The organism is Streptomyces sp. MNU76 (assembly GCF_020982545.1).
Taxonomy (GTDB): Bacteria; Actinomycetota; Actinomycetes; order Streptomycetales; family Streptomycetaceae; genus Streptomyces.
This window is the reverse complement of sequence record NZ_JAJKLK010000019.1, coordinates 1,028,772-1,085,922: the sequence shown is the minus strand read 5'-3', so window position 1 is coordinate 1,085,922 and position 57,151 is coordinate 1,028,772. Positions and strand designations below refer to the sequence as shown.

The following is a 57,151-nucleotide window of genomic DNA, read 5'->3' as shown; positions in this document are numbered from 1 at the left end:
CCGTTGCCACCCACACCCCCGCGCCGCCACTGCCGCTCGCGGGCACGCCCGCCGCGCGCCGCGTGCGCCGGCGCGGTCCGGGCGGGGCCGACCCGCGAGAGCGCGCCGACCGCGCGCCCGGGTCCGGCCCGCCCTGGAGACGGCGCGCGGTGCCCCACGGCGACGGGGCCCCTGGACCGCCGGATCACGATCACGAAGGCGAGGAGCAGGAGGGCGAGCAGGAGCGCCATCCAGAACGCGGTCCAGGTGGCGTTGCTGTAGCCGGCTTCGGAGGCTTCGGGGTCGGTGGTGCCGGCCGGGTCGTCCGTCTCGCCGTCCGCGCCACCTGGGCTGGGACCGCCCGACGAGGGCGAGGTGTTGGGGCTCGGGTTGTTGTCGGTGTCATGGATGGTGAAGCTGTTGGCATCGGGATCGGCGGCGTGGTCGGCCAGGTCCGATCCCTTGAGCGGGTCCGGCCCCTCGCCGGGGCCGACCTTGCCGCAGAGCTTGTCCGTGCCTGCGCAGAAGCCGCTCGCCTTCAGATCCTCCAGCGTCGACTTCTCCAGCCGGTCGATCTTGGCGCCAGGGTGAATGAGCAGGCCCTTGGCAAAGAGGAGCAACGCCGTACCACCCTGCCCCGTATGCACACCCTCCGGTACCCGCACCACCAAGGGGTGGGCTTTGGCATTCAGCAGTCGGGACACTTCGCGCTGCTCATCGCCCATGGCTTGGTATTCCAAGGGCCCCTCAAGGGTGATCAGCACGGGTCCCTCGTCCGCGCGGTCGATCCAGCACACCAGCCGTTGTTTGAACCCTTCGGCCGGACACGATCTCGCGGCCGAGGCGGAGCCCCCTGGCACCCACGCGACCAACAGCCCCACCAGCACACCGAGAAACGACAAACGCCCGATCGCACCCATCGCCCCAACCCCCCGTGGCCTGAAAGGCACGCCCCCGCGGCCCTGAAAAAGCCCATCCAATAGTGGAGCAGGCAGCCGGGTGGCCGGAAGGGTTTGGCGATTTCCGCCGATGGAATTACGGCGAGTTACGCCGACGTTCGATCAGTATGCTTTTCACTTCTACAACTTGAACACCTGGTGGCAACGACTGAACATCTGCCGCGCCCGCTCCACCCAGTCATTGGCCAGAGCGTCAAAATCCGCCGGGGTGATCCGGCATGTCAACGGCAGATCGCAGACTCCGGCGAGACAGGGGCGGGGTCCACGGACGTCCCACACGGAAAGCATGGGGTTCAGCTGTTCGGTATTCCACGCGTTCGACGCGGCCGCGGCAATGGCGAGTTGGTCCTGTCGAAGGAAATTCCCGTCCGTCGCGAAGGCCACGAGAAGCCTCTTGGTGGTCATGAATCGCAGCGTGACCGTCCGCCCCGCCTCATGGAGATCGAATTGCAGGGAGACGGAGACGGCGTCATGGACCGTGAGGTAATTCCGCCGCGCCACCCAGTTCTGCACCAACTGCCGCCAGTGCGTACCGAGGTCGTATATCTCGGCGTTGCGCCCCGGGTACGAGTCACGGCCGTCGCGGCCCGGGAAGGAGTCACGGCCGGAGAAGGAGTCACGCCCCGGGTGGGACTCGCGGCCCGGGTAGGAGTCAGGAACCGTCACGGACCACCGCCCCCGCGACCATGGCATCGGTCAGCCCGGCGTCGAGCAGCGCCTGCGCGTGCAGCATCAGACAGGAGGGGACGGACTCGCTCGTCGTACGGCGCAGATGACGCTCTCTCAGCTCCTCGTACCGCACCTCGATGGTCCGGGCCACCTGCGGCGGCGGCCATGCCTCGACGCGGGTCTCCTCCTCCACCAACTCGGCCAGGATCTCGGCGAGTCGGGGCCGCTCCTCGGGCCGCTTGGCCAGACAGCGGGCGATGAGCGGCCGCAGCGCGGGCGGTACGCCGTCGAGCCGTGGCTCCCCTCGTACGACCTCCACGCGCACCGCCTCTCCGCCGCCGTGCGGCGGTCGGCCGGTGAGCGCGTAGACCAGGACGCCGCCCAGGGAGAACACGTCGCTCGGCGGGCCGACGCGGTCGCCGCGGATCTGCTCGGGCGACATGAACGGCGGGGTGCCGACGACGACGCCGACACGGGTGAGGCCGGGGGCCCCGTCCACACGGGAGATGCCGAAGTCGATGACGCGGGGGCCGTCCTGGGCGAGCAGGACGTTCGCCGGCTTGAGGTCGCGGTGGATCACATGGGCGGCGTGGATGGCCTGCAACGCCTCGACGAGACCGGCGCCGAGGGGGCGGACCTGGGCCTCGGGGAGGGGGCCGTCGGCACGGACCGCTTCCGCGAGGGAGGGACCGGGGACGTACAGCGTGGCCAGCCAGGGGAGTTCGGCGGTGGGGTCGGCGTCGACGACGGCGGCGGTGTAGGCGCCGCTGACCACGCGAGCGGCGGCGACCTCGCGGGCGAAGCGTTCACGGAACTCGGGTTCGGCGGCGAGTTCGGGGCGGGCGACCTTGACGGCGACCTCGCGGCCGGCGGGTGAGCGGCCCAGGTAGACCCAGCCCATGCCGCCGGAGCCGAGGCGGCCGACTATCTTGTACGGGCCGATCTTCATGGGGTCACTTACGGGTGTGCGCACCCCGGTCACCTCATTTCGGGGTTCGGTGCGGATGTCCCGAGTGTCCCGCGAAATCCGGTGCGCGGCAGCCCTTTTCGCCCCCTCCGCCCCTACCCGTCCTATCCCTAAGGGGCTGCGCCCCTTGGACCCCCACACGTCCGCCCGGTGGGGGCTGAGCGCGCAGTTCCCCGCGCCCCTGGAAAAGCGGGGCTGCGCCCCAGCTTTTCCAGGCCCGCAGGGCCCGGAGCTTTTAGGGGCGCGGGGAACTGCGCGACCAGCCCCCACCGGAGCCGCGCCCGCCAACGAAACCCGAACTCCCGCGCACAAAGAATCCGCGACCGGCCGAGGAGACGTCGCTGGTCAGGGCAACCCATATCCGGCCGGTCGCGGAGAAAAGGGGGCGTCAGCCCAGACGGCTCACCAGCGCCCGGTACTCGTCCCACAGCTCCTTCGGCGTGTGCTCACCGAAGGTGTTGAGGTGCTCGGGCACGAGCGCGGCCTCCTCCCGCCACACCTCCTTGTCGACGGTCAGCAGGAAGTCCAGGTCGGACGAGGAGAGGTCCAGCCCCTCCGTGTCGAGCGCACCCGGTGCCGGCAGGATGCCGATCGGTGTCTCCACCCCCTCCGCCTTGCCGTCCAGCCGGTCCACGATCCACTTCAGGACCCGGCTGTTCTCACCGAAGCCGGGCCACACGAACTTGCCCGCGTCGTTCTTGCGGAACCAGTTGACGTAGTAGATCTTCGGCAGCTTGGACTGGTCCTTGTCCTTGGCGACATCGACCCAGTGGCCCATGTAGTCGCCCATGTTGTAGCCGCAGAAGGGCAGCATCGCGAAGGGGTCGCGGCGCAGTTCGCCGACCTTGCCCTCGGCCGCCGCGGTCTTCTCGGACGCCACGTTCGCGCCGAGGAACACCCCGTGGTTCCAGTCGAAGGACTCGGTCACCAGCGGCACGGCCGTGGCCCGGCGGCCGCCGAACAGGATCGCCGAGATCGGCACGCCCTTGGGGTTCTCCCACTCCGGCGCGATGATCGGGCACTGCGCGGCCGGCACCGTGAAGCGGGCGTTCGGGTGGGCGGCCGGCGTCTCGCTGTCCGGCGTCCAGTCGTTGCCCTTCCAGTCGGTCAGGTGCGCGGGAGTCTCCTCCGTCATCCCCTCCCACCACACGTCGCCGTCGTCCGTGAGCGCCACGTTGGTGAAGACCGAGTTGCCCCAGAGGGTCTTCATCGCGTTGGCGTTGGTGTGCTCACCGGTTCCGGGCGCGACACCGAAGAACCCGGCCTCGGGGTTGATGGCGTAGAGCTGCCCGTCCTCGCCGAAGCGCATCCACGCGATGTCGTCGCCGATCGTCTCGACGGTCCAGCCGGAGATCGTCGGCTCCAGCATCGCGAGGTTCGTCTTGCCGCAGGCCGACGGGAAGGCCGCCGCCACGTACTTGGACTCACCCTGCGGCGGGGTCAGCTTGAGGATCAGCATGTGCTCGGCGAGCCAGCCCTCGTCGCGTGCCATCACCGAGGCGATGCGCAGGGCGTAGCACTTCTTGCCGAGCAGCGCGTTGCCGCCGTACCCGGAGCCGTACGACCAGATCTCACGGCTCTCGGGGAAGTGGGAGATGTACTTGGTGGAGTTGCACGGCCACGGGACGTCCGCCTCGCCCTCCGCGAGCGGCGCACCGAGGGTGTGCACGGCCTTCACGAAGAAGCCCTCGGAGCCGAGCTCGTCCAGCACGGGCTGTCCCATACGGGTCATCGTGCGCATGGAGACGGCGACGTACGCGGAGTCGGTGATCTCGACGCCGATGGCGGAGAGCGGCGAGCCGAGGGGGCCCATGCAGAACGGGACGACGTACATGGTCCGGCCGCGCATCGAGCCCCGGAACAGGCCCTTCTCGCCCTGGAAGATCTCCCGCATCTCGGCGGGGGCCTTCCAGTGGTTGGTCGGACCCGCGTCCTCCTCCTTCTCCGAGCAGATGAACGTGCGGTCCTCGACCCGGGCGACATCGGTCGGGTCGGACGCGGCGTAGTAGGAGTTCGGGCGCTTGATCGGGTCGAGTTTCCGGAAGGTGCCCTTCTCGACGAGCTCCCCGCACAGGCGCTCGTACTCGGCCTCGGATCCGTCGCACCAGACCACGTTGTCCGGCTCGGTCAGTTCGGCGATCTCGTTCACCCACTCGACGAGTTCTCGGTGGGTGGTCGGGACGGTTGAAGGGGGAGCCGCGATGTCGCGCGCCACGATTGCTCCTAAATGAGGGATTTTTTGTTGGAGGCCCCGTGGGGGCTGCGACCCGGATGCTTCACGGTTGGATCTTTGGGCGCTCATCCGGTGCCGACCACACTCATTTGATCATCCGACGGGAGCGCCCATCTGTCCAGAGGGACGTACACATGAGCATCGTGACCATCACCACTCGCCCGATTTCACCCAGGAGGTTTCCCTGCGTCACCACCGCTTCACCAGGCGTGTCCGCTCGTGCGGCCGAATGTCCCCCGCGAGCCCTCCACGTGAGACGATGACCACTTGTGGAGGCACGAACAGCCCGCACACTCCCGTAAGTTACGGCTCCGTAGGTACGATGCAGAACATGACAGCGTCCGTCCCCGATGCGCACCCGGAGACGCCGGCCGACAGCCGCGATCCCGACGCGCGATCCCTGCCGCAGCAGATCGCCCACACGATCACCGACGAGATCCAACAGATCAGCGATGAGATCAAGCCCAGACTCCGGGGCTGGCTCCATCTCGGCATGTTCCCGGCCGCGCTCGTCGCCGGCCTGGTGCTCACCGCGCTCGCGGGTTCCACACGCGGACGCATCGCCTGCGGGATCTTCACCTTCACAGCGTGCCTGCTGTTCGGCGTGAGCGCGCTGTACCACCGGGGCAACTGGAGCCCGCGCATGGACGGCATCCTGCGCAGGCTGGATCACGCCAATATCTTCCTGATCATCGCGGGCACCTACACCCCACTGACGATGCTGCTCCTGCCCGGCGCCAAGGGGCAGTGGCTGCTGTGGGGCATCTGGGCGGCGGCGCTCGCCGGCATCATCTTCCGGGTCTTCTGGGTGGGCGCCCCGCGCTGGCTCTACACCCCGTGCTACATCGCGATGGGCTGGGCGGCCGTCTTCTTCCTGCCCGACTTCATGCGCACCGGCGGCATCGCCGTCCTCGTCCTGGTGATCGTCGGCGGTGTTCTCTACAGCATCGGTGGCGTCATCTACGGCCTCAAGCGCCCGGACCCGTCACCGCGCTGGTTCGGCTTCCACGAGGTCTTCCACTCCTTGACGCTGGCGGCGTTCATCACGCACTACGTGGGGATCTCCCTGGTGGCGTACCAGCACGGGTAACCCTCCGGGACGACCGGACGCAGCCCTCTTCAGTGGCCGTGGCTACCAAGCCGCGGCCACTTTCGTGTGTCCGCACACGGAACCGGGCCGCCAATCAATTGACATCAACCATCTTTTGAGAGTTACTCTCAACTCATGGAGACTGTCACTGAACCTGTCGCTGCACCCTCGGGGGCCCGGCCCGACCCCCGCCGCTGGTGGGCCCTCGGCGCCCTCGTCGCGAGCATGCTGACGCTCGGCTTCGACATGACGATCCTGAACGTGGCGCTGCCGACCATGGCCGGGGAACTGGGCGCGACCACCGGGCAGCAACAGTGGATGGCGGACGCGTACATCGTCGTGTTCGCGGCCCTGATGCTCCCGGCGGGTCTGCTCGGCGACCGCTTCGGCAGGCGGCGGATGCTGATCGTCGGGCTCGGGATCTTCCTCGCGGGATCGCTGGTCGGCGCGCTGGCCCAGGACGTGGACGCGGTCGTCGCCGCCCGCACCGTCATGGGGATCGGCGCGGCACTGATCACCCCGCTCGCCCTCTCGGTACTGCCCTCGCTCTTCACGCCCGACGAGCGCACCAAGGCGGTCGGCATCGTCTCGGCGGGCTCCGTGCTGGGGCTGCCGCTCGGCCCGATCATCGGCGGCTGGCTCCTCGACCACTTCTGGTGGGGCTCGGTGTTCCTCATCAACCTCCCCATGGCCGCCCTCGGCATCGCCGCCTGCGTCTTCCTCCTGCCGGAGACCCGGGACCCCGCCTCCCCCAGGGTCGACGCCGTCTCCACCGCGCTCACCGCGACCGGCCTCGGCTCCCTCATCTACGCGATCATCGAGGCGCCGACCCGGGGCTGGGGCGACCCGCTCGTCCTGGGCATGTTCGCGGCGGCCGTCGTACTGATCGCCGCGCTGGTGCTCCGCGAACGGCGTTCCGCGCGCCCCCTGCTCGACATGGGGCTGCTGGCGCACCGCGGCTTCCTCTTCAACACGCTCGCCGCGACCCTCGTCATGTTCGTCCTGTCCGGCCTGCTGTTCGTCCTGCCGCCGTACCTCCAGGCCGTCCTCGGCCACGACGCCCTGGGCACCGGGGTACGGCTGCTGCCGCTGATGGGCGGTCTGCTGGTCGGCGCGCGGGCGGCGCAGCCGGTCGTCGAACGCTTCGGGTCCCGGGCCGTGGTGAGCGCGGGGCTGGCGGTGCTGTCGTTCGCCGCGTTCCTCGGCAGCCGTACGGCGGTCGACTCCGGTTACGGCTTCACGGCGCTGTGGCTGTCGCTGGCCGGTGCCGGGTTCGGGGTGGCGATGGTGCCCGCGATGTCCGGGGCGCTGGGCACCCTGCCCACGGACCGGGCCGGCAGCGGTTCCGGGCTGCTGATGACGCTGCGCCAGGTGGGCGGCGCGATCGGCATCGCGCTGCTCGGCAGTCTACTCGCGGGCGTCTACCGGGACCGCCTCGACGTCACCGGCCTGCCCGGGTCGGCGGCCGACACCGCCGGGGACTCGTTGGTCGCGGCCCACCTGGTCGCCGAACGCGCGGGCGCGGCCGATCTCCTGACGTCCGCGAACAGTTCGTACGTCCATGGCATGGGCGTGGTCCTGCTGGTGTGCGGTGGCGCGGCACTGGTCGCGACGCTGCTGGCGGCGGCCTTCCTGCCGAGCGCGCCGACGGGGCGGGGCGCCGGGAACGCGCGGGACACCGGCCCTGACCTGGCCACGTCCAAGGCCGATGCCCGACAATGACCGCATGACGGCCGCACGCCCCAGCACTCCCCGCCCCCGCGCACCCCGCCGATCGCCCCCACTCGGGCTGCGTGAGCGGAAGAAGATCAAGACGCGCGAGTCGATCCGCTCCGCGATGTACGCACTGGTCCGGGAGCAGGGCTACGACGCCACGACGATCGAGCAGATCGCCGACCGGGCGGAGGTCTCGCCGTCGACCGTCTTCCGCTACTTCCCGACCAAGGAGGACATCGTCCTCACCGACGAGTACGACCCGATCCTCATGGAGGAACTGCGGTCCCGCCCGGCGGACGAACCCTGGACGGACACCATCCGGTACGTGATGCGGGAGGCCGTCCGCACGGGCGTCGAGGAGGACATGGAGGTCGCCCGGCTGCGTACCTCTTTGATGGTCCAGGTCCCGGCCGTCCGCTCCCGCATGATGGAGAGCATGTCGGTGACGGGCCGCATGCTCTGCACGGCCATCGCCGAACGCACCGGCCATGACCCCGACAGTCTGGAGGTCAGGGTCTGGGCGATGTCCCTGATCGGCGCCCTGCTGGAGACGTCGCTCTACTGGGCGGAGAACGACCACCGCGACGACTTCGCCGAGTTGGTGGACCGCGCCCTGAACACGATCCAGCACGGCTTGGACACGGGCCGGCTCGACGCGGGGGACGGTGCGGGCCCGGACCACCCTGGCCCGCCGGCGAAAAACCCCTGAGCCGGTCCCCCTCCCCCATGCGATCCTGACCGGGTGAAACCCGCCGAGATCCACGCCGAGATCCACATCGAAGTCGCCCCCGAACTGGCCCTGTTCGTTCCGCACGGCCGCCGCGCGGGCGTGACGCCGCTGGCCGTCGACGGCGTCTCCACGCTCGGCCACGTCGTGGAGTCCCTGGGCGTCCCGCTGACGGAGGTGGGCGCGCTGGTTGTCGACGGCCGCGAAGTACGAGTGGGGCACATCCCGGCGGACGGCGAGTCCGTGACCGTACGCCCCGTCGACCACCCCCAGCAGGTCCCGGGCGCCCCTCTCCGCTTCCTCCTCGACGTTCACCTGGGCACCCTGGCCCGCCGTCTACGCCTCCTGGGCGTGGACGCGGCCTACGAGTCGACCGACATCGGCGACCCGGCCCTGGCCACGCTCTCCGCCACCGACCGCCGGGTGATGCTCAGCCGCGACCGGGGCCTGCTGCGGCGCCGCGAGCTGTGGGCCGGGGCGTACGTCTACAGCACCCAGCCGGACGAACAACTCCGCGAGATCCTGACCCGGTTCGCCCCGCCCCTCCACCCCTGGACCCGCTGCACCGCCTGCAACGGCCTCCTGGAACCGGCGACGAAGGAGCAGGTAGCGGACCGTCTGGAGGGCGGCACACAACGCTCGTACGACGTCTTCGCCCAGTGCGCTTCATGCGGCCGCGCGTACTGGAAGGGCGCGCACCACGAACAGTTGGAGGCAATCGTGCGGGAGGCGTTGCGGACGCGCTGAGCGCCTTGCGCAAGAGCACGGGCTGATTCGGGACCGGAGGGCAAGGCGAGGTCGACGTACGGGGTCGGCCCCCTCACACCGTCCAGGGCCGATGCGTACCCCGCGCTCCACCGCCGCTGGTCCGCCGCTCGACGCGCACCACCGCTCGAACGGTGCCCACCGGAAAGCCCGCCGCGAGCAGCCCGATCACCACCGCATCGCACCGGCCCGGCTGCGCGGCAGCAGCCCGGCCGCACCGCTCACGGCGGCCTACGCCACCGAGCGGCCGAGGGAGCACGGCCGACTCGGCGGAAAGGCCTGAAACCCACCCACATCAGTGGCTCGGGACCGCGTCACGGGTCGAGTGTCAGCGGTTCATCGCTGATTGCCGTCACTCGGGCGACGATTTCGAACCCATCCAGATACCCAGGATTCCTCCCGCAGCCGGTCCGACCCACAGCGCGATCGCGACGGGCGCGGTCAACGGCAGATCCCAACTCAGCAGGGCCACCAGCATCACGCCCAGCCACACCACCTGCAACGCAACGGCCAAAGCCACCTTGCGCCGCGGACTCCACTCCCGCATGACGGTGAGCGCGCGCACAACACCCCTCACTACTTCCTCGGGCAATACTCCTGCGCATAGTGCACTGTCCCGAGAAGTGCGGCCAGACGCCGGCCCTCCGACAACGCCCGGCCTGAGACGACGGCTCGATCCGGTGCTCGATGCAGCGAGCCCATGCCGTCGGACGACCGGCTGACCGTCGCCGGACATCTGCCGTGCGACCAGCCCGTCATCCACGGCGCCCGCCCCACTCACAACGGCCTTCCGCGCCTCGGCGTCACTCGTCACGTCAGTCATCAACTGTCGCTTCCAGCTCGGGAGTTACACCGCTCACCGTACAGACCCGGCCCAGGACGGCTGCGAGGCCGGGCGGCAGTTGTGGGGAACGTACCGCCTCGCCCGTATCGGGAAGGGAGGGGGTACGGCGTGACGTGGAGCATCGAGCGCGCACCCGGGCGGCCTGTGCACCGTACTGAAGACGGTCGCGTCATCCTCCCGCTTCAGCTGAACGCGACCGGCGGACGACACCCCACCGACCTGTCCCTCACCCTCGCCGAAGCCGAGCACCTGCACGCCGCCCTCTGCCGTGCCCTCGACGGTCATCCCCCACCGCTCTCCGCGCCGGACTGCCGTCACCCCCTTCAGGCCTCGCCCGGCGTCGCTCGCCGCGTCGGTCCCGTATAACCGCTGTAACCGCGAACGGTCCCGTATCCGGCGATCACCTCCGGATACGGGACCGATCAAGCCACTCCGCCGATCATCGTCAGCGGCGCCTCACGACGTCCCCCTTCCCGCACGCCCGGCCATCCCCGTTGCGGTCCAGCTTCAGCGGGTCGTCCTTGCCGTTCACCTTCAGGCGGCCGTAGTCGTTCCGGGCCAGCCACGCGCAGCGGGCGGCCGTCGTGTTCTTCACCTCCGCCGGGAACGTCGTCGGGACGCAGACGTTCGCCGTGCCGTAGTGGCGGTCGCAGCCGGAGATCGTCGGGCTGACCTTCTTGGACCTGGTCTTCTTCCCCGGGCCCGTGACCTTGCCCTTCGGGGCGTCCGCGAAGTCGTGGACGTGGGCCGAGGGGGCCTCGCCGGAGGCCTGGGCAAGGGCGGACGGGCCCTGGAGGTGGACCCATTCCGCGACCGACGGGACACCGTTGGCGTCGACCGCGAAGAGCATGTACCAGCCCGGCGGTGCCAGGTTCGGGTTGCTCGTCACGTTCAGGTCCACGTTGTTGCCGTCGACCGACAGGGGGAGGTCCACGAAGCGCTGGTTCGGGTCCGAGGAGTGGGTCACGGCGGCGGGGCGGATCAGTTCCGCCTTCGCGATCGGGCGGTCCACCGTGATGCGTTGCGTGTCGCCGTACACCCACTCCTTGTCGATCACCGAGGTGATGGTCGGGCGGGCGCCCTTCAACAGGTACGGCGGGGTGTAGATCGACACGTCGTGGTTCCAGGTGCCGTTGCCCGGGTTGTCGCCCGTGGTCATGACGCGGCCGTCGGGGAGCAGGAACGCCGAGGAGTGGTAGCCGCGCTCCTCCGGGTCCGTCGCCACCGGGTCGAAGGTGTTGGTCGCCGGGTCGTAGATCGAGGTCTCGTAGACCGGGTCGGCACGGTTGTGCAGGGCGCCGCCCGTCTCCAGGACCTTGCCGTCGGGCAGCAGCACCGCGGAGACGTACATCTTGCCCTGGTCGCCGGTCTGGGCGACCTTGCCGTTGCCGAGGTCCACCGTGCCCTGCGGGATCGGCGGGCCGGCGACGTACGCCGGGTTCGCGGCCTTGAGGTCGATGATGTCCGTCAGGCGGTTCGCGACCGGGTTGGACTCGATGTTGCCGCCGCCGAGCGTCAGGACCTTCTGGTCCTGGGCGGGAGGCAGCAGCACGCTCGCGGACTGGTCGCGTTCGTCCTTCCGCTGCAGGCCCGGGACCTGCGTGACCGTGTTGGCGTCGTAGTCGTAGATCGCCGAGCCCGTGCCCGGGATGTTGTTGCCGAAGACATGGCTGCCCGAGTAGAAGAGGCGGCCGTCCTGCATGAGGATCATCGACGGGTACAGGCCCCAGTACGACCAGGTCTGGTTGACCTTCCAGAGTTCGAGCCACTTCTGCTCGGCGTCCGACCACAGCTCGGCGGTCACCGAACCGGTCGAATCCTCCTTCAGGCCGCCGAACGAGATGACGTCACCGTTGCCGAGGATCGTCGCCGACGGGTACCAGTGGCCGTCGTTCATGTCGTTGGTCTTGCTGTACGTCTCCGTCACCGGGTCGAAGATGTACGAGTCCTTGTAGCCCTGGTAGCCGATCGTGCCGTCGGCCGACGGATAGCCCTTGTTGCCGCTCATGACCAGGACCCGGCCGTCGTCGAGCTGGACGTGGCCCGCGCAGAACATGTCGTCTGGGGTCGGGATCTGCTTGTACGTGCCGTTCTCCGGGTCGTACACCGCCGAGGTGAAGGTGCCCGCCTCGAACATCTCCTCGCTGTTGCCGGAGCCGGCGATCAGCAGCACCTTGCCGTTGTTGAGGACGACGGAGTGCATGGAGCGGACGGGGTTCTGGGTGGGCAGCACGTCCCAGCGGCCGTTCAGGCACTCGTCCGGCGTGCCCGTGCACTGCGGCTCGGGGACGGGGTCGGCGACCACGTCCATCGTGTAGTCGTCCGTGGTGACGGAGCCCGTGCCGTAGACGGAGACACCCCAGGCGAGGCGGTCCGTGGCGGCCGGCACAGCGGGAGTACGGACCGTGGCCTCGGTCCAACTTCCCGCCATCTCCAGCGTCTTGAGGTCGGTCCAGTACTGCCATCCGGCCGTGGTGTCGTGCCGGAAGAGCGTGATGGACGTGTCCGGCGTCGTCGACTTGTACCAGAGCGCCAGGTCGTACTGCTTGCCCACCGTGACCGGGGGCGCGCAGGCCGCCGACTCGGTGATCAGAGCCTTGCGGTCGCCATCGGCCCGGCGGGTCAGCTCGACCTTCATGGCCTTGGTGCCCGAGTGGGCGTCCGAGGTCGTGGTGAACGTGAAGTCGTTGTCGCCCCAGCCCGACTTCTTCCAGCAGTACGGCATGTCGTCCGTACCGGCCGTCTCGAAGCCGGGGTTCTGGATGAGGTTGGCGGCGGACGCGGGCTGGGGTGAGATCAGCAGGAGGCCGGAGGCGAGGGCTCCGACCGCCAGCAGGGCGGTTCTGCGTCTGGGCCTCGGTCTGGATCTCATCCAGCCGGTCAGCCGGTTCTTCAGGTGGTTCTTCGGGTGGTTCTTCACGCGGCTCTCCTTGCCGACTGCTCGGGCTCCGCAGGCTGCCCGGAGCGATCGGTCTCATCGGACCGACCGGACCGCTCAGCGTGCCTCTCGGCCCGCTTCCGCCCGCCGCGCTCCCCGCGGCGGGACTTCTTGCGGGGCAGATAGACGAGCGCCTCGGTCCCCACGAAACGCAGGACGAACGTCGTCACCAGGGCGAGCGCGGTCGCGGGCAGCGCGCCCATTCCGAACTCGCCCACGAACAGGGCGATCAGCGGGATACGCAGCACCAGGTCGGCGTTGGCGAGCAACGCGAACCGGCCGATGCGGTCCCACCCCTTGCGGTACTGGCGCCGCTCGCGGAAGCAGAGGTGCTCGATGAGGAAGAAGTTCCAGAGCACCCCGAGCTGGTTGGCGAGGATCTCGGCGGGGACGTAGTGCATCCCGGCCGAGGTGAGGGCGTACAGGCCCGCGAGGTTCGGCAGGAAGCCGGTGACGCCGATCAGCCCGAAGACCATCATGCGGGCCGGCGGCGACGCGGTGCGCAGTCCGACGAGGTGACGCAGGAACCTCAGGCCCTCCTGCGCGGTCGACTTGGACTCGCCGGCGTACCGGTCCTGGAAGACGAAGGGCACCTCCGTGACCTGCCGGGGGCGGCTGCGCACGGCCAGTTCGAGGAGGATCTTGTAGCCGAGCGGCTGGAGGATCTCGGCCGTGACGGCACTGCGGCGGATCGCGAAGAAGCCGCTCATCGGGTCGCTGATGCCGTGCAGCCGGCGCGGGAAGAGGGACTTGGTGAGCCAGGTCGCCCCGCGTGAGACGGCCACCCGGTAGCTGCCCGCGAGTCCGGCGCGGCTGCCGCCCTTGATGTAGCGGGAGGCGACCACCAGACCCGCCGACGACCGCTCCCCGGTCGCCACCAGCTCCGGTACGAGGGACGGCGGGTGCTGCAGGTCGCCGTCCATGACGACGATCCAGTCGGAGGTGGCCGCCTTGATCCCCTCGACCACCGCGCCGCCGAGGCCGCCGACGGGTTCGTCGCGGTGCAGCACGGTCACCGGGAACGGGCAGTCCTGCGCGGCCTTGTCGATCACTTCGGGGGTGTCGTCGGTGGAGTCGTCCACGAAGACGACCTCGCAGGGCAGCCGCCCGGGGACCGTCTCGGTGATCTGGTGCAGCAACTCCCGTACGTTGGCGGACTCGTTGAAGGTCGGTACGACGATGGTGACGGCCCCGGGCTCGGGAACTTCGGCACCCCGCACGGCGGGATCGCCGAGTTCCCCGGGTGCGGTGGACTCGTAGCTTCCGCTGTTCATCGGTCGCCTCCAGCGGCCTCGGTCTCGCGGATGCGGTCGCCGTCGCCGGTGGCCTCGGTGCCATCCGTACGGTCGCCGCCGGTGTCGATCCTGCGGATCTCGATCCGGTCCTCGCCGGTGCCGAAGGTGGCCACCGGGGTCGAGTTCTCCATCGCGCCCTTGACGTTGGGCAGGTCGACCGCGTCGCGCCGTACGGTCGGGGAGGCGACCACGTAGTCCAGGTCGCGCCAGCCGCGTGGCATCGTCTTCGTCACCGCCGGGTCGAGGTCGGCCTTGTAGAACCAGATGACGCCGAGGCCGGGCTCGTAGCCCTCGTGGACGAGGTCGAGCCAGAGCGCGTCGTCGACGAGGACCCGGGTGCCCGCCGGGTCCTCGATCTCACTGCCGAGCCACGTGGCGGCCTGCTGGTAGGGGGCGTTGGCGTTGAAGGTCATCGCGGTGTGGTTGCCGTCGTACCAGCGCGGGACGACGTACACCGCCGCGGCGGCGGCCAGGGCGAGGGCCACACCGTGCCGCGCCCAGGTCAGGGCCCGCTTCTCGGTCGTGCTCCGCCACCGGCGCAGGACGCCGTGCGCGACGCTCGCGGTGCCGCCCGCGAGGACGAGCGCGAGGAAGGGCAGCGCCTGGAGGACGTACATGGCGGGGAGGTAGCCGGGGCGCAGGGCCATGCCGGCGAGGATCGCGACGGCGAGCGCGGGACCGGCGAGGGCCCGCGCGGTCACCGACCAGCGCCAGGTGACCAGCAGGAGCAGGGCGCCCGCGAGTCCGCCGATCGGCAACACGCGGTCGTAGTACAGCCACGACTGCAGGACGCCGTACGAGCCCGTGCCCTCGGTGAGGATGAAGCCGGAGCCGGGGCGGCTCATCTGGTAGACGATGCCGTCCCAGAGGGAGACATGGCCGGCGCCAGGCAGCAACTCGCCCTTGAGCAGGGCGAACAGCGGGTACGAGATGCCGATCAGGGTGCAGGCGGTGACGGCGCCGGTGATGGCGAACTTCCGGGTGTCCCGGTGGCTGTGCCGCCACATGGTGAGCAGTACGGCCGGCAGGACGAGGAGCATCGTCTCCTTGGTGAGCACGGCCGCGGCGGCGGCGATGCCGGCGCCGAAGTGGTGCCAGAGGTGACGGCTGGGCGAGGCGGCGAGGCAGAAGGCCAGCAGCGTCCACATCACCGCGATGTTGTCGAGGAAGATCTCCCGCTGGAGCACCACCGACAGCGGGGAGAGCCCGAAGAGGGCCATGCCGAGGCCGGCGGCCCAGCGGGGCAGCGAGAGGCGGCGGCCGAGGACGTAGACGAGGACGGCGCTGACCGCGCTGATCAGCAGCATGACCACGCGCATCGAGCCGACGGTCATCGACTCGGGGGCGAGCTGGGCGGGGATCCAGGTCAGGGCGGCGAGCTGGAGCCAGCCGAGGGGCGGGTGGTCGTACCAGTAGGTGTAGTGGGCGAGGCCCCTGCCCTCCTGGACGGCCCAGGCCTGGGCGAGGTAGGTGCCCTCGTCGTCGCTGAGGGTCGGGTAGTCGGCGATGTTCCAGCCCTGCACGATCATGATCGCGACGAGGAGGAGACCGCAGAGGATCAGGTCGGGGGGCGAGTTCCGCAGGCGCTTCGGTGGTGTCCCGGGCGCGGGCGAGACGGAAGAGGAATCGTTTGTTCGACCTGTCGAACCGGCTGTGGGCGCAGCTGTCCGCTGCGCGGGGACCTTGACTTTCGTCTTGGTCGCCGCGGGAAGTGTGGAGGTCACGCAGGAACGTCCTCTCGGTTCACGTTCGCGAGATGTGCGCCGACGTGGCTGGTCAACTCCCAGTCGTTGCGGCCACGTTGCTCACGCCACACCGCCCGTACGGCGGCGAAGGCGAGGAGCACCTGGTAGAAGGGGCCGCCCACGACGAGCTTGACGTAGTGGACGAACCGGACGCGCAGTCCGTACTGCTTGCCGAAGTCGTGCAGTCCGACGACCTCGAACACGAAGGTGACCAGGGCGGTCACGGCGGGCAGGAAGGTGATGAAGGCGACGCCCACGGGGACGTCGAGGAAGAGCGCGATGCCCACGTTGAGGGGGATGATCACCCCGGAGACGGCCTGGAGATAGGGCGTCATCAGTGTGTAGCGGGCGAGCAACCGCTGCCGGAAGGACGGCAGTTGGCGCCAGTCGCGCTTCCGGTAGACCTGGAGGAAGCCCTGGTTCCAGCGGGTCCGCTGCTTCATCAGGGACATCAGGCTGCCGGGGGTCTCCTCCCGGGTCACCATGTCGGAGTCGTAGGCGACGACGACCTTCTTGCCCACGCTGGAGAGCCGGACGCCCAGGTCGCAGTCCTCGGCGAGGCAGTCGGGGTCCCAGCCGTCGGCCGCGCGCAGCACGTCGGTACGGACGAAGACCGTGTTGCCGCCGAGCGGGATGAACCCTTTCTGCGCGTGCAGATGGAGGCGGGACCGGAACCAGAAGAAGTACTCCAGGCAGTTGCGCAGGCTGTACCAGCTGGAGTTGTAGTTGATGAGCTGCACGCCGCCCTGCACGACGTCCGCGCCGGTGGTGCGGAAGGCGTGGTCGACGTGGGACAGCAGCTCCGGATGGACCTGGTCCTCGGCGTCGAAGACCCCGACGACATCGCCGCGGCAGTGCGGTAGTGCCGTGTTCATGGCCTTCGGCTTGTTCTTCTTCTCGTGGTGGTCGACCACCACGCGGACGCGCGGGTCGCGCTCCTCCGCGGCCCGGGCCACCGCGGTGGTCTCCGGGTCGTCGTGCCCGACGATCACGATGATCTCGAAGTCGTCGTGGCTGGATTCGAGCAGGCGTTGGATGGTGTGGTCCAGCACGGCCTGTTCATGGCGTGCCGGCAGCAGCAGTGAGAACGACACATGTTCGTCGCCGTCCGGTCTGCTGAAACGGGTGGAGGCGAGCACTTCGGGCGTTCGCCACGCGTGCATCTGCCACCACAGAGTGAAGGCCGCCATCCAGAACAAGGCAAGCGAGATGACAGCTATGAAGACAGACGTCAGCAAGATAGATCCCCCCGGATCCCAATACCCCCTGTCACGCCGAGAGTTACTCCCAGCGCGTCACTGCGGAGAGACTAGGGGGAAACTGTGAACCCTGGGGGCCCTTCCGATAAAAAGCGTGTTTCCGTTCGAGGGAACACGTAATCGGACGTGTCCGCACACCGGCCCGTATCCAGCCAGTTGTTCGACCTTGCCCCACTCCCTGACCGGCGACTTTCAGCCGATCGAGGCCACCCCCAGAGCCGTACGCAACCGGTCCACATCGGTCACGGGAGCGTCACATGTGAAATTACGGCAGACATACACAGTTGGTTCACCGCCCACGAGCGGACGGTCGGCCAGCAAGGGCAACTCGTCACTGTCCGCGGTCCCCACGGCCACCACCGCACCCGGCGCGGTCCCCAGCAACGCCGTCCGGTGCAGCTCCTTGGTCCCCGGATGCCCCTGCGGTCCGACGACCGCCACCTCACGCGGCCCGTCGAGCAGGGCCTCCGCCGTGGCCAGCCCCCACCCGATGAACCGCGGCGCCCTCGGCCCCAGGGCCTTCACCACGCCCAACGCCCTTTCGGCGGCGGTCCGATGAGGCTCGGAACCGGTGTGCGCGGCATAGCTCAGCAGCGCACCCGCCGCCGCGCTCCACCCGGACGGCGTGGCGTTGTCGGTCGGATCCTGCGGCCGCCGGATCAGCTTCTCCGCGTCGGCGGCGGTGTCGAAGAGCGCCCCGGACTCCTCGTCGACGAACCGGACGAGCACATGGTCGAGCAGGAACCCGGCGAACTCCAGCCACACCCCCTCCCCCGTGACCGACGCCAGCGCCAGGAACCCCTCGGCGACGTCCGCGTAGTCCTCCAGCACCCCCGCGTTGGCGCCGACCTGCCCGTCCTTGCTGGTCCGCGCGAGCCGCGCGCGCTCGTCCAGATGCAGGCGTACGAGGAGGTCGGCGGCGGCGATGGCGGCGTCCACCAGGTCGGGGCGGTCGAAGTATGCGCCGGTCTCGGCGAGCGCGGCGACGGCGAGGCCGTTCCAGGCGGCCACCACCTTGTCGTCGCGGCCGGGGGCGGGCCGGCGCGCACGCGCGGCATTCAGCCGGTCCCTGACCGACTCGATCCGCTCGGCATCGAACACGCCCTCGCGCTGCGGCAGTTGAAGGACGGATGCCCCTTCCTCGAAGGTCCCCTCCTCCGTGACCCCGAAGTGCTGCGCGGCGAGCGCCGCGTCCTCCTCGCCGAGCACCTCGGTCAGCTGCTCGGGCGTCCAGACGTAGTAGGCGCCCTCGACATGCTTCCCGGAACCGGTCCCGTCGTCGCTGTCGGCGTCCAGCGCCGAGGCGAACCCGCCCTCGTTCGTGCGGAGTTCGCGGACCATGAAGTCGGCCGTCTCCAGGGCGACGCGCCGGGCCAGCTCGGAACCGGTGGCCCGCCAGAGATGGGCGTACACGCGGCACAGCAGGGCGTTGTCGTACAGCATCTTCTCGAAGTGCGGCACGACCCACTCACGGTCGACGGAGTACCGGGCGAAGCCGCCGCCGAGCTGGTCGTAGATACCGCCGCGGGCCATGCGCTCGCAGGTGTCCCGCGCCATCTGCAGCGCGCCCTCGGAGCCGGTGCGCGCGGCGTGCCGCAGCAGAAACTCGATCACCATCGAGGGCGGGAACTTGGGCGCCCGGCCGAAGCCGCCGCGCGCCGCGTCGTACTCCCGGGTGAGCCCCAGCAACGCCTGCGCCAGCTCGTCCTCCCCGGGCACGTCGACCGCCGCGAACTTCAGCTCCCGTCCCGCCAGGTCCCGCACGATCTTCCCGGCGACGTCGGTGACCTCGTCCCGCCGGTCGGCCCAGGCGGCTCGCACGCCTTCCAGGACCTGCCGGAAGGAGGGCATGCCGTGGCGGGGGGCGGGCGGGAAGTAGGTGCCGAAGTAGAAGGGCTCCTCCTCCGGCGTCAGGAACACGGTCATGGGCCAGCCGCCCTGCCCGGTCGCCGCCTGTACGGCCTCCATGTACACCGCGTCGACGTCCGGCCGCTCCTCCCGGTCGACCTTGACGTTCACGAAGTGCGCGTTCAGGTACTCGGCGGTCTCCCGGTCCTCGAAGGACTCGTGCGCCATCACATGGCACCAGTGGCAGCTCGAGTACCCGACGCTGAGCAGCACCGGCACCCCCCGCCTGCGCGCCTCCTCGAACGCCTCGGCCGACCACGGCCACCAGTCGACCGGGTTGTCGGCGTGCTGGAGGAGGTAGGGAGAGGTCTCGTGGGCCAGTCGATTCGCCATGGGCACCATCATTCCCCAGTACCCGTGAATCGCAGTTCAGCACGAACACGCGCCCCGTCAGGGGCGCGGGGCTGTGTCGATGTGCGGCTCCGCCGCGTGGGCGCGAGCAACCACGCCCCACCCGCACCCGGCCGACAACCCGACCTCCTACGGCGAAACCCCGCCCCTGGCCCCGCCCACGATCACGCCCTCTCGCCTAGCCGGACTACTCCCCGCACACTGGCCGGAGGCAACCGTCTCGGCGAAGGGGGAAGCGTGATGCGGGACAGCCACCGGGGGGAGGCCGAACGGCTGTTGGTCCGGGCGGTCGAGGAGGAGGTCCGCAGATCGGGCGGCCGTACCGACGGAGTGGTCCTGCTCGGCCGCGCCCGCGCCTCCCTGGATTCGATGGCGCAGAACGCGGCCGAGGAGTACGAGACGTACACCCGCGCCCTGGACGAGTCCGAGGCCGGCCGCCCCACCTTCCGCCAGCGCTACGCGAAGGAGGGTTCCGGCACTCCCCTGCTGGTCGCGGCCGTCGCCGCCGGCACGGCGGTCGTCGCCGACCTCTCCTTCGGCGTCGCCCCCGGCACCGCCGTGAGCACCGGCGTGATCGTCGGCATCGCGAGCGCCGTGGCCACGGTCCTGAAGGTCACCGCCTCTCACCTCCCCGCCGCCCACCATCACGCGGGCACTCTGAGCCAGCCCGGCGGCCCCGAGCAGCTGCGGCTGCAGTGGCTGACGGCGCTGGAGGTGCGCGGGATACGCCCGTTCCTGGACCAGCAGCGCGTCCTCGCCGCGTCGACGGCGACGGCGAAGAAGACGGCGCCCCGGCTGCGCGGCGCCGACAAGAGCGCGGCGGCCCGGCGGCGCAACGTGCTGGAGCAGTCGTTCGCCCAACTCCCCGAGGCCGACGACCGGTTCGCGGGCCGCCGGGCGGAGATGGGGAAGATCCGCCAGTGGGTGCAGGCGGCCCGCGCGGAGACCGAGACCCGGCCGACCGTCGTCGTGCTGCACGGCGCGTCCGGCTCCGGCCGCACCGCCCTCGCCGTCCGCGCCGCCCATGAGCTGCGGGACTACTTCCGGGGCGCCTGTGTGGTCGATCTGCGCGCCGACAGCCCCCAGGAGCCGCCGCTGTCGACCCGGGACGCGCTGATGCATCTGCTGAATCGTCTCGGCGCCCCCCGCGACCAGCTGCTCTTCCGTGAGCGGACCTCCCAGGACCAGCAGGTCAAACGGCTCAGCGAGCTGTACCACCAGCATCTGACCACCGTGCCGGTGACCATCGTCCTGGACGACGCCTCCGACCCCGAGCAGGTCCGCGCCCTCGTCCCCGAGCGTTCCGACAGTCTCGTGCTGGTCACCGCCCGCTCCCCGCTCGCCCTGCCCGCCGACCTGCCCGCCTGGGTCCACCAGCTCCCCGTCGAGGCGCTCGACGCCGACGGCACGCGCGAACTGCTGAGCACGGCGGCCCAGGACGGCGCGGCACTGTCGGCGGGAGCCGTCGCGGGCGCGGGGCCGTCCTCGGGGGCGGGCTCCGGCTCGTACGACACGGAGTCCGTCGCCCGGATCCGGCACCTGTGCGGCGGCCTGCCGCTCGCCCTGCGCATCGCCGGCTCGTCCCTCGGCCCGCGCACACCCGGCCAGTTGGCCACGGACCTGGGCGCGTACGGCCCGGTCGAGCCGATCGAGCGGGCCCTCTGGCTCCGCTACACCGACCAGTCGGAGCTGTCCCGCAAGCTGCTGCGCCGCCTGGCGCTGGCGGGACGGGCGTCGCTGGGCGCGGCGGCGGCCGCCTCGCTCCTCGCCACCGACGAGACGGAGGCGACCCGTCACCTCACGGCGCTCGCCCGCGCGGGCCTGATCGACCACGTGCACGGCAACCGCTACCGCCTGCACGACCTGGTCCGTGCCTTCGCCCACGCCCGCCTCCTCGACGAGGAGGAGCCGAGCGAGCGCACGGCCGCGCAGGAACGCCTCATCGTCACCTACGCGGATCTGGCCGACTCCGTCCTGCGCCTGGTCGACGGCAACATGTCGACCCGCTCGGACCGCTTCGGCCAGCACGGCTTCGTGTCGCTGGAGGAGGCGCTGCGCTGGCTGGACGACGAGACCAGCTTCATCACCTCCACGCTCCGGCACGCGGAGGGCGTGAACGAGGCGGCCGTGCTCAGCCTGCTGGGCGCCCTGTGCGACTACTGCCTGCTGCGCGGCGACCTCTACCGTCTCGGCGAGCTCAACGAGCTGGCCCAGTCCGTGGGGCAGGGCCTGCTGACCCGCTCCGTGCAGTGGCGTACGGGTATCGCGGCCCGTCAGCTGGGCGAGCTGGACAAGTCACGGACGACGCTGGCGTCGGTGGTCAACCTGTACATGGAGACCAACCACGACGCGGGTGCCGCCCGTGCCCTGTGCTCCCTGGGCATCACCCTGCACCACCAGGGCAATCTGACGGAGGCGGCGGAGAAGCTGCTGGAGGCCCTGCAGATGCAGTCGGCCCCCGAGCTGGCGGCGGACCGCGCGTGGACGATGCACGCCCTCGCGGCGGTGGAACGCGACCGCTCCCATCTGGCGGACTCGCTGGACCTGTTGACGCGGGCGCTGGTCCTGCACCGTCAGCAGGAGTCCCTGCACGGCGAGGGCTGGGCCTACTACCAGCTGGGCCAACTGCTGTTGCGTATGGGCGAGATACCGCGCGCGGAGACCGAACTGCGCACGGCGCTCGACCTGTTCGGCCGCACCCGCGACCCCCGGGGCGAGGCCTGGTCGATGACGCAGCTGGCCCGCGCCCGTCTCGTGGCCGGGGACCCCTCGGCGGCCGTCGACGGTCTGCGCCAGGCCGTCTCGCGCCACCGCGACAACGAGGACGCGCGCGGCGAGGCCTGGTCCGGCTACTACCTGGGGCAGGCCCTGGAGGAGACCGGCAACCTGGACCAGGCGGTCCGCGAGCTGGAGCGCTCCCGGACGATGTTCTCCCGGATGCGGGACGTGTACGGCCTGGCCTGTGCCCGTCACCACTCCGCCCGGGTCACCCGCGACCAGCGGGCCGTGCAGACCGGCTCGCTGCGCAACTCCGGCTTCGCCCGTCAGCTCCTGGTCGACGCGCGCGCCGACTTCCAGCGCATCGGCGTCGCCCACGGCGAGGCCTGGACCTGCCTGGAACTGGCGGTCGTGGACGCGGGCAACACCCGCACCCCGCAGGCACTGGCCCTCTGCGAGGAGGCCACCCGTCTCTTCGCCTCCTACGGCGACCGCCGGGGCGAGGACTGGGCCCGCTTCCTCAAGTGCACCCTGCTGCCCTACGCGGCTCCCGGCGGCGTGGAGATCGGCACGGCCGTCGCCCAGGAGGACCTGGCCCATCTCTCCCGCACGGACCATCCCCTGCGTGACGAGAAACTCGCCGAGTACATCGAGGCCTACCAGCTCCTCCTGGAGCGGGGCGTCAATCTGGAGAGCGGCTGGCGGGCCTGGACCCTCGGCATGGTGCCGAACCGCCATGCGCGCGAGGTGATGGGGGTGCCGGTGTCGGGCGTGGGACACGGGTGAGGGAGGGCTGGAAGGCTCTGTGGCCCCGCGACGACAGGGCGTGACCGTGTGACACCTCGCGGTGTCACACGGCCCGCCCGGCGAGCCGTCACGCCGGCGGTCGGTCCTGCGCGGTCAGCCCTTCGCCGGAGTCGTCCTCCCGGCCGCGTCCGTCGCCGTCTCCTCGACGGAGGCGTCCGGGTCCGACGACTCCTTGAAGTCGACCTTGCCCATGTGCTTGTTCATGGACTTCATCAGGCCCCAGACGGCCAGGGCCATCACCGCGAAGACGATGAAACCGAGGACGCCGGGGGTGACCTTGTCCTCGTCCAGCTCCTTGGCGAGGGGGACGAGGTGTGTGACTGCCAGGCTTACGCTCATGCCTGGCATTGTCCCCCAGGGCTAGCGGATGCCCGCAAAGAGGTCGTCCTCCGGGAGCGAGGTGTCCACGAGGGACTTCGCGAGCTCGTACTCCTCGGTCGGCCAGACCTCCTTCTGGATCTCCATCGGGACCCGGAACCAGCCGCCGTCGGGGTCGATCTGCGTGGCGTGGGCGATGAGGGCCTTGTCACGGATCTCGAAGAACTCGGCGCAGGGCACGTGCGTGGTGAGGGTGCGGTCCTTGTGGTCGGACTCGTCCCAGCGCTTGAGCCAGTCGCCGTACGGGGACTCCAGGCCGCGCTCCAGCAGGGCGTTGTGCAGCGCCTCGGTGCGCGGGCGGTTGAAGCCCTGGTTGTAGTAGAGCTTCTGCGGCTGGTACGCCGGGCCGTACTCGGCCTCCGGGTACCGCTCGGTGTCCGCCGCGCCCTCGAACGCCACCATCGAGATCTTGTGGGTCATGATGTGGTCGGGGTGCGGGTACCCGCCGTTCTCGTCGTAGGTGGTGATCACCTGGGGACGGAACGCGCGGATCCTGCGGACCAGCTCGCCGGCCGCCTTGTCGACGTCCTCCAGGGCGAAGCAGCCGTCGGGAAGGGGCGGGAGGGGGTCGCCCTCCGGGAGGCCGGAGTCGACGAAGCCGAGCCACTCCTGGCCGACGCCGAGGATCTCGCGGGCCTCGTCCATCTCCTTCTTGCGTACCTCGTGAATGTGCTCCTCGATGTACTTGTCGCCCTGCAGTTTCGGATTGAGGATGGAGCCGCGCTCCCCGCCCGTGCAGGTCACGACCAGCACGTCCACCCCCTCGGACACATACTTCGCCATGGTGGCCGCACCCTTGCTCGACTCGTCGTCGGGGTGTGCGTGCACGGCCATCAGTCGCAGCTGGTCAGTCAAGACTCATTCCCTCGTAAGTCGGCGCCCGGCCTGAACGATCGGTGACTCGGCCCGGCGCGATCCGGTGAGTCCATACTGCCGCCCCGCGCGGACACCCGTGTGGGGCGGCCGTCAGGCGCTGGGCGGGGGGCTTCTATAGTGACGGCATCGGAGGATGGGATATTCCCGGTCCGGATCAGAGAGGGCGACCATGACGACGGCGGGCACACGGCTTCCCGAGGGTCGCTACGGCCGCTCCGCGGACGAGCGCGCGGACCGCAAGCTCGTGATCGTCGGCAGTGTCCTGGCCGCTGCCCTCCTCGTCCTCGTCGGCTGGTTCGCCTACCACTACGTCGCCGGCAACAGGATCAGCGTCGAGATCTACACCTTCGATACCTCGGCGACCTCGGTGAAGGTGCACCTCAGGGGCGACAAGGACGCCGGTGTCGAGGGCTACTGCACCGTGCGCTCCCAGTCCGAGGACGGCGCCGAGGTGGGCCGGGCGGACTTCCGCTTCGACGCCGCCACCACGGACATCGACGAGGTCGTCACCCTGAGGACGACGGCGCGCGGCGCCACCGCCGAGCTGCTCGGCTGTCACGCCGGCTGATCCGGCCCGCCGCACCCCCGGGCCCGGGCCCGCGACCGAGTCATCGGCTCCCCGCACCTCGGCCCTGACCTGCGTCGACGTAACGCTTGTGGTTTATGTCCTCCCCCTTCCGCCACTGAATTGTTAGGCTCGTGGTTTCGCCCACTCGTGAAGGAACATTCTTCTGGGTAGGGCGATGCTTTGTATTCCCAGTACCTACGAGGAGCACCTGTGACCCAGACCAGCGAGAACGTCACCTGGCTGACCCAGGAGGCGTACAACCAGCTCAGGGCCGAGCTGGAGTACCTGTCTGGTCCTGCGCGCACGGAGATCGCCGCCAAGATCGCGGCCGCGCGCGAGGAGGGCGACCTGCGCGAGAACGGCGGGTACCACGCGGCCAAGGAGGAGCAGGGCAAGCAGGAGCTCCGTGTGCGCCAGCTGACCCAGCTCCTGGAGAACGCGAAGGTCGGCGAGGCGCCGGCGTCGGCGGACGGCGCGGTGGCTCCCGGCATGGTCGTGACGATCGCCTTCGACGGCGACGAGGACGACACCGTGACCTTCCTGCTCGCCTCCCGGGAGTACGCCAGCTCCGACATCGAGACCTACTCGCCGCAGTCCCCGCTCGGCTCGGGCGTGATCGGCAAGAAGGTCGGCGAGGACGCCCAGTACGAGCTGCCGAACGGCAAGCTCGCCTCGGTGAAGATCCTCAAGGCCGTGCCCTACCAGAGCTGACCGCACGTCCCTCGCTCGACCCGGGCCCCCGGCACCCTTCGGTGCCGGGGGCCCGGTCGTGCGGCATCAGTCGAGGACGATGTAGCCCGCCTGCCGCAGGGCGAGGTTGACCTCCGCGCAGTGCTTCGGGCCCCTGGTCTCCAGGTGCAGTTCGACCTCCACCTCCGTGAGTCCGAGCCGGGGGTCGGTGCGTACGTGGCTCACGTCCAGGACGTTGGCGTCGACGGCCGACAGCACCCCGAGGAGCGTCGCGAGGGCGCCGGGGCGGTCGGTGAGGCGGAGGCGCACCTGGAGGTAGCGGCCGCCGGCGGCCATGCCGTGGCGCAGGATGCGCTGCAGCAGCAGCGGGTCGACGTTGCCGCCGGAGAGCACCGCGACGACCGGCCCCTCGAAGGACTCCGGGTCGCGCAGCAGGGCCGCGACGGGACTGGCGCCGGCCGGTTCGACGACCAGCTTGGCCCGCTCCAGGCAGAGCAGCAGGGCGCTGGAGAGGTCGTACTCCGAGACCGTGCGGATCTCGTCCACCAGGTCGGCGACGATCCGGAACGGCACGTCGCCGGGCCGTCCGACCTTGATGCCGTCGGCCATCGTCGCCGGGTTCTCCACCGCCACGGGCCGCCCGGCGGCCAGCGACGGCGGATACGCGGCAGCGCCCTCCGCCTGGACGCCGATGATCCGCACGTCCGGCCGCAGCGCCTTCACCGCGACCGCGACGCCCGCCACGAGCCCTCCGCCGCCCACCCCGACGACGATCGTCCGCACCTCCGGGCACTGCTCCAGGATCTCCAGGCCGACCGTGCCCTGGCCGGCGATGACGTCATGGTGGTCGAACGGGTGGATGAACACCGCGCCGGTCTCGGCGGCGTACTCCTGGGCCGCGGCCAGCGTCTCGTCGACCACCGTGCCGTGCAGCCGCACCTCGGCGCCGTACTCCTCGGTCGCGCTGATCTTGGGCAGCGGGGCGCCCTTCGGCATGAAGACCGTGGAGCGCACCCCGAGCAGGGAGGACGCGAGGGCGACCCCCTGGGCGTGGTTGCCGGCGCTCGCGGCGACGACACCCGCGGCGCGCTCCTCGGGCAGCAGGCCCGCGATGCGGACGTACGCGCCGCGCAGTTTGAACGAACCCGTCCGCTGGAGGTTCTCGCACTTGAGGTGCACCGGCGCGCCGACGAGCTGCGACAGATGCCTGCTGCCCTCCATCGCGGTGACACGTGCGACGCCGGTAAGCATCTTCTGTGCGCCACGCACGTCGTCGAGCGTCACCACCGGAAAGGAGTCAGCCGTGCTGTAGCTCATGACCACCAGTCTCGCAGTTCACAGCGGTGGAACGCGGGTGTGACCAAGGCGCGGGACGGGATTCAGCGGCGCCGGTACACCCCGCGCCCGGTCCGCGTACTCTGTCCCCCAACCCAGCGCCCCACGCATGAATTGAGCCTTTGGCCATGCCCACAACACCTGAAATGTCGATGGACATGACGACCGTCGGTGACACCGGTCTTCTCGACACGCTGCAGCACGAGGTCGCGGTGTTCGCGCGCCGTGCCGAACAGACCCGGCTCGGCGGCGTCGGGCAGGTGCGCAACTCCATGGACCGTGCCGCGTACCTGCTGCTCAACCGCCTCGACAACGAAGGCCCGATGGGGGTCAAGGCGCTCGCGGCGAGCATGGGGATCGACTCCTCGACGGTCACCCGTCAGGTGGCGCCGCTCGTGGACACCGGACTCGTCAAGCGCACCTCGCACCCGGAGGACGGCCGGGCGGTGGTGCTCCAGCTGTCGCCCCGCGGGCTCGCCCGCCTTGAGGAGGTACGTTCCTCCAGGCGTCAGCTGATGGCCGAACTCACCCAGGACTGGGCCCCCGAGGAGCGCGAGGCGTTCTGCTCCCTCCTCACCCGTTTCAACACGGCGCTCTCCACCCGCATGGCGGCGGCGCCGGAGGCACCGTCGCCCTCCTGACCCTTGACCTCGCCCCCGCTCCTGGCCTCATATGAGACCGGGGCCTCGTCGTGGACGGCGGACACCACCGTGCGCGGCGGACCGAACCGTGGGCGGACGGGCCCCGTTCCCCTCAGGGTCGGCCTCAGGCGGGAGGCGCGGTGCGAGATCGGCATGTGGCCCAAGGCGCCCGCCGGGCCCAGGAGTTCGAGGCGTTCGTCGCGGGCGCGGCGGGGCGGCTGCTGCGGACCGCCACCCTGCTCACGGCGGAGACGCCGGACGACAACCCGCGCGCGCGGCGGCTGCTGACGCTCGCCCTCGCCCACACGTACGCCACCTGGGACCGGCTGCGCGGCGAGGACCCCTACGACCGGACCCGTCAGCAGCTGGCCCTCCGCTTCGCGCGCGCGGCCTGGCACCACCACGCCCTCTTCCGCCACGCGCGCGGGGGCGTCCTGCGTGTCCTCGGTCCCCAGGAGCGGCTGATCCTGGTGCTCCGGCTCTACGAGGGGGTCGCCGAGGAACAGACGGCGGCGCTGCTCGGGCTGCCCGCCGAGCGGGTGCGGACGATCTGTCTGCGCGCGATGGCGACCGTGCTGCATCCCCCGCGCGAGGTCGCCGCCCAGAAGGTGGTGGAGGTGGCGCCGTCATGAGTCTGCGGGAGCGTGAGACGGCCGTACGGCTGATCCTGGAGCGCGGGCCGGTCCAGGTGCCGCCCGACCTGTGCACGGCGGCGATGCGACGCGGCGGGCGCATGCTGCGGCGCCGGACGCTGGCCCGCCGTCTGCTGTGGCTGGTGCTGACGGCCGCCGTGGTCGCGTTCCTCGTGTGGGCGCTGACGACCCGCCCCTGGGTGGAGCCGCCGTCGACGACGACCCCACCGGTGGTCGACTGGTGAGCGACCGGGCCCGGCAGCGGGCCGGGGGCGGCTAGCCCAGGGCCTGCTGGAGGTCCTCCAGGAGGTCGTCGACGTTCTCGATGCCCACGGAGAGGCGGACGAGGTCGGCGGGCACCTCCAGGGCCGAGCCGGCGGCCGAGGCGTGCGTCATGCGTCCCGGGTGCTCGATCAGGGACTCGACGCCGCCCAGGGACTCGCCGAGGGTGAACACCTTGGCGCGGTCGCAGACCGCGACGGCCGCCTCCTCGCCACCGGTGACCCGGAACGACACCATGCCGCCGAACGCCTTCATCTGCTTGGCGGCGACCTCGTGCCCGGGGTGCTCGGGCAGGCCCGGGTAGAGCACGCTCGACACGCGCGGGTGCCGGGTCAGCATGTCGGCGACCTTGGTGGCGTTCTCGCTGTGCCGGTCCATGCGGACGGCGAGCGTCTTGGTGCCGCGCAGCACCAGCCAGGAGTCGAAGGGCCCGGCGACCGCGCCCATCGCGTTCTGGTGGTACGCCAGTTCCTCGCCCAGCTCCTGGTCGCCGACGATCAGGGCGCCGCCGACGACGTCGGAGTGGCCGCCCATGTACTTGGTGAGCGAGTGCACGACGACGTCCGCGCCGAGCGCGAGCGGCTGCTGCAGGTAGGGGGTGGCGAAGGTGTTGTCGACGACCAGCTTCGCGCCGGCCTCACGGGCGACCTGGGCGACGAGCGCGATGTCGGTGATCCCGAGCAGCGGGTTGGAGGGGGTCTCCACCCAGACGACCTTCGTCTTGGGGGTGATGGCGGCACGGACGGCCGCGGGGTCGGAGGTGTCGGCCACCGACCAGTCCACGCCCCACCGGGAGACGACCTTCGCGAAGAGGCGGAACGTGCCGCCGTACGCGTCGTCGGGGATGACCACGTGGTCGCCGGGGCTGAGCAGCGTACGCAGCAGGCAGTCCTCGGCGGCCAGCCCGGACGCGAAGGCGAGGCCGCGGCGGCCGCCCTCCAGGGCGGCGAGGTTCTCCTCCAGCGCGGTGCGGGTGGGGTTGGCGCTGCGGCTGTACTCGTAGCCGCCGCGCAGGCCTCCTACGCCGTCCTGCTTGAAGGTCGAGACCTGGTAGATCGGCGGGACGACCGCGCCCGTGAGGGGATCCGCGGTGTTGCCCGCGTGGATCGCGAGGGTCTCGAAGTGTTGGCTGTGGTGGGTGTCGCTCATGGGTATCGAGCCTAAGCGTTCCGCGCGGATGCCGGGCGCCTCATGGGATGAGGGCGGCCGGCATATGGCGACAGCGGGTGCGTCGTGGCCGGCCGCGCAGTTCCCCGCGCCCCTGAAAGCACGGGGCTCCGCCCCGGCTTTCAGCCTGGCCCGCCCCCGGGTTGGGCAATTGTCGGCGGCGTCTGGAACCCTTGTGGCATGGAGATTCTCTGGGTCCTGATGGCGATGCTCATGATCGGGTTCGTGATGTGGCCGATCGTGGCGCGGCGGCGGGCCGGTATTCAGCAGGTCGAGGCGGGGCATCCCGACGCGGCGGACCCGGCGAACTACGGTTTCGTGCGCCAGGAGCTGCTGGACGTGCGGATGCCGGGGCCCGACCAGGATCTGCTGGACGTGCTGGACGTGGTGCAGCGGTCCCAGGACTACCGCGCGGCGAAGCAGCTGCTGGCCGGTACGGACGCGGTCGGCGAGGTCAGATGGCAGCGGGTGCAGGCGTTCGCGGGCGCGGCGGCGCTGGAGCTGACGCAGCGTCCCGGCGGGGTGGGCGAGACGCCGGGCGGGCAGTGGCTGCGGGTGTGGCGCGCGGAGGCCCCCAAGGACGCGGGCGGCGCGGCGGTGCACGCGGAGTTCCTGGTGCAGCAGGCGTGGCGGACGTCGACGCCGGGCACGGACGACTTCCGGATCATCATGGAGGAGGCCAGGTCGGCGTGTGGTGACGCGGCGCTGCTGGCCCCGGGCGACCCGATCCCGTACATCATCGAGCTGTCGGTGGCACGCGGGCTGCGGTACTCCCGCGAGGAGTTCGAGCAGCTGTGGCTGAAGATCCTCGACCGGGCCCCGGCGCACATGGGTGCGCACCTGGCGGCCCTGCACTACTGGTGCGAGAAGTGGCACGGCTCGCGGGAGCTGGCGTACTCCTTCGCCGAGGCGGCCGCCGCCCGCGCGCCGCAGGGTTCCCTGCTGGCGGCCATGCCGCTCTTCGCGGTCTTCGAGCACCTGCCCGAGGTGAACCTGGTGCAGGGCTTCTACGAGAGCGAGGTCGTCACCAAGGCGATCCACGGCGCCCTGTTCGCGGTGCACGCGGCGCGCCCCGACGATCCGATGCTGGCCCATGTCCGCCATCTGCTGATCCTGTTCCTGGTCCGCTCCGAGCGCTGGTCGGAGGCCATGAACCAGCTCGTCCACGTCGACGGCCACGTGGGCGCGCTCCCCTGGACCCTCACCTCCGACCCGGCGGCGGACTACGCGCTGTACCGGGCGCTGGCGGTCGCGGGGTACGAGGCGAACGGCGGCAGTCCGGCGACGCTGCTGCACTGACCCCCGGCGAGACGCGCGGCCCCTCCGGTAAGCCCTTGCGACCCCGCACACGCGTGCGAAATGCTCCGCCCCTCACACCTTTGGCCGTGGACACGCCCCAGAGCGGCCCTGACCACCCTTATTCACCGTATACGTGCTCGTCGTTCGCGATCTTTCCGTGGGGGAAGACTGCCCAATGGGCGCGACCTTGCGCGCACTGCGCGCCCTCGTGCTGCTCGCCGGTTTCTATCTGCTCGGCGTGATCCTGCTCGCGGCGCTCGCCGGCGCCGGCTACCTGCTCCACCTGCACGCTCCGTCCGGGGCTGACCGACGCGCTGCAGGGCATGGTGCTGGCCGAGCTGAGCGCGCACGCCCGGCTGAGCTGGGACTTCTCCTGGCCTGAACCGGCCGCGGTACGGCTGGCGCCCGCGCCGGACGGCACGCAGACCGACCTCGGCGCCGCGATCGAGGCAGCCGTCGCCAACCACCCCGGCACCCGCCCGCTGCGCACACTGCTGCCCCCAGGGCCCCGCCACCCGAGAAACGGACGCACCGCGATGACCGTACTGCTGTGGATACTGGCCGTCCTGGCGGTACCGACCCTGCTCTTCGGGCTCTGGATCGCCGGGGTGTTCCTCAAGGAGTTCTTCCGCCCCAACGGCGACGTCGACCCGGACGTCGCGGAAAAGATGGGGCTGCTGCCGGCCGAGCGGCAGAACACCGAGTTCGCGGGCCCGCTCCCGGTCGGGGTGGACTCGGCGCTCGCCGCCGTCCGCGGCGGGGACCGTCGTTCACGGCCCGGCTGTCAGGCAGGACCGCGAACGTGCCAGGCACGACCGTGAACGAGCGGCTGCCAAGCCGCCGTCGTCCGCCGGCCCCTCGGGCCGTCTCACGGTCAGCCCTCCGTGCGGGCGGGCAGCCTCCATCCCGGGCGCGGGAAATGGCAGGTGTACCCGTCCGGGTAGCGCTGCAGGTAGTCCTGGTGCTCGGGCTCGGCCTCCCAGAAGGGGCCGACCGGCTCCACCTCGGTGACGACCTTGCCCGGCCACAGGCCGGAGGCGTCCACATCGGCGATCGTGTCCTCGGCGATCCGCTTCTGCTCGTCGTCGACGTAGTAGATCGCGGAACGGTAGCTGAGGCCGATGTCATTGCCCTGGCGGTTCTTGGTGCTCGGGTCGTGGATCTGGAAGAAGAACTCCAGGAGGGCGCGGAAGTCGGTCCTCTCGGGGTCGAAGAGGATCTCGATGGCCTCCGCGTGCGTGCCGTGGTTTCGATACGTGGCGTTCGGCACGTCGCCCCCGGTGTATCCGACCCGGGTCGCCGTCACTCCCGGGAGCCGACGGATCAGGTCCTGCATTCCCCAGAAACATCCGCCCGCCAGCACGGCCCTCTGCGTCTGCGCTGTCATCGCGACCCTCCCATGCATGTCAGCTCGGTGACTCGGTGTACTCGTCTCGCACCCCGCCGCCAATCCGATGCTCACCGTCCTCAACGCGCGAGGACTCCGCGCGATTCCGCGGCGCCCCGCCGGCCCCGGGGCCCTGGCCGCAGGCCGTGCGGAGTAGAGGGACGTGGGGTCCTGACTCATTATCACGAGACCGCTTCGGGACAGGGAGAATGCGCCGCACGGCGATCGATCTCAGTGGATTTGTGCCATCATCGGCTTCCGCGCCAGCAAGGGGGACGTGACATGGCGAACTGGACGCGTGACCACAAGGTCGCTCTTTGGGTCGGAGCGATGGCCGCGGCAGCGGTCATCATCGCAGCGATCATCACCGTGGCTTGGACGCCCGCCGACGGAAACGACGTCGAGCAGAAGACCGGCGGGGACGGCACGATCTGCATCGAGTCGAAGTGCTAGCGGTGCAGCACCGAGCCGCGCTGCACTCCCGGCTCGGAAGGCCCCTCGTACTCCTGGCCACCGTTCTCGCCCTGAGCGGGACGGCCGCCTGCGGCGACACCAACCATGTCACTCAGCATGCCGACGGAGACGCCAAGGCGTGTCTCGACGATTCCACGTGCGTGGAAGCCGAGGACCGACCGACCGAACCAGGAACCCGCTCTCCTGAGACGTCCGGACCGCCCGGCGGGTCGTCCGGGGAAACCGGCTCCGCCGATGAGCCCCAGCCACCGCCGGATCCCACCCGGGACGATCCGACGCAGCCCGCCCCGGCGGAACCCTCGTTCCTCTCCGACCTGAAACCCGTCGGCGGGTTCGGCAACGACCGGAGGGCGGGCGCCGCCGAACTGCCCGGCGGCCCCTACGTGGACAGTGTCATCTTCAGCCCTCGCTATTTCGGCTCCGACGACCTCGACCTCACGTACAACGTCCCCGCCGGAGCGAAACGCTTCCATGCGACTGTCGGACCGGACATCGACACCGAGGACGGCTTCAAGGTGCTCTTCCAGGTCTCCGGCGCCGCCGTCGAGAGCTTCACGCTGAGCCCGGGGCAGACCCGCGAGGTCGATGAGAAGCTCAACGGCGCGGGCCGCATCACGCTGCGGATCGTCGTGACGGGCGAACCCCACGACGCCGTCAACGCGTCGTGCCGGGCCGTGTGGGGCAACGCGCGGTTCGCTTAGGAATCCCCGGCCCCCGGATCCCCGATCCCCACGGAAAGTTCTTGTCGTGGCACGGCGAGAGAACAGCGCACGGCCCCTCAAGGGCCCTGTCCGCCGCCCTCCGGCTCGAACTCGGCCAGCATCCGTTCCAGGGCCGCCTGGTCCGGGCCCGTGAAGGGTGGGGCGTCCGGGGCCGTGGTGAGGGTGTCCCGGAGCGAGCCGGTGATTCCTCGCTGATGTCCGGGCGCAGCCGGTGGACCGTGCCCGGACGGGTCTTCTGCAGGGGCATGTCGCTCACACTTCGTGGACCCCCTGGGTGGTGATCGCGTCGCGGCTGCCTGCGCCTCCCCGTCCCTCCATCGTCGGGCCGCACCTCCCACGGGGCAAGCGGCACGGGGCCACGGCCCCGTGTCGCTTGAGGGGCGGGGAACCGCGCGACCGGCCCCCACTCACCCGCGGCCCGACTACGACGACAAGCCGCTCAGATCGTCGCCGTGTCGATGACGAACCGGTAGCGCACATCGCTCGCCAGCACCCGCTCGTACGCCTCGTTGATCTGGTCCGCGCGGATCAGCTCGATCTCGGCACCGAGGCCGTGCTCGGCGCAGAAGTCCAGCATCTCCTGGGTCTCCTGGATGCCGCCGATGCCGGAGCCCGCGAGGGTCTTGCGGCCGCCGATGACCGAGAAGAGGTTGAGGGCGACGGGCTCCTCGGGGGCGCCGACGTTCACGAAGGCGCCGTCGGTCTTCAGCAGCGACAGGTACGCGTCCAGGTTCAGCGGGGCCGAGACCGTCGACAGGATCAGGTCGAACGTGCCCGCCAGCTCCTTGAACGTCGCCTCGTCGCTGGTCGCGTAGTAGTGGTCGGCACCCAGCTTCAGGCCGTCCTCCCGCTTGCGCAGGGACTGCGACAGCACGGTCACCTCGGCGCCGAGCGCGTGCGCGAGCTTGACGCCCATGTGGCCGAGGCCGCCGAGACCGACGACGGCGACCTTCTTGCCGGGGCCGGCGTTCCAGTGCTTGAGCGGGGAGTACGTGGTGATGCCGGCGCACAGCAGGGGCGCGGCCTCGTCGAGGGCGATGCCGTCGGGGATGCGTACGGTGAAGGCCTCGTCGACGACGATCTTCTCCGCGTAGCCGCCGTACGTGGGCTCGCCGTCCTTGCCGATGGCGTTGTACGTGCCGACGTTGCCCTTGAGGCAGTACTGCTCCAGGCCCGCCCGGCAGTTCGCGCACTCGCGGCAGGAGTCGACCATGCAGCCGACGCCGACCTTGTCGCCGACGGCGAACTTGGTGACGCCGGAGCCGATGGCCTCGACGACACCGGCGATCTCGTGGCCGGGGACCATCGGGAAGATCGCCTCGCCCCAGCCCTCACGGGCCTGGTGGATGTCCGAGTGGCAGATACCGGCGTACTTGATGTCGATCAGAACGTCGAACTCGCCGACCTCGCGGCGCTCGATCGTGGTGCGCTCCAGCGGAGCCTTGGCGGCGGGCGCCGCGTAGGCGGCAACAGTGGTGGTCATGCCGGAATTCTCCTGATCTTCGTCCTGCGGCCGGCCTGCCTTCCAGTCGGCCGCGAGGACCAGCCTGCCCCAGACCCCGAAGGTCACCCAGGTCACGGCTTTGCGTACGTCCGCCGGTCCTATCACTGGTGGGGTCAGGCTCACAGGCGTGCGTGGTCGTACGACCATGAATACTTGTTGTATGGACGAACAGCCCGAAGCCGCTCGGGAGCACGAGGCCGGTCAGGCCGCCGGGGCGCTGGACCGGCGTGCCGAGCTCAGCGAGTTCCTGCGCACCCGGCGGGCCCGCCTGCGGCCGGAGGACGTGGGCCTGCCGGCCTTCGGACGGCACCGCAGGGTTCCCGGGCTGCGCCGGGAGGAGCTGGCGCAGCTGGCCGGTGTGTCGGTGGCGTACTACACGAGGCTGGAGCAGGGCAACGGGCGCAATGTGTCGGCGGAGGTGCTCGACTCGATCGCGCGCGCCCTCCGGCTGAACGACGCCGAGCACGCGCACCTCACCCACCTCGCGAAGCCGAAGGCGCACAAGAAGAAGCGGTCGGCCCGGCCGCAGCAGGTGCGGGGCGCCCTGCGGCAGCTGGTCGACAGCCTGGACGGCATTCCCGCGTACGTCACCGGCCGGCGCTCGGACATCCTGGTGTGGAACCGGATGGCGGAGGCGGTCTTCGGGGGCTGGTCGGCGCTGCCGGCGCAGGAGCGGAACTGGGCGCGGATGGTGTTCCTGCGGCCCGACTACCGGGACCTGTACGTCGACTGGGACCAGAAGGCGGCCGACATGGTCAGCTATCTGCGGATGGACGCGGGCTGCCATCCGGACGATCCGCTGCTGGCGGCGCTGGTGGGTGAGTTGTCGGTGAAGAGCGAGGAGTTCCGGCGGCTGTGGGCGACGCACGACGTGAAGGAGAAGAGCCACGGGGTGAAGCGCATGCACCATCCCCTGGTCGGTGCGCTCACCCTCTCCTTCGAGACGTTCAGCATGCCCGACGACCACGAGCAGAACCTGATCACCTACCACGCCGAACCGGGCTCGCCCTCCGCCGACGCCCTGCGTCTGCTGGCCAGCTGGGGCACGGACGCGACCCGCGCGTCGACGGTGGCGCCGTAGCCGGGTGCCACGGCGCCGCCCGAGCAGCGGGACGGTTCAGGACGCGTCCGTCACCTGCCGAAGTACGCGTCGTGGATCGTGACCGTCGACCGGTTCCCCTTCTTGTCGGTGACCAGGGCGCGCAGGGAGACGCTCTTCCCCGCCGCCGGGGCCTTCTGGGTGAACCGGCCGTTCTTCAGGGCGGCCTTCGTCCACTTCTTGCCGTCGCCGGACACGTACACGGCCAGTGACGTGAGGTTCCCGCCCCTGGCCGCGCCCTGCACGGTGACGCGGACGGTGCCCTGGCTGCCGGCGGGGGCGGTGCTGTCGAGTCCCAGGAACGGGGCGCCGAAACGGACGGTGGAGACCGGGAGTTTCGTGTCGCTCGCGGTCTTCTCCGAGGTGAAGGTCCAGCTCGCGTCGATCCGGGAGGCGGCCCCGGCCAGAGCGGCGGAGCGGGAGATGGAGGTCGTCAGACGGTAGGTGGCGAGGCCCGCCGGGACCTTGAACTGACCCGACCCGTCCAGCGCGTCCTCGCTGGCGGCGATCTTCTCGCCATTCCGGTGGAGGACCGTCGTGACCTTCTCGTAGAAGGAGGCCCCGGCGTGCCCGCGCCCGTCGGCGAACATCGGCAGCAGCCCGTAGATCTGGTTCCGGTCGCGGCGGATGCCGTAGAACCCGGTGATCTTGGGGCCGAAGACCCCGACGTTGAAGGTCTGTGCGTACGTCCGGCCGGCCTTGAAGGTGAGGCTGTCGCCGGTCGTGTAGTACGCGTCCAGGAGCGGGAAGCCCTGCTCGTCCTCGGCGCCGTACTGCTCGAAGTCGAGGCTCCACTTCACCCCGCGCACGGCGGACAGATGCAGTGTGCGGGTGCCGGGCAGCGGCTGCGGGACGGCGACGGCGGGTGAGCCGGAGCCGCCGGGAAGCCAGGCCCAGGGGATGACGGCGCCCGTCTTCCCCGCGGCGGAGGAGCCCAGGCCGGTCCTCACGGTGGACAGTTCGCCCTTCTTCCAGCGCTTGGTGAAACCGGTGGCGAGCTTCGTGACCTTGCCCCCGGTGGCGACGGCGTACTGCTCGGTGTCGCCCTTCGTCCACTGGCCCACCCAGTTCTGGCTGAGCCGGCCGCCGCCGATCTCCGGACCGAGGTGCGCGGCGCGGAACCCCTCATAGGTGTCGAGCAGCCATCCGAAGGTGTACCCGCTGCCGCCGGACTCCAGGGTGAACTCCGGTGCGGCGAAGGCCGGTTCGGCGTTGGCATCGGGCACGGTGAGATCCACGGGCTTCGTCGCACGGGCGTCCAGGGTGAGGGTGGTCCTCCGGTCGACGGTGAGCTTCGGCCGCGACAGCCAGTCCGCTCCCTCGCCGTAGTCCTTCGGGTCCACGACGATGCCGGCGTTGAAGATGTACGTGCCCTCCGGCACCCGCACATCGACCGTGCCGTCCTTGTCGTACGGCGTGAACCACGTGCCCTCGGCGAGCCCCGCGATGCCGGTCAGGTCGAGCATGTGGTGCGCGGCGGGCCGGCCGTCCCGGCCGATCACCTTCAGCGTGACGTCGTACGACTCCTCCTCGCGCTGCACGGCCGCCGCCGTGCGGACGCCCTGCCCGCCGCCCTCGGCGACGACGTACGCGGTATAGGCCCCGTCGAGGGTGCCGCCGAGCCTGGTGTCGGCGGTGACCTTCACGGAGGCCCGGCCGCCCGCCGGGACGGTGACCTTCTTCGCGCCGAGCCGGAAGAAGCCGGCCGGGGCGGGCTTGCCGTTCGGGGCGGTGCCGGTGACCGAGAGGCCGAGAGTGACGGGCTTGGTGCCGAGGTTCCGGTAGCTGAGCTTCCTGGTCACCGGCCTGTCGTCGGCGTGCGGCCACTCCTGGACCCCGAAGTCGACCGAGACCGGGTCGGCGACGACCGTCTGCTTGATCGCCCGGTCGACGCGGACACGGCCCGAGCCCTGCGCGAAGGGCGTGTACGGGCCGCCCTTGGCGGAGGCGACCAGGACGGCCTTCAGTTCGGCGTACGTCCAGTCCGGGTGCTGTTGCTTGAGGAGGGCGGCGGCGCCCGCGACATGCGGGGTCGCCATCGAGGTGCCGGAGATGGTCAGGTACCCCGCGGGCTTCTGACCGACCTCCTCGTCGATGACGCTGCCCGGGACCGCGGCGGCGGTGACGGCGACGCCGGGCGCGGTGACGTCGGGTTTGATCTGCCCGTCCATGCCGGGGCCCCGGCTGGAGAACGGGGCGATCCTGTCCTTGTCGTCGACGGCGCCGACGGTGAGGGCGGCGGCCGCGCTGCCCGGCGAGCCGACCGTCCGCTCCCCGTCGCCCTCGTTGCCGGCGGCGACCGCGAAGAGGATGCCCTTCTCGGCGGAGAGCTTGTCGATCATCGCCTCCATCGGGTCGACCTCGGGGGTGTCGCCTCCGCCCAGGCTGAGGTTGACCACGTCGGCGCCCTGCTCGGCGGCCCACTCCATGCCCGCGATGATGCCGGAGTCGTCGCCGAAGCCCTCGTCGCTGAGCACCTTGCCGTTGAGCAGCTCGGCGCCGGGCGCGACGCCCTTGTACCTGCCCTTGGACCGGGCCCCGGTGCCCGCCGCGATGGAGGCGACGTGTGTGCCGTGGCCGTACTTGTCGGTGGTGTCGGGCGAGGTGGAGAAGTTCTTGGCGGCCGCCACCTGGCCCTTGAGGTCGGGGTGGGTGGCGTCGACGCCCGTGTCCAGGACGGCGATGGTGACGCCCTTGCCGTCGAAGCCCGCCTTCCAGACCTTCGGGGCGCCGATCTGGGCGACCGAGGTGTCGAGGGCGACCTTGCGGACGCCGTCCAGCCAGAGGTGCGCGACCCCGGTGGCGGTGGTGCCGTCGGTGTCGGTGACCGCCTTCCACAGCTCGGCGGCGTCGTCCCTCGGGGTGAGCACGGCGTCGGCGTTCAGGGTCTTCAGGGTGCGCCGGACCTTGGTGCCGCCGGCGTCCCGTACGTCGGCGCGGGCACCCGCGGCGGTTCCCGTGTAGCCGACGATCAGGGTGAGGCCCTGCTTCTGCGAGGTGCGGGTCGCCGACCGGTTCAGCACGGTGATGTCGAAGAGCCGTCTGTCGACCCTTCCGCCGGCGATGAGCCGGGCCGCGTCGGCCGGCAGCACATAGGTGTGGCCGTGGGCCGTACGGACCTGCACCGGCACGCCCTCCCGGCCCTTCGCCCGCTCCAGGCCCAGCACCCGGCCCCCGTCGTCGACGAGCACGCGGTCACCGGTGACGAGGGTGATGCGGTGGCTCACCCTGCTTCCCGCGCCGCGGGCGTCGGGGCCGCCGACCGGAGTCTCGCCGGGGGCGCGCTCGGATATCGCGGACGCCTGGCTGGTCAGGCCCGCCGCCGTCCCCACGGCCGCACCCGCCGTAGTCCCCACGGTCGTGCCCGCCGTCACCACCACGGCCGACGCCAGGGCGGTCACGGCCGTACGCGCGCGCTTGACGTGTCTGCGCAAGTCTCCCCCTCGATCCCGATGTTCCGGTTAATCCGGTTAATCCGGCCAGGGGCCTGTCCACACACATACGCGTCAATTCCCCCCGGTCTACGCAGTATGACCGGGGGTCAACTCGTGCCACACGCCTCGCGGCTGGGCGCAAAGCGGCGAAGTACGGGCCGGCCGCGACCCGCACGCGCCCCCGTCACGCCTTGGCGTTCCCTTCACGCCTTGGCGTTCTCCTTCACCGTGATCCGCCCCTTGCGGATCGTCGCGACCCGGGGGGCCTTCTTCGCCAGCACGGAGTCATGGGTGACCATGACGAAAGTGAGCCCGTGCTCCTTCCACAGCGTCTCGAGGACCTCCATGATCTCGTCGCGCGTGGACTCGTCGAGGTTGCCGGTGGGCTCGTCCGCGAGCAGCACCTTCGGCCGCTTCACCAGCGCACGGGCGATCGCGACGCGCTGCTGCTGACCACCCGACAGCTCGGTCGGCAGATGCCCCAGCCGCTCGCCGAGGCCCACCGACTCCAGTGCCCCGGCGGCCCGCTCGCGCCGCTCCTTCGCCTTCACCCCGAGCGGTACGAGAGCGGTCTCGACGTTCTCCTGCGCGGTCAGCGTCGGGATCAGGTTGAAACTCTGGAAGACGAAGCCGATGTTCTCGCTGCGCACCTTCGTGAGCTTCGCCTCCGACAGCCGCGCCAGATCGGTCCCGTCGAGTTCGACGCTGCCGTCGGACGGCTTGTCCAGCCCTCCGAGCATCTGGAGCAGCGTGGACTTCCCACCGCCGGTGGGCCCCTGGATGACCAGCCGGTCCCCGTCGGCGATGGTCAGATCGACCGCGTCGAGCGCGGTGACGGTGACCTTGCCGCGTGCGTACCGCTTGGTGACGCCGCTGAGTACGTACATGTGCAACTCCTGGGAGAGGAAAGAGGGTTGGTGGCTGGTTCGGCCGCCGGACGGCCGGGGGCGGGGTGGCCAAGTGGCCGGGCGACCGGCTGGCCGAGTGGTCGGGTGGCCAAGTGGCCGGGTGGCCAAGTGGTCGGCCGGTCCCGCTACTCCACGCGCCGCAACGCGTCCGCCGGCCGCAGCCGCGAGGCGCGCCACCCGCCGAACGCCCCCGCGATCAGCCCACCCGTGACGGCGAGCCCCACCGCGACCCCGATCGTCGTCACACTGACGGGCGCCGTGAGAGCGACCTCCAGCGCGTTCGACGCGACCTGCTGCCCACCACCGGGACCGCCTCCGCCCGGGAAGCCGCCCCCACCGGGGCCGCCGCCGAACCCGCCGCCGGTCGCCCCGACCTCGGCCTGGAGCGTCGGACTGATCGCCGTCACCGCGTAGGCCCCGGCGAGCCCCAGCGCGATCCCGAGCGCACCGCCCACGAGTCCGTTGACGACGGCCTCCCCGACGACCTGCCGGGTCACCCGCCCCGACTTCCATCCCAGCGCCTTGAGGGTGCCGAACTCCCGCACCCGCCGCGACACGGCCGACGAGGTGAGCAGCCCGGCCACCAGGAAGGCGGCCACGAGCACCGCGACCGACAGCCACCTGCCGACGTTGGACGCGAGGTCGGACGCGGTGGACAGCGACCCGGAGACCGTGGCGGCGAGATCGGCGGAGGTGGTGACGGTCGTCCCGTCGATGTTCTTCTGGATGACCGCCTTGACGCTGTCGATCTGCTGCGAGTCGCTCGCCTTGACGTAGATCGTGGTGACCTTGTCCTTGGAGTCGCTGAGCGTCTGCGCCTGCTTCAGCGGCATGTAGAGGTTGGCAGCCGCGTCCCCGCTGTCGGGCGTCGCGATCCCGATGACCTCGTACTTGACGCTGTTGATCGTGACGCTGCTCCCCACCTTGAGCTCCTTCTCCTTGGCGTACGACTTGTCCGCGACGACCACCTTGGCGTCGGTCTCGGACGTCTTGAACGTACGACCGCTGGTGATCTTCGAGGAGGTCAGCGGGCCCAGCTCGGGCTCGGTGACGTCCGTGCCGTAGACGGAGTAGTTGTCGACGTCGAACTCGGCGCCGCCGCCCTCGACCCGTCCCTGGGGCTGCCCGGTGCCGCCGTTCTGACCGCCGCCGGGGCCGCCCTGCTGCTGGCCCCCGGACGCCTCGTCCTGCTGGAACTGTCCGCGCCGGAACTGCCCGTCCACCTTGATGACCTGGAGGCTGAGGCCCCCGACGGCCTCGGCGACGCCCTGCTGCTCACCGACCTCGGTGACGGTCGAGCTCGCCAGGGTCTGGAAGCCCTGGACCCGGACGAGGTCGCTGCTCTGCTCCTCGTCGGAGTCGTCGTCCTGGGCGTCGAACTCGAACCGGGGGCGTTCGCCGCCGTTCTCGCCGGGCGCGGCGGCGGCCTTGGTGACGGTCATGTCCGTGCCCAGGCCGTACAGGGATTCGAGCACTTTGGCCTGGGCCTTCTCCATGCCCGAGGACACGGAACTGACCACGATCACCAGCGCGATGCCCAGGGCGAGGCCGGAGGCGACGACGAGCGCCGCCTTTCTGCGGCGGCGCAGTTCGCGCCTCAGGTAGGTGAAGAACATGGCGGCAAGCTAGGTATGCCGCGTGATGAAGGCATAAGCCCGCGATAAGAGCCTGATGAGAACCCTGTGCGCGACCCCACGGACACCGACCCCGCTGACATCGATGCCACCCACAGGAGCCCCTCAGACACCGATGCCGTCCCCGGGGAGCCCGGGGACGGCATCGACGACGTGCGGGTGACGGCGGATCAGACCGCCGAGCCGGCCTTCCAGGCGGCCCAGTCCAGGTTCCAGCCGTTGAGGCCGTTGTCCGGGGCGACCGTCTTGTCACCGGTGTTCCGGATGTCCACGACGTCACCGACGATCGAGTTGTTGTAGAACCAGTAGCCCGCCGTGCCCTTGTCGTTGGCACCCTTGGTGTCGTTCAGACCGACACAGCCGTGGCTGGTGTTGACGTTGCCGAAGACGGAGTCGGCGCCCCAGTAGTTGCCGTGGATGAACGTCCCGGACGTGGTGAGGCGGATGGCGTGCGGCACGTCCTTGATGTCGTACTCGCCCTTGCCGTCGTCGTCGGTGAAGCCCACGGTCGCGCCGTTCATGCGCGTCTCCTTGAACATCTCCGACATCACCATGACGCCCTTGTACGTCTTGTTCTCGGGCGAACCGGCGGAGATCGGGATGGTCTTGATGACCTTCCCGTCCTGCATGACCTTCATCTGCTTGGTCTTGGCGTCGACGACGGAGACCTGGTTACGGCCGATCTTGAAGGTGACCGTCTTCTGCTGCACACCGTAGACACCGTCGGCGCCCTCGACCCCGTCGAGCGCGAGCTTCAGGGTGACGGTGGAGTTCTCCTGCCAGTAGTCCTCGGGGCGGAAGTCGATGCGGTTGGCGTTGAACCAGTGCCCCACGACCTCCTGGCCGGAGCTGCTGGAGACGGTGATCCCCTTCTGGACCTCGGCCTTGTTGGTGATCGCCTTGTCGAAGTTGATCGAGACCGGCATGCCGACGCCGACCGTGGAGCCGTCCTCGGGCGTGAAGTTGCCGATGAAGCTGTTGGCCGGGGAGACCGTGGTGAACGCGGCGTTCTCGTGCGCCTCGCGGCCCTCGGAGTCCTCGGCGGCTGCCGTGATCTTGTAGCTGGTGGACCGCTCCAGCTGGACGCTCGGGGCCCAGCTCTTCTTGTCGGCGGATATCTCGCCCTCGACGGCGGTGCCCTCGGAGGTGGTCATCTTCACGTCCGTGAGCGTGCCCTTGCTCACGGTGACCTTGGCCGAGTTGTTGATGGAGGCGTTGTCCGAGCCGTCCTTCGGCGTGATCTTGATGTCCGCCTCGGAGGTCTTCTCGGCCGCCGCCTTGTCGGCCTGGGCCTGCGAGGAGTCCCCGCCGTCGTTCCCGGACGCGTTGTCGCTGTCACCCCCGCTGCACGCAGAGAGCACCAGCACCCCGCCGAGCAGTGCGGACGCGACCGTCAGGCCCCTGCGCCGCTTACTGTTCGTCATCACACGCTTCTCCATCGTTGCCGAATCCCCAAAACCCCGAAGATCCCCGTAAGCACTTAAACACCACTACGGCACCGAGCCGTTCCGCCGAAGCGGAGATGTGGGATACGCCACTCCACCCGCAACGGATCGACGGCGACCCGGCGGCGGTGCACTAGGGGGTGTTGCGACCCATGAGACGAAAGAACCCCGGGCAGCGGTTGCCGCCCGGGGCCATCAATCTCCCAAGCCGCTCAGCCGAGTCGGTCTTCCTCGTCCTCCCGGTCATCATCCTCGTCGAGACCCCATTCCGGCGAATCGGGGTCGTAGTCGATGCCTTCGCTGCTCCAGGAGGCCTGGGCGAGTTCGACCCCCGGCACGTCCCCGACCAGGTCGAACGGGTCGACCAGATAGGCGAGCGCCTCCGCCGTGTCCTCCGTCACCGCACTCTCGGCGTGTACCCGTTCATCGGCGGGCATATCGGGGTCGTCCGCGATCCGCCGCAACGCGGCGCCGGTGACGGCCTCCACATCCTCGACCTCGACCACCAACTCGACGCGAAGGCGGACAAACTGTGATGTCTCCGTTGTGCTCATGCTCCGGAGCGTACGGCTCACAGGTCACACGACTTTCCCACGACCCGCGCCTTTCATTAGCATCGCCCCCTACGGCCAATTCGCCAGCGCCACAAGGGGATCGATATTCCGTGTCCGTCGCACGTCGCGCGTCGTCCACCGCCCGCCGATCGCTGCTGACCGCCACCGCCGCGGGCACCCTGCTGGGTGCCCTCTGGTTCGTGCCGTCCGCCAACGCGACCCAGGACGAGGCGGCGATACGCGACCGGACGACGACGAACGCGTCCACGACGACGGAGACGACCACCTCCGAAACCCGCGAACTGGCCGACACGGGTAGCCCCAACACGACCCCGTACGTCATCGGCGGCACCGCGATGCTGGGCGTAGGAGCCGGTTTCCTGGCGTACGCGATCCGCCGCGAGCGGGAGGACTTCGGGCCGGTCGGGGGCGCGTAGTCGTCTGCGGGTGGGTGGGGGCTTCTCGCGCAGGGGCCTGGTCTTTCAGGGGCGCGGGGAACTGCGCGAGAAGCCCCACCGGACCCGCGGATGGGGGTCAAAGGGCGCAGCCCCTTGGTGAGGGGACGGGTAGGGGCGGCGGGGCGAGACAACTCAGGCGAGCCCCCGGTGACAGACCTCCGCCGCCGCCACCAACCGCCCGTCCCGCACGAACTCCTCGGCCAACGCCAGATCAGGCGCGAGAAACCGATCCGGCCCAGGCCCCTCGACCCCGGCCCCCGCACCGCCGCCACCACGGCCCGAGTGGCGGGCGCGGCCACCAGCCCCTCCCGCAGCTCCACCCCCGCGTCCCCGCGTACAGCTCCACCGCGAGCACCCGGGCCAGCCCGTCCACGGCGGTCCGCAGCTTCCGCGCGGCCGCCCACCCCATCGACACATGGTCCTCCTGCATCGCGGAGGACGGGATCGAGTCGGCCGAGGCCGGAACGGCCAGCCGCTTCAGCTCGCTCACCAGAGCCGCCTGCGTGTACTGCGCGATCATCAGCCCGGAGTCGACCCCGGCGTCGTCCGCGAGGAACGGCGGCAGCCCGTGCGACCGGTTCTTGTCGAGCAGCCGGTCCGTCCGCCGCTCCGCGATCGACGCGAGATCCGCCACGGCGATGGCGAGGAAGTCGAGGACGTACGCGACCGGCGCCCCGTGGAAGTTCCCGTTGGACTCCACCCGCCCGTCCGCCAGGACCACGGGATTGTCGACCGCCGCCGCCAACTCCCGCTCGGCCACGAGCCGCGCGTACGCGACGGTGTCCCGCCCGGCCCCGGCCACCTGCGGAGCACACCGCACCGAGTACGCGTCCTGCACGCGGGGCGCGTCGTCCTGGTGGTGCCCGGTGAGCCCCGACCCCTTCAGCACGGCGAGCATGTTGGCCGCGGAGGCGGCCTGCCCCGGATGCGGACGGATGGCGTGCAACTCGGGCGCGAGGACCCGGTCCGTGCCGAGCAGCGCCTCCAGCGAGATCGCGGCGGTGATGTCGGCCGAGGTGTACAGCAGTTCCAGGTCGGCGAGCGCCATGACCAGCATGCCGAGCATGCCGTCGGTGCCGTTGAGGAGGGCCAGCCCCTCCTTCTCGCGCAGCTCCACGGGAGCGATGCCGTGCTCGGCGAGCAGCTCGCCGGCGGGCCGTACGACCCCGTCGGGGCCCTCCGCGTCCCCCTCGCCCATCAGGGTGAGCGCGCAGTGCGACAGCGGCGCCAGATCGCCGGAGCAGCCGAGCGAGCCGTACTCGTGCACCACCGGGGTGATACCGGCGTTGAGGACGTCGGCCATGGTCTGCGCGACCTCGGGCCGGACGCCGGTCCGGCCGGAGCAGACGGTCTTCAGCCGCAGGAACATCAGCGCGCGCACGACCTCGCGCTCGACGCGCGGTCCCATGCCGGCCGCGTGGGAGCGGACGATGTTGCGCTGGAGCCTGGCGCGCAGCTCCGGGCTGATGTGCCGGGTCGCGAGGGCGCCGAAGCCGGTGGAGACGCCGTAGACGGGCTCAGGCTTGGCCGCCAGTGCGTCCACGATCTCGCGTGCCGCGGCGAGGGCGGCCACCGCCTCGTCGGAGAGCTCGATCCGGGCGCCGGCGCGCGCCACGGCGATGACGTCGGCCGCGGTGACCCCGGACGTCCCGAGGACCACCGTGCCCACAGAGTGCATATCCATATTCAGGATCGTAGGGACTGAATCGTCGAATGTCACGACCGAACGAGGGAGGGGCTCCTTACTGGCCGCGGTCCGCAATCCGCGTAGATCGGAATCCGCTCCGGGAACGATCCGAGCTTGCTCAGAGATTGCTCAGAATCCCCAGGTCAGAGCGTTAGGGGTCCGAACAGGAGCGTATGGTCGAGATCTCGGACCGGCCCACGGCCCACTCCCCCTCGGCCGTGGGCAGCCCAGGACCGCGCGCCGACTCGACCCGCCGCGCGGCCCGCCCTAGGACCGGCGCCCTCGAATGCGGCGCCGGTCCCCCGGGTGCGCGGGGTCGACCGGCGCGGGCGGCCGGTCGGCGAGGCTGACCACGGGATCCTCGGCACCCTCCCCCTCGCGTCCCGCGACGACCGGCTCGACGGACCCCGCGGCCTTGGCCCGGTACTGCGCCGCGTCGGCAAGCCGGAAGAGCCGCCGGGCCGAGCGCAGCGGCCCGATCGGATCCCCGGTGGACGCGACCCCGCAGGCGACCCCGTCGCCCGGCTCCAGCTCCCGCGCCCGCACGCACAGGTCCCCGGCGACCCGGACCACGTCGTCCGCCGACGGCCCCACCGCGAGCAGACAGAACTCGTCCCCGCCAAGCCGCGCGACCAGCACCCGAGGCAGTTCGGCCGCGCAGCGCGACAGCACGGAACCGAACCTCTCCAGCAGCTGATCGCCCATGGCGTGCCCGTAGGAGTCGTTGACCTTCTTCAGCCCGTTGAGGTCGCAGACGACGAGGCTGATCACCGTGCCGTCGCGCCGGTACGCCTCCATCGCCTCGTCGAGCCGGAGGTCGACCGCGCGGCGGTTGCCCAGTCCGGTGAGGGGGTCGGTGAAGGCGAGCCGCCGGGCCTCCTCCAGCCGCTCGGACTGCGCCAGACCGGCCGCGACGACCGAGGCGAGCACCGTGGCGAACGCGGCGTCGTCGCCGTGGAAGACGGGCTCCCCGGCGGGCCGGGCCACATACAGTTCGCCCCACGCCCGGCCGTTCAGCACCACGGGCGCCACCACGCAGCAGCCGCGCCCGCGTCGGCGCAGCGCGGCGACCCGCTGATGACAGTAGCCGCCGGGCCGCCGCCCGCCGACCGGTCCGGCAGCCGTCTCCACCCAGGCGTTGGGCTCACCGCCCTCCAGCCACCGTTCGTGCAGGAACTCGGCGATCTCCGGGAACTCGTGCACCGGGTACGTCTCGTCCTCCGGGAACTCCTCCTCGTCCGCCGCCCGGTTCCCCACGTTCACCAGCACCCGCAGCAGCCCGCGCTCCCGCTCCCACACGGACAGCGCGGCGAAGCTCCCCGAGAGCGCCCGGCACGATCCGTCCGCGGCCGCCCACCACGTCTCCGGCGACGTACGCGCCCCCGCCATCCCCCGCGCCAACGCGACCACGGCCCTCAGCCGCCTGTCCTCTCCCATCACCCCAGGCTAGGTAGCTTTGCCCTGATTCGTGACGTTAGTGGGGCGAACAGGGGTACGGGCACCGGGCACCGGAGCCGAACGTCCACGAGACGACCACGAGACGGCCAGGAGGGCACGCCCCCGCGGCACCGGCGCACACGAACCGGCCCCGGCGTCACTCCCCCGGCCAGGCCGGCTTCCGCTTCTCGTTGAACGCGGCCACGCCCTCCGCCCGGTCGCCCGAGAACGCGACCGAGCGCCAGGCCGCGTCCTCGACCTCCAGACCGGCCCGCAGGTCGAGCCCGTGGCCCAGACGCAGCGCGCGCTTGGCCGCCCGCAGCCCGACCGGCGAGTTCGCGGCGATGCGCTCGGCCAGCGTCAACGCCTCCGCGCGGTCCCGCCCCTCCGCCACCAACTCGTCCACGAGCCCCAGCTCCCGCGCCTCCTCGGCCTCCAGCCGCCGCGCCGTGAAGATCAGCTCGGCGGCCCGCGCGGCCCCACCCGACGCGGCAGCAGCTGCGTGCCCCACCGCCCGGGATCACCCCCACCGACACCTCCGGCAGCCCTACCACCGCCGTACGGTCGGCCACGATCAGGTCGCAGGACAGGGCCAGCTCGAAGCCGCCGCCCAGCGCGAAGCCGTGCACGGCGGCGATCGTGGGCATCGGCAGCTCCAGCACGCCGGTGTACGCGGCGCGCGCGACGGGCCGCTGCCGCACCAGGTCGGCGTCGCTGAAGGAGTTCCGCTCCTTCAGATCCGCCCCCACGCAGAACGCCCGCTCGTGCGTGGACGTCACCACGACGACGCGTACGTCCCGGTCGGCGGCGAGCGCGCCGCACGCCGCCGCGACGGAGCGGGCCATGTCGGTCGACACGGCGTTCATGGCCTTGGGCCGGTCCAGCGCGAGTTCGGCGACGTACCCGTGCCGCCGCACCACGACGAACTCCCCGAACCGCCGCTCCCCCGTCTGCTCCACACCCTCACCCATGACACCCTCCCGGTTAACGACAGTTAACAACCACCCCGATCATCCCAGCCACCCCCACCGAACGAAACCCTGACCGGGCTCCGGATACGCCGGCAGACGATCCACCGGCAATCGGCAGCGTCAGCCGTGCGCCCGTCGGCCACCCCAACGGGAGTGCTCACGGAACCGTCCCTTGACCTGCCCCGGCGACCTTCTCCCCGTACGGGTGACATCCGGGCCTTCTCCGGCCACACCGCCCACTACGCCGCATAGCCTGCGCTCCGCCATAGGCGCACCGAGGGGCACGGGCGCACAGGGGAGGGACGGACCATGACGACGACCACGGCCACCAGGCCGACGCAGACCACACCACGGGCGCCACACCAGCCACCGCAGGCACAGCAACAACCACAGCAGTCACCGCAGTCACCGCAGTCACCGCAGTCACCGACAGCAGCAGTGCCTCCCACAGCCCGGACGGCCGCCACGCCGCCAGAAGCTTCCCCGAGGCCGACGACCCCCTCGCCGCCCTGGAAACCGTCCACGGCCCCCGCAGGCCACACGACGCCCCTCTCCGCCGCCCTCTCCGCGACCACAGCCGGCGCCTCCACCGAGCACTCGCCCCAGGCCCGCCCCGCCCGCGAGGCGGCACCGGCGGCCCCGGCCCCGGAAGCTGCTGTTCGCGGTGGGCGGGATGGCCCTGGCGGCGGGCGCGCTGAGCCTCGTACGGCTGTCGTCGGACCCGGTCGGCGGCGTCGGCGCGGCAGGCCCGGCACCGAGCGCGGCGGACGACATCACGGACGGGACGACCAGGGCGGGAGCCACCGTGGGCGGCGAGCCCTCCCCGACGCGGGCACCCCGACCGCCGACACCCCATGGGCGCCGGGAAGCCCACGCCCACTCAACAGCCGCCCTCATCGGGAGCATCCGCCCCCACGCCGACCCCGTCCGGCTACCAGCCCGCCCCTCCATCGGCGTGGACATCCCTCCGCCCCCGGCACACGCGACCTCCCCAGGACCCCACCGCCCCGGGACACCTCCACGGCCCCCGCGCTCCGGAAGCCCTCAGCCCCAGCGCTCCGGCACCCACCCAGCCCCGGCGGCAGCCCTCGGCAGCCGACCGCGCCCGACTCACCGACCACACCGACCGACCCCGGCGACACGACCACACCCACGAAGCCCACGAAGCCGGGCCTCTGCGTCCCGATCGTCGGCGTATGCGTCAACGACGCCCTGAGCAGGTAGCGGAGGTGGCGGACATCAGCCACGCCGCGTGAGCAGCCACGGCTGGACCACGCCCAGCCCGCGCACAGGGCGTTGCCACATCGGCTGGAGGGCGAAGCGGTACGTGGGCGGTTCCTCGCCCTCCTTCTCCGCGGCGGCCGCGGCCTCGGCGGCCTCGGCCTCGGAGGCGGGCGCCTCGCCCGTACGGATCAGCTCCTCGGCGAAGGCACCGTCGACGAGGACCGCGTCCTTCGGCGCTATCGAGGTGAGCCGGCTCGCGAGGTTCACGGTGGACCCGAAGACGTCACCCATCCGCGTCGTCACCGTGCCGAAGGCCATGCCGACGCGCAGCTCGGGCATGGTCTCGTCGTTGGCCATGGTCTCGATGAGACGCAGAGCGATCTCGGCGGCGACACCGGCGTCGTCCGTGGCGTACAGGACCTCGTCACCGAGGGTCTTGATGAGCCGCCCCCCGTTCGCCGCCACCAGGTCCGCCGCCGTGGTCTCGAAGGCCTCGACCAGCTCGCCGAGCTCCTCCTCCTCCATCCGACGGGTCAGCCGCGTGAACCCCACGAGATCCGCGAAGCAGACCGCGAGGCGCCGGTCGACCATCTCCTCGTCGTCCGCGGCCTGCACGACCCGCCCGGTGGCGGCGGCGAGCTGACGCCTCCAGACGTAGACGAGGAACTCCTCCAGCTCCGGGAGCAACAGCTCGATCAGCGGATACGTCACCTCGGTCCGGGTCATCCCCGGCTCCGGCGGCTCGGTCAGCCCCTCCAGGAAGGAGTCGATCTGCCACTCGGCCAGCCGTGCCGTGGTCTGCCCGGTCGAACGGGCCACCTGCACCGCCATGGCCTCACTCAGCAGCCCCGCCTCGACGAGACCGGCCAGGCGCCGCAGCGCGAGTACGTCGGCCTCGGTCAGCGCCTTGGCCTGACCGATGTCCGCGAAGCCCATGGCCCGCCAGAAACGGGACGCCAGCTCCATGGAGACACCGGCGCTGCGTGCCGCCTGAAAAGGGGTGTACCGGCGCTCGGCACCGAGGATCAGCCCTTCGAGCCGCAGCGCCAGAGGGTCCTCCTCGCCGGCGTCCACGTCGTGGGGCTCGCCCCGCTCGAGCGAAGCCGAGAGAGGGGGCGGCTCCACGCGGCCATCCGCGTTCGTGCCGGAGCCCGTGTCCTCGACGCTCACTCCTGCTGCCCTTCCGATCTCCCGCGGTCACGTACTCGACCGGCCTCAACTCTACGGCAGGTGTGCGCCAGCTCACTCCGTCAGGTGGGGCCGCTGGTGGACGCCCTCCGTCATCACCGCCCGACGCCACAGCGGGCGGTCATGCCCATACTGCTGCGGGCAGTCGTGCCGCTGGGGCGGCACGGGTGGGCGCAGGCGGTACCCGGCAAATGCCGGTGAGCGAAACCCGCCTCACCCAGCACCACCCCCGAGTTCCCAGCCCTCACCAGCCACACCTCCCAGCACCCCAACACGCACCGGTCCCACAGGCCGCACCGGTCCCACAGGCCGCACGGGTCCCACAGCAGCCCGTCACACAGGCCGCAAGTGCACGATGTCCCCGCCCCCACCGGCTCCTGCACCCCGTCCTCCGTGGCGATGACGAGCCGCCGTCCCCGTCCACGGCCACGGCCTCCCCACCACCGACCGATCCCCGGGCAGCTCGGCCCGCACGGTGCGCCCAGCGTCGCGCACCCCGCGGCATAGGTCTCCTGGAGCCCGCTCGCGGACGGATCACCCCCGGCCGCCCGCCACCGCCCGTACCACTCCTCCAGCGACCGCAGCACGGCCCGCAGCAGCGGATCACGGTCCGTTCTCACGGCGCCGGCGAGCGCCAGCGACCCCGCCGCGGGCACCGGCAGCTCCTCCTCGCGCAGGCTGACGTTGATGCCGATCCCGATCACGACACCCTCCGAGCCCGCCCGCTCCGCGAGGATCCCGCCGGCCTTGCGCTCCTCGCCCCCCACGGTCACCAGCAGGTCGTTGGGCCACTTGAGCGCCGTGTCGACCCCGGCGGCCCGGGACAGCCCGGTCGCGACGGCGACCCCGGTGAGGAGCGGCAGCCAGCCCCAGTGCCGTACGGGCACCTCGGTCGGCTTGAGGAGGACGGAGAGGAACAGACCGGAACGCGGCGGCGCGGTCCAGACGCGGTCGAGCCGCCCCCGGCCCGCGTTCTGCTCCTCGGCGACGAGCACCGCGCCCTCGGGAAGCCGGTCGGCCCGCCCCGCGAGATCGGTGTTGGTGGAACCGATCACGGGCACCACGTCCAGGGAACTCCACAGCCCGCCCTCCCGGACCAGGGCCCGGCGCAGGGAGGCGGAGTTGAGGGGCGGCCGGTCGAGGTCGGACCAGCGGTCCGACCTCGGCTCACCCGGTCCGCTGGACGGGTCACCTTGTGCACCTGGTGGGTTCGTCATGCAACCCACCCTAGGTTTGACATCCTCCGCCCCGCGAGAAGGGGACGGATTCCAGGCCCTGACGAGCCGAGGTTCACGGGCGCTCGACCACTCTCGTGATGTCACCCTCCGACGTGTCCCGCCGCGACGCCCCGATCGTGCGAGCGGAAGGGGCCAGGAGTGTGGTAAACGCCGCACTGCCGAACGCTGTGCGCAGCACTACGCTACGGATGAGTAACCGCATCCACTTATGAGCACGCACCGCGCAGCACGTACTGACTGATCCCTCACGTCACCATGAGCAGGCAGGGAGCCGCACCCCGATGTCCGAGCCGGTAGAGCCAGCAAGCATCGACATTCACACGACCGCGGGGAAGCTCGCGGATCTGCAGCGCCGTATCCACGAGGCGACGCACGCCGGCTCCGAGCGCGCGGTGGAGAAGCAGCACGCCAAGGGCAAGTTGACGGCCCGTGAGCGGATCGAGCTGCTCCTCGACGAGGACTCCTTCGTGGAGTTCGACGAGTTCGCCCGGCACCGCTCCACCGACTTCGGCATGGAGAACAACCGCCCCTACGGCGACGGCGTCGTCACCGGCTACGGCACGGTCGACGGCCGCCCGGTAGCCGTCTTCTCCCAGGACTTCACCGTCCTCGGCGGCTCGCTCGGCGAGGTCTTCGGCCAAAAAATCATGAAAGCCATGGACTTCGCCCTCAAGACCGGCTGTCCGGTCATCGGCATCAACGACTCCGGCGGCGCCCGCATCCAGGAGGGCGTCATGGCCCTCGGCATGTACGGCGAGATCTTCCGCCGCAACACCCACGCGAGCGGCGTGATCCCCCAGATCAGCCTCGTCGTCGGCCCCTGCGCGGGCGGAGCGGTGTACTCCCCCGCGATCACCGACTTCACGGTCATGGTCGACCAGACCTCGCACATGTTCATCACCGGCCCGGACGTCATCAAGACGGTCACCGGCGAGGACGTCGGCTTCGAGGAGCTCGGCGGCGCCCGCACCCACAACGCCACCTCAGGCGTCGCCCACCACATGGCCGGCGACGAAAAGGACGCCATCGAATACGTCAAGCAGCTCCTCTCCTACCTCCCCTCGAACAACCTCAGCGAGCCCCCGGCGTTCCCCGAGCACGCGGACCTCACCCTCACCGACGAGGACCGCGAACTCGACACCCTCGTCCCGGACAGCGCCAACCAGCCCTACGACATGCACACGGTCGTCGAACACGTCCTGGACGACGCGGAGTTCTTCGAGACCCAGGCGCTCTTCGCGCCGAACATCCTCACCGGCTTCGGCCGTGTCGAGGGCCACCCCGTGGGCATCGTCGCCAACCAGCCGATGCAGTTCGCCGGCTGCCTGGACATCGACGCCTCCGAGAAGGCGGCCCGCTTCGTGCGCACCTGCGACGCCTTCAACGTCCCCGTGCTGACCTTCGTCGACGTCCCCGGCTTCCTCCCGGGCGTCGGCCAGGAACACGAAGGGATCATCCGCCGCGGCGCCAAGCTCATCTACGCCTACGCCGAGGCCACCGTCCCTCTCATCACCGTCATCACCCGCAAGGCCTTCGGCGGCGCCTACGACGTCATGGGCTCCAAGCACCTCGGCGCCGACCTCAACCTCGCCTGGCCCACCGCCCAGATCGCCGTCATGGGCGCCCAGGGCGCGGTCAACATCCTGCACCGCCGCACCATCGCCGCCGCCCCTGACGACGAACGCGAAGCGGTACGCGCCCGCCTCATCCAGGAATACGAGGACACCCTCCTCAACCCCTACACGGCAGCCGAGCGCGGCTACGTCGACGCCGTCATCCCGCCCTCCGAGACCCGCCGCCACCTCGTCCGCGGCCTGCGCCAACTCCGCACCAAGCGTGAGTCCCTGCCCCCCAAGAAGCACGGCAACATCCCCCTGTAGCCCTCTCCAACCCCGCTGGGAGCCGACATGACCATCAAGGTCGTACGCGGAAACCCGACCCCGGAGGAGCTGGCCGCCGCCCTGGCGGTGGTCCGCGCCCGCGCCGCGGCGGCGGCCACCGAGCCGCCCGGCGCGCCCGCCCCCCGGGACTCCTGGTCCGACCCGTCCCGCATCGCCGCGCACCGCCTGCCGGCCCCGGGCCCCACCACGTGGAGCCGCACCTACTGGCCCGGCTGAGCGGAACCTCGCCTACCGAATTGAGTACGCGTACTCAGGCGCCCGGCCCGCGGGCGGCGCACCATCGCAGCATGCTCTGGTCCGACCCTGAGAACGAGCCGCCGAAGGAACTGCGCGACACGCAGGCCATGCTTCGGCGGCTCGGCGTGCTCATGGCCTGCGCCATGCTCCTGGCGATGCTGGTCCTGGGCATCCTCTGAGCACCCCGCCGTGGGGAGAGCCGCGTACGGCGAGAAGGGGGCGTGTCGGGGGTCTCCGCCCGCAGCGGTTGGCGCGTCAACTCGTCGAACTCTCCAGCCCACCGATTCCGCGCCGTTCCGAGGACGGACACCCCGCGCCCCCGCCCCACCCGCATCCGCACCCGACGGACGAGTCGCACCCCTCAGGGGGCGAGGAACCGCGCGACCAGTCCCCACCCACCCGCACCCGACAACGCACCCCACTCGCCCCGCTCAGCCCGCACCCGACAACGCGCTCCACCCGGCCCGCACCCGTCAACCCACGCAATACCCTGAGCGCATGACCGCCCCACACACCCACCGTCGCCTGGTCCTCGCCTCCCAGTCCCCCGCCCGGCTCAACCTCCTGCGCCAGGCCGGCCTCGCGCCCGAGGTGATCGTCAGTGGTGTGGACGAGGACGCCGTGTCCGCGCCCACCCCCGCCGACCTGGCCCTGGCCCTCGCCGAGGCCAAGGCCTCCGTCGTCGCCGCGAAGCCCGAGGTCAAGGGCGCCCTCGTCATCGGCTGCGACTCGGTCCTCGACCTCGACGGCGAGGCCCTCGGCAAGCCCGCCGACGCCGAGGAGGCCACCGCCCGCTGGAAGTCCATGCGCGGCCGTGCCGGCACCCTCCAGACGGGCCACTGCGTCTACGACACCACCACCGGCCGCTACACCTCCGCGACCGCTTCCACGGTCGTCCATTTCGGCGACCCCACGGACGAGGAGATCGCCGCGTACGTGGCCTCGGGCGAACCCCTCTACGTCGCGGGGGCGTTCACGCTCGACGGCCGCTCGGCGCCGTTCATCGACGGCATCGACGGCGACCACGGGAACGTCATCGGCATCAGCCTTCCCCTGCTCCGCCGCCTGCTGGCCCGGCTCGGCGTGTCCATCACCGACCTGTGGACACCCCGCACCGACTGACGCGAGCCCTCACGAGGCGCCGGGCGCGGCCGGAGCGGCCTGCTCCGGCCCCGCCCCCGGTGCTCCCGGCACCCCGGCACCCCGGCACCCCGTCGGCCCCGGACCCACCTGGCCCGGCGTCAGCGACCCCGTCCTGCCGGTCGTACGTCATCAGGGTGAGCAGCACCAGCCCCAGCACCACCATCATGAACGCGAACGCGCCCCACCCGACCAGCCCCACGGTGAGAGCCCCGAGCAGCCCGTGCACGACGGCGACGCTGATGAGCAGGATCCTGCCGAGCCCGGCGGGGGGACGGTTGCGCAGCGCCACGAGCAGCGCGACGACCCCGCAGAAGACGAAGTAGAGGCCGAAGAGGACACCCCCGGCCTTCGTGGAGACGGACATCGCGCCGGAATCCAGCCCGGCGAGCGACATCTTCTGCCGGTCGACGACGGTGCCGAGGAGCCACTGGACCCCGGCGATCCCGAGCCCTTCCACGAACAGCACGATCGCCGTCAGTACCGCCACCGGTCTGCGGATCACCGGCCCCACCCACTTCCGCTCTCGCCAGTCGCTCTCGTTACCCCAGGTAGGTGTTCGAGACATCGCGAACGCTACTAACGGGTAAACCTCGGGACAAGGGTTCTCACGAGAGCAAAGAATCGTTGGGCCATTAGTAGGGACTCCACAAAGAAACCCAACCGGCCGCAGCATGGCCGCACAGAGACCTTGACCACATCAGAGGGCTAGGGTTTTCGCGTGGAGTCCTGCGCCATGCTGTGCGACAAGGGATTTCGCGGGTTGAGTGAGCCTCGATGCACGCTCCGTGTGGGCAAGCTCACCATTGTGGACGGGTCGAAACGCCGTGTCGGCAGTCCCTAAACTCGGCTTGTTTCAAGGAGAGGGAGCCATCGTGCGCAAGGTGTTGATCGCCAACCGAGGCGAAATCGCTGTCCGCGTCGCCCGGGCGTGCCGGGACGCCGGGATCGCGAGCGTGGCCGTGTACGCCGATCCGGACCGGGACGCGCTGCATGTGCGCGCCGCGGACGAGGCGTTCGCGTTGGGCGGTGACACTCCGGCGACCAGCTACCTGGACATGGGCAAGGTCCTCCAGGCGGCGAAGGACGCGGGCGCGGACGCGGTCCACCCGGGCTACGGGTTCCTCTCGGAGAACGCGGAGTTCGCGCAGGCGGTCCTGGACGCGGGTCTGATCTGGATCGGCCCGCCGCCGCAGGCGATCCGGGACCTGGGTGACAAGGTGGCGGCCCGTCACATCGCCCAGCGCGCCGGTGCCCCGCTGGTCGCGGGTACCCCGGACCCGGTCTCGGGCGCCGAGGAGGTCGTGGCCTTCGCCAAGGAGCATGGGCTGCCGATCGCGATCAAGGCCGCCTTCGGCGGTGGCGGCCGCGGCCTGAAGGTCGCCCGCACCCTCGAAGAGGTCCCCGAGTTGTACGACTCCGCCGTGCGCGAGGCCGTCGCCGCCTTCGGCCGGGGCGAGTGCTTCGTGGAGCGCTACCTCGACAAGCCCCGTCACGTCGAGACCCAGTGCCTGGCGGACCAGCACGGCAACGTGGTCGTCGTCTCGACCCGTGACTGCTCGCTCCAGCGCCGCCACCAGAAACTGGTCGAGGAGGCCCCGGCCCCCTTCCTGTCCGAGGCGCAGAACGCCGAGCTGTACGCCGCCTCCAAGGCGATCCTCAAGGAGGCCG

48 protein-coding genes and 3 pseudogenes (2 of these 51 only partly in view) are annotated in these 57,151 nt (G+C 70.8%); 23 read left to right on the top strand and 28 right to left on the bottom strand.

The window, feature by feature from the left end; genetic code table 11:
* The 4 genes from E4N62_RS31425 to E4N62_RS31410 form a co-directional block, all read right to left on the bottom strand.
* Window positions 1–30, bottom strand: the beginning of a protein-coding gene (locus E4N62_RS31425; RefSeq protein WP_230219808.1) for a hypothetical protein. It extends 318 nt beyond the left edge of the window; the window shows 30 of its 348 coding nt (coding positions 1–30); the start codon lies at window positions 28–30; its stop codon lies beyond the left edge, outside the window.
* Window positions 31–1,058: 1,028 nt separating this feature from the next.
* Entirely contained in the window at window positions 1,059–1,343 is a 285-nt protein-coding gene (locus E4N62_RS31420) for a hypothetical protein (RefSeq protein WP_230219806.1), read from the bottom strand.
* 247 nt (window positions 1,344–1,590) lie between these two features.
* A complete protein-coding gene (locus tag E4N62_RS31415) occupies window positions 1,591–2,580 on the bottom strand; it encodes a serine/threonine-protein kinase (RefSeq protein ID WP_230219805.1) in 990 nt (329 codons plus the stop codon).
* Between the two features lie 382 nt (window positions 2,581–2,962).
* A complete protein-coding gene (locus tag E4N62_RS31410) occupies window positions 2,963–4,789 on the bottom strand; it encodes a phosphoenolpyruvate carboxykinase (GTP) (RefSeq protein WP_230219804.1) in 1,827 nt (608 codons plus the stop codon).
* A gap of 349 nt (window positions 4,790–5,138) precedes the next feature.
* On the opposite strand from E4N62_RS31410, the gene E4N62_RS31405 reads away from it, so the two are divergent.
* From E4N62_RS31405 to E4N62_RS31385, 5 genes are all read left to right on the top strand, one after another.
* The gene (locus E4N62_RS31405) at window positions 5,139–5,897 is read left to right on the top strand and encodes a hemolysin III family protein (RefSeq protein WP_230219803.1); all 759 of its coding nucleotides are present in this window, start codon (window positions 5,139–5,141) and stop codon (window positions 5,895–5,897) included.
* A gap of 135 nt (window positions 5,898–6,032) precedes the next feature.
* Window positions 6,033–7,619, top strand: coding sequence for an MFS transporter (locus E4N62_RS31400; RefSeq protein ID WP_230219802.1), 1,587 nt, complete (start codon window positions 6,033–6,035; stop codon window positions 7,617–7,619).
* Window positions 7,620–7,623: 4 nt separating this feature from the next.
* The gene (locus tag E4N62_RS31395; protein WP_230219801.1) at window positions 7,624–8,322 is read left to right on the top strand and encodes a TetR/AcrR family transcriptional regulator; all 699 of its coding nucleotides are present in this window, start codon (window positions 7,624–7,626) and stop codon (window positions 8,320–8,322) included.
* A 33-nt stretch (window positions 8,323–8,355) separates the two neighbouring features.
* Window positions 8,356–9,087, top strand: coding sequence for a Mut7-C ubiquitin/RNAse domain-containing protein (locus E4N62_RS31390; protein WP_230219800.1), 732 nt, complete (start codon window positions 8,356–8,358; stop codon window positions 9,085–9,087).
* Window positions 9,088–9,178: 91 nt separating this feature from the next.
* Window positions 9,179–9,388, top strand: a complete 210-nt coding sequence (locus E4N62_RS31385; protein ID WP_230219798.1) for a hypothetical protein — start codon at window positions 9,179–9,181, stop codon at window positions 9,386–9,388.
* A 69-nt stretch (window positions 9,389–9,457) separates the two neighbouring features.
* On the opposite strand, the gene E4N62_RS31380 is transcribed toward E4N62_RS31385, so the two are convergent.
* Window positions 9,458–9,670, bottom strand: coding sequence for a hypothetical protein (locus E4N62_RS31380; RefSeq protein WP_230219796.1), 213 nt, complete (start codon window positions 9,668–9,670; stop codon window positions 9,458–9,460).
* 387 nt (window positions 9,671–10,057) lie between these two features.
* Here E4N62_RS31380 and E4N62_RS31375 point away from each other — a divergent pair, with 387 nt between their 5' ends.
* Window positions 10,058–10,315 carry a hypothetical protein gene (locus E4N62_RS31375; protein WP_230219794.1) on the top strand — a complete coding sequence of 86 codons (258 nt, stop codon included), beginning with the start codon at window positions 10,058–10,060 and terminating at the stop codon, window positions 10,313–10,315.
* A 79-nt stretch (window positions 10,316–10,394) separates the two neighbouring features.
* Here E4N62_RS31375 and E4N62_RS31370 read toward each other — a convergent pair whose 3' ends face one another.
* The 5 genes from E4N62_RS31370 to E4N62_RS31350 all read right to left on the bottom strand — a co-directional run bounded on the left by E4N62_RS31370 (window position 10,395) and on the right by E4N62_RS31350 (window position 19,427).
* Complete coding sequence (locus tag E4N62_RS31370; RefSeq protein WP_230220298.1) at window positions 10,395–12,821, bottom strand: galactose oxidase-like domain-containing protein; 2,427 nt, start codon at window positions 12,819–12,821, stop codon at window positions 10,395–10,397.
* Window positions 12,822–12,865: 44 nt separating this feature from the next.
* The gene (locus tag E4N62_RS31365) at window positions 12,866–14,161 is read right to left on the bottom strand and encodes a glycosyltransferase family 2 protein (RefSeq protein WP_230219792.1); all 1,296 of its coding nucleotides are present in this window, start codon (window positions 14,159–14,161) and stop codon (window positions 12,866–12,868) included.
* Complete coding sequence (locus E4N62_RS31360; protein ID WP_230219791.1) at window positions 14,158–15,906, bottom strand: glycosyltransferase family 39 protein; 1,749 nt, start codon at window positions 15,904–15,906, stop codon at window positions 14,158–14,160. Before E4N62_RS31360 ends, E4N62_RS31365 begins: the two co-directional genes overlap by 4 nt.
* Window positions 15,903–17,165, bottom strand: a complete 1,263-nt coding sequence (locus tag E4N62_RS31355) for a glycosyltransferase (protein WP_230219790.1) — start codon at window positions 17,163–17,165, stop codon at window positions 15,903–15,905. Before E4N62_RS31355 ends, E4N62_RS31360 begins: the two co-directional genes overlap by 4 nt.
* A 213-nt stretch (window positions 17,166–17,378) precedes the next feature.
* Window positions 17,379–19,427, bottom strand: a complete 2,049-nt coding sequence (locus E4N62_RS31350) for a thioredoxin domain-containing protein (protein WP_230219789.1) — start codon at window positions 19,425–19,427, stop codon at window positions 17,379–17,381.
* Window positions 19,428–19,685: 258 nt separating this feature from the next.
* Between E4N62_RS31350 and E4N62_RS31345 the strand changes: the two genes are divergently transcribed.
* A complete protein-coding gene (locus E4N62_RS31345; protein WP_230219788.1) occupies window positions 19,686–22,949 on the top strand; it encodes a tetratricopeptide repeat protein in 3,264 nt (1,087 codons plus the stop codon).
* A 114-nt stretch (window positions 22,950–23,063) separates the two neighbouring features.
* Here the strand turns inward: E4N62_RS31345 and E4N62_RS31340 are convergent, their stop codons facing one another.
* Window positions 23,064–23,309, bottom strand: a complete 246-nt coding sequence (locus E4N62_RS31340; RefSeq protein ID WP_230219787.1) for a hypothetical protein — start codon at window positions 23,307–23,309, stop codon at window positions 23,064–23,066.
* A gap of 21 nt (window positions 23,310–23,330) precedes the next feature.
* On the bottom strand, window positions 23,331–24,182 hold the full coding sequence (gene mca / locus E4N62_RS31335; RefSeq protein ID WP_184906449.1) for a mycothiol conjugate amidase Mca: 852 nt from the start codon (window positions 24,180–24,182) through the stop codon (window positions 23,331–23,333).
* A gap of 211 nt (window positions 24,183–24,393) precedes the next feature.
* Between mca and E4N62_RS31330 the strand changes: the two genes are divergently transcribed.
* On the top strand, window positions 24,394–24,792 hold the full coding sequence (locus E4N62_RS31330; protein WP_230219786.1) for a DUF4307 domain-containing protein: 399 nt from the start codon (window positions 24,394–24,396) through the stop codon (window positions 24,790–24,792).
* A gap of 210 nt (window positions 24,793–25,002) precedes the next feature.
* Complete coding sequence (gene greA / locus E4N62_RS31325) at window positions 25,003–25,503, top strand: transcription elongation factor GreA (protein WP_230219785.1); 501 nt, start codon at window positions 25,003–25,005, stop codon at window positions 25,501–25,503.
* 66 nt (window positions 25,504–25,569) lie between these two features.
* On the opposite strand, the gene ilvA is transcribed toward greA, so the two are convergent.
* Window positions 25,570–26,799, bottom strand: coding sequence for a threonine ammonia-lyase (gene ilvA / locus E4N62_RS31320; protein ID WP_230219784.1), 1,230 nt, complete (start codon window positions 26,797–26,799; stop codon window positions 25,570–25,572).
* Window positions 26,800–26,963: 164 nt separating this feature from the next.
* Between ilvA and E4N62_RS31315 the strand changes: the two genes are divergently transcribed.
* The 3 genes from E4N62_RS31315 (at window position 26,964) to E4N62_RS31305 (ending at window position 28,335) form a co-directional block, all read left to right on the top strand.
* Window positions 26,964–27,458, top strand: coding sequence for a MarR family winged helix-turn-helix transcriptional regulator (locus tag E4N62_RS31315; protein WP_184906451.1), 495 nt, complete (start codon window positions 26,964–26,966; stop codon window positions 27,456–27,458).
* Between the two features lie 140 nt (window positions 27,459–27,598).
* Window positions 27,599–28,090: a sigma factor-like helix-turn-helix DNA-binding protein gene (locus tag E4N62_RS31310; RefSeq protein ID WP_230219783.1), complete on the top strand. Its 492-nt coding sequence runs from the start codon at window positions 27,599–27,601 to the stop codon at window positions 28,088–28,090.
* Window positions 28,087–28,335: a hypothetical protein gene (locus E4N62_RS31305; RefSeq protein ID WP_184904224.1), complete on the top strand. Its 249-nt coding sequence runs from the start codon at window positions 28,087–28,089 to the stop codon at window positions 28,333–28,335. Before E4N62_RS31310 ends, E4N62_RS31305 begins: the two co-directional genes overlap by 4 nt.
* Window positions 28,336–28,366: 31 nt before the next feature.
* On the opposite strand, the gene E4N62_RS31300 is transcribed toward E4N62_RS31305, so the two are convergent.
* Entirely contained in the window at window positions 28,367–29,521 is a 1,155-nt protein-coding gene (locus E4N62_RS31300) for a cystathionine gamma-synthase (RefSeq protein ID WP_184904226.1), read from the bottom strand.
* Between the two features lie 198 nt (window positions 29,522–29,719).
* Between E4N62_RS31300 and E4N62_RS31295 the strand changes: the two genes are divergently transcribed.
* Window positions 29,720–30,838, top strand: coding sequence for a hypothetical protein (locus E4N62_RS31295; protein ID WP_230219782.1), 1,119 nt, complete (start codon window positions 29,720–29,722; stop codon window positions 30,836–30,838).
* A gap of 118 nt (window positions 30,839–30,956) precedes the next feature.
* On the opposite strand, the gene E4N62_RS31290 is transcribed toward E4N62_RS31295, so the two are convergent.
* On the bottom strand, window positions 30,957–31,121 hold the full coding sequence (locus E4N62_RS31290; RefSeq protein ID WP_230219781.1) for a hypothetical protein: 165 nt from the start codon (window positions 31,119–31,121) through the stop codon (window positions 30,957–30,959).
* A 40-nt stretch (window positions 31,122–31,161) separates the two neighbouring features.
* On the opposite strand from E4N62_RS31290, the gene E4N62_RS31285 reads away from it, so the two are divergent.
* Complete coding sequence (locus E4N62_RS31285; RefSeq protein WP_230219780.1) at window positions 31,162–31,659, top strand: hypothetical protein; 498 nt, start codon at window positions 31,162–31,164, stop codon at window positions 31,657–31,659.
* Window positions 31,660–31,712: 53 nt separating this feature from the next.
* Here E4N62_RS31285 and msrA read toward each other — a convergent pair whose 3' ends face one another.
* Window positions 31,713–32,225, bottom strand: coding sequence for a peptide-methionine (S)-S-oxide reductase MsrA (gene msrA, locus E4N62_RS31280; protein ID WP_230219778.1), 513 nt, complete (start codon window positions 32,223–32,225; stop codon window positions 31,713–31,715).
* Window positions 32,226–32,507: 282 nt separating this feature from the next.
* Here msrA and E4N62_RS31275 point away from each other — a divergent pair, with 282 nt between their 5' ends.
* Both E4N62_RS31275 and E4N62_RS31270 read left to right on the top strand, forming a co-directional pair.
* Window positions 32,508–32,678 (top strand): hypothetical protein, encoded by a 171-nt coding sequence (locus tag E4N62_RS31275; RefSeq protein ID WP_217185443.1) that lies wholly within the window; start codon window positions 32,508–32,510, stop codon window positions 32,676–32,678.
* Window positions 32,679–32,680: 2 nt separating this feature from the next.
* Complete coding sequence (locus tag E4N62_RS31270) at window positions 32,681–33,400, top strand: NPCBM/NEW2 domain-containing protein (RefSeq protein WP_230219776.1); 720 nt, start codon at window positions 32,681–32,683, stop codon at window positions 33,398–33,400.
* A 460-nt stretch (window positions 33,401–33,860) separates the two neighbouring features.
* Here E4N62_RS31270 and E4N62_RS31260 read toward each other — a convergent pair whose 3' ends face one another.
* On the bottom strand, window positions 33,861–34,904 hold the full coding sequence (locus E4N62_RS31260; RefSeq protein ID WP_230219774.1) for an NAD(P)-dependent alcohol dehydrogenase: 1,044 nt from the start codon (window positions 34,902–34,904) through the stop codon (window positions 33,861–33,863).
* Window positions 34,905–35,085: 181 nt separating this feature from the next.
* Between E4N62_RS31260 and E4N62_RS31255 the strand changes: the two genes are divergently transcribed.
* Window positions 35,086–36,006: a helix-turn-helix transcriptional regulator gene (locus E4N62_RS31255; protein ID WP_230219772.1), complete on the top strand. Its 921-nt coding sequence runs from the start codon at window positions 35,086–35,088 to the stop codon at window positions 36,004–36,006.
* Between the two features lie 50 nt (window positions 36,007–36,056).
* Here E4N62_RS31255 and E4N62_RS31250 read toward each other — a convergent pair whose 3' ends face one another.
* From E4N62_RS31250 to E4N62_RS31230, 5 genes are all read right to left on the bottom strand, one after another.
* Complete coding sequence (locus E4N62_RS31250; RefSeq protein ID WP_230219769.1) at window positions 36,057–39,458, bottom strand: S8 family peptidase; 3,402 nt, start codon at window positions 39,456–39,458, stop codon at window positions 36,057–36,059.
* Between the two features lie 203 nt (window positions 39,459–39,661).
* A complete protein-coding gene (locus E4N62_RS31245; protein ID WP_230219767.1) occupies window positions 39,662–40,345 on the bottom strand; it encodes an ABC transporter ATP-binding protein in 684 nt (227 codons plus the stop codon).
* A 146-nt stretch (window positions 40,346–40,491) separates the two neighbouring features.
* On the bottom strand, window positions 40,492–41,982 hold the full coding sequence (locus E4N62_RS31240) for an ABC transporter permease (RefSeq protein ID WP_230219765.1): 1,491 nt from the start codon (window positions 41,980–41,982) through the stop codon (window positions 40,492–40,494).
* Window positions 41,983–42,170: 188 nt separating this feature from the next.
* Complete coding sequence (locus tag E4N62_RS31235; RefSeq protein WP_230219762.1) at window positions 42,171–43,439, bottom strand: Ig-like domain-containing protein; 1,269 nt, start codon at window positions 43,437–43,439, stop codon at window positions 42,171–42,173.
* 218 nt (window positions 43,440–43,657) lie between these two features.
* Entirely contained in the window at window positions 43,658–43,999 is a 342-nt protein-coding gene (locus E4N62_RS31230) for a hypothetical protein (RefSeq protein ID WP_230219760.1), read from the bottom strand.
* A gap of 152 nt (window positions 44,000–44,151) precedes the next feature.
* Here E4N62_RS31230 and E4N62_RS31225 point away from each other — a divergent pair, with 152 nt between their 5' ends.
* Entirely contained in the window at window positions 44,152–44,436 is a 285-nt protein-coding gene (locus E4N62_RS31225) for a hypothetical protein (RefSeq protein WP_268270054.1), read from the top strand.
* Between the two features lie 153 nt (window positions 44,437–44,589).
* Here E4N62_RS31225 and hutH read toward each other — a convergent pair.
* The 5 genes and pseudogenes from hutH to E4N62_RS31200 all read right to left on the bottom strand — a co-directional run bounded on the left by hutH (window position 44,590) and on the right by E4N62_RS31200 (window position 52,181).
* Window positions 44,590–46,141, bottom strand: a pseudogene (gene hutH, locus E4N62_RS31220) (histidine ammonia-lyase).
* Between the two features lie 270 nt (window positions 46,142–46,411).
* Window positions 46,412–47,581, bottom strand: a complete 1,170-nt coding sequence (locus E4N62_RS31215) for a sensor domain-containing diguanylate cyclase (RefSeq protein ID WP_230219756.1) — start codon at window positions 47,579–47,581, stop codon at window positions 46,412–46,414.
* Window positions 47,582–47,738: 157 nt separating this feature from the next.
* Window positions 47,739–48,552: pseudogene (locus tag E4N62_RS31210) on the bottom strand (enoyl-CoA hydratase/isomerase family protein).
* A gap of 1,239 nt (window positions 48,553–49,791) precedes the next feature.
* Window positions 49,792–50,946 carry an adenylate/guanylate cyclase domain-containing protein gene (locus E4N62_RS31205; protein ID WP_230219754.1) on the bottom strand — a complete coding sequence of 385 codons (1,155 nt, stop codon included), beginning with the start codon at window positions 50,944–50,946 and terminating at the stop codon, window positions 49,792–49,794.
* Between the two features lie 351 nt (window positions 50,947–51,297).
* Window positions 51,298–52,181, bottom strand: a pseudogene (locus E4N62_RS31200) (biotin--[acetyl-CoA-carboxylase] ligase).
* Between the two features lie 302 nt (window positions 52,182–52,483).
* Here E4N62_RS31200 and E4N62_RS31195 point away from each other — a divergent pair.
* From E4N62_RS31195 to E4N62_RS31185, 4 genes are all read left to right on the top strand, one after another.
* A complete protein-coding gene (locus tag E4N62_RS31195; RefSeq protein ID WP_230219753.1) occupies window positions 52,484–54,082 on the top strand; it encodes an acyl-CoA carboxylase subunit beta in 1,599 nt (532 codons plus the stop codon).
* Window positions 54,083–54,109: 27 nt separating this feature from the next.
* Window positions 54,110–54,319, top strand: a complete 210-nt coding sequence (locus E4N62_RS31190) for an acyl-CoA carboxylase epsilon subunit (RefSeq protein WP_184904269.1) — start codon at window positions 54,110–54,112, stop codon at window positions 54,317–54,319.
* A 71-nt stretch (window positions 54,320–54,390) separates the two neighbouring features.
* Window positions 54,391–54,519 (top strand): morphogenic membrane protein MmpB, encoded by a 129-nt coding sequence (gene mmpB, locus E4N62_RS48225; protein ID WP_086784515.1) that lies wholly within the window; start codon window positions 54,391–54,393, stop codon window positions 54,517–54,519.
* A gap of 319 nt (window positions 54,520–54,838) precedes the next feature.
* Window positions 54,839–55,462 (top strand): nucleoside triphosphate pyrophosphatase, encoded by a 624-nt coding sequence (locus E4N62_RS31185; RefSeq protein ID WP_230219752.1) that lies wholly within the window; start codon window positions 54,839–54,841, stop codon window positions 55,460–55,462.
* Here E4N62_RS31185 and E4N62_RS31180 read toward each other — a convergent pair.
* On the bottom strand, window positions 55,431–55,985 hold the full coding sequence (locus tag E4N62_RS31180) for a hypothetical protein (protein WP_230219751.1): 555 nt from the start codon (window positions 55,983–55,985) through the stop codon (window positions 55,431–55,433). The two genes, E4N62_RS31185 and E4N62_RS31180, sit on opposite strands and share 32 nt — an antisense overlap.
* A 370-nt stretch (window positions 55,986–56,355) precedes the next feature.
* Here E4N62_RS31180 and E4N62_RS31175 point away from each other — a divergent pair, with 370 nt between their 5' ends.
* Window positions 56,356–57,151, top strand: partial view of a biotin carboxylase N-terminal domain-containing protein gene (locus E4N62_RS31175; RefSeq protein WP_230219750.1) — the 5' end (the start) only. It continues 980 nt past the right edge of the window; 796 of the gene's 1,776 nt are visible here — the first part of the coding sequence; its start codon is at window positions 56,356–56,358; its stop codon lies beyond the right edge, outside the window.

Excerpts from the sequence above, each read along its gene's own strand:
- E4N62_RS31420 (WP_230219806.1), bottom strand. The coding sequence starts at position 1,343 with ATGACCACCAAGAGGCTTCTCGTGGCCTTCGCGACGGACGGGAATTTC.
- E4N62_RS31285 (WP_230219780.1), top strand. The coding sequence starts at position 31,162 with ATGGTGCTGGCCGAGCTGAGCGCGCACGCCCGGCTGAGCTGGGACTTC.
- E4N62_RS31235 (WP_230219762.1), bottom strand. The coding sequence starts at position 43,439 with ATGGAGAAGCGTGTGATGACGAACAGTAAGCGGCGCAGGGGCCTGACG.
- E4N62_RS31385 (WP_230219798.1), top strand. The coding sequence starts at position 9,179 with ATGCGTACCCCGCGCTCCACCGCCGCTGGTCCGCCGCTCGACGCGCAC.
- E4N62_RS31350 (WP_230219789.1), bottom strand. The coding sequence starts at position 19,427 with ATGGCGAATCGACTGGCCCACGAGACCTCTCCCTACCTCCTCCAGCAC.
- E4N62_RS31260 (WP_230219774.1), bottom strand. The coding sequence starts at position 34,904 with ATGACCACCACTGTTGCCGCCTACGCGGCGCCCGCCGCCAAGGCTCCG.
- mmpB (WP_086784515.1), top strand. The coding sequence starts at position 54,391 with ATGCTCTGGTCCGACCCTGAGAACGAGCCGCCGAAGGAACTGCGCGAC.
- E4N62_RS31245 (WP_230219767.1), bottom strand. The coding sequence starts at position 40,345 with ATGTACGTACTCAGCGGCGTCACCAAGCGGTACGCACGCGGCAAGGTC.
- E4N62_RS31365 (WP_230219792.1), bottom strand. The coding sequence starts at position 14,161 with ATGAACAGCGGAAGCTACGAGTCCACCGCACCCGGGGAACTCGGCGAT.
- ilvA (WP_230219784.1), bottom strand. The coding sequence starts at position 26,799 with ATGAGCTACAGCACGGCTGACTCCTTTCCGGTGGTGACGCTCGACGAC.
- E4N62_RS31405 (WP_230219803.1), top strand. The coding sequence starts at position 5,139 with ATGACAGCGTCCGTCCCCGATGCGCACCCGGAGACGCCGGCCGACAGC.
- E4N62_RS31295 (WP_230219782.1), top strand. The coding sequence starts at position 29,720 with ATGGAGATTCTCTGGGTCCTGATGGCGATGCTCATGATCGGGTTCGTG.
- E4N62_RS31255 (WP_230219772.1), top strand. The coding sequence starts at position 35,086 with ATGGACGAACAGCCCGAAGCCGCTCGGGAGCACGAGGCCGGTCAGGCC.
- E4N62_RS31185 (WP_230219752.1), top strand. The coding sequence starts at position 54,839 with ATGACCGCCCCACACACCCACCGTCGCCTGGTCCTCGCCTCCCAGTCC.
- E4N62_RS31330 (WP_230219786.1), top strand. The coding sequence starts at position 24,394 with ATGACGACGGCGGGCACACGGCTTCCCGAGGGTCGCTACGGCCGCTCC.
- E4N62_RS31315 (WP_184906451.1), top strand. The coding sequence starts at position 26,964 with ATGTCGATGGACATGACGACCGTCGGTGACACCGGTCTTCTCGACACG.
- E4N62_RS31195 (WP_230219753.1), top strand. The coding sequence starts at position 52,484 with ATGTCCGAGCCGGTAGAGCCAGCAAGCATCGACATTCACACGACCGCG.
- E4N62_RS31190 (WP_184904269.1), top strand. The coding sequence starts at position 54,110 with ATGACCATCAAGGTCGTACGCGGAAACCCGACCCCGGAGGAGCTGGCC.
- E4N62_RS31240 (WP_230219765.1), bottom strand. The coding sequence starts at position 41,982 with ATGTTCTTCACCTACCTGAGGCGCGAACTGCGCCGCCGCAGAAAGGCG.
- E4N62_RS31305 (WP_184904224.1), top strand. The coding sequence starts at position 28,087 with ATGAGTCTGCGGGAGCGTGAGACGGCCGTACGGCTGATCCTGGAGCGC.
- mca (WP_184906449.1), bottom strand. The coding sequence starts at position 24,182 with ATGGCCGTGCACGCACACCCCGACGACGAGTCGAGCAAGGGTGCGGCC.
- E4N62_RS31395 (WP_230219801.1), top strand. The coding sequence starts at position 7,624 with ATGACGGCCGCACGCCCCAGCACTCCCCGCCCCCGCGCACCCCGCCGA.
- E4N62_RS31275 (WP_217185443.1), top strand. The coding sequence starts at position 32,508 with ATGGCGAACTGGACGCGTGACCACAAGGTCGCTCTTTGGGTCGGAGCG.
- E4N62_RS31400 (WP_230219802.1), top strand. The coding sequence starts at position 6,033 with ATGGAGACTGTCACTGAACCTGTCGCTGCACCCTCGGGGGCCCGGCCC.
- msrA (WP_230219778.1), bottom strand. The coding sequence starts at position 32,225 with ATGACAGCGCAGACGCAGAGGGCCGTGCTGGCGGGCGGATGTTTCTGG.
- E4N62_RS31230 (WP_230219760.1), bottom strand. The coding sequence starts at position 43,999 with ATGAGCACAACGGAGACATCACAGTTTGTCCGCCTTCGCGTCGAGTTG.
- E4N62_RS31345 (WP_230219788.1), top strand. The coding sequence starts at position 19,686 with ATGCGGGACAGCCACCGGGGGGAGGCCGAACGGCTGTTGGTCCGGGCG.
- E4N62_RS31215 (WP_230219756.1), bottom strand. The coding sequence starts at position 47,581 with ATGGGAGAGGACAGGCGGCTGAGGGCCGTGGTCGCGTTGGCGCGGGGG.
- E4N62_RS31340 (WP_230219787.1), bottom strand. The coding sequence starts at position 23,309 with ATGAGCGTAAGCCTGGCAGTCACACACCTCGTCCCCCTCGCCAAGGAG.
- E4N62_RS31300 (WP_184904226.1), bottom strand. The coding sequence starts at position 29,521 with ATGAGCGACACCCACCACAGCCAACACTTCGAGACCCTCGCGATCCAC.
- E4N62_RS31370 (WP_230220298.1), bottom strand. The coding sequence starts at position 12,821 with ATGAGATCCAGACCGAGGCCCAGACGCAGAACCGCCCTGCTGGCGGTC.